This is a genomic window from Xylanibacter brevis ATCC 19188 (assembly GCF_000621725.1).
Lineage (GTDB): Bacteria > Bacteroidota > Bacteroidia > Bacteroidales > Bacteroidaceae > Prevotella > Prevotella brevis.
The window spans coordinates 1-57,671 of sequence record NZ_JHXM01000013.1 but is presented as its reverse complement, the minus strand read 5'-3'; the positions used below and the strand labels follow the sequence as shown (position 1 = coordinate 57,671).

Genomic DNA, 57,671 nt, shown 5'->3' with positions numbered 1-57,671 from the left:
ATAAAATACATATCTTTGCAAAAGAATCAAGAAATCAATAACAATTATGGCTCAAGTTAACAATCATCTCGTGATTATGGCGGGCGGCATCGGAAGTCGCTTTTGGCCAATGAGCACAACAGAACGCCCTAAACAGTTTATCGACGTCCTTGGCGTTGGCAAAACACTGTTGCAACTAACCGTAGAACGATTTGGCAAACTGGTCAATCCCCAAAATATCTGGGTAGTTACTAACCAAAGATACGTAGATATTGTACGTCAGCAACTGCCTGACATTCCACAAGGCAACATTCTGTGTGAACCGTGTCGCAGAAACACAGCACCATGTATCGCATATGTATCGTGGCGCATCAAGGCACAGGATCCTAAAGCAAATATCGTGGTGACCCCCAGTGATCATATTGTCATGAACGTTCAGGAGTTTCAACGTGTGATCAAGGAATGTATGGAGTTCACCGACGAAAGCGATGCCATTGTCACACTGGGCATGAAGCCCAATCGTCCTGAGACTGGCTATGGCTACATACAAGCAGACTTATCTAATAGTTCGCTGCGTAATAAAGGTATATTCCGTGTGGACTCTTTCCGCGAGAAGCCTGATTTGGAAACAGCGCAACAATATATTAAGAAGAACTATTATTACTGGAATGCAGGCATCTTCATCTGGAATGTATCGACGATTGTTAACGCATTCCGCGTATATCAGCCCAAGATGAATAAGATCTTCGAATCGCTTCTGCCCGTATATGGCACGCCACAGGAACAGGAAGTGATCAACGAGAAGTTCCCTTCGTGCGAGAATATCTCTGTAGACTATGCCATCATGGAGAAGGCTGAGGAAATCTTTGTCTGTCCTGCAGACTTCGGTTGGAGCGATCTGGGTACCTGGGGGTCTTTACAGTCGCACGTACGCCGCGACCTCTATGGAAACGCATGCATCGGAAACGACATCAACCTATTTGAGACACACAACTGCATGATACACACCACGCAAGAGAAGAAGGTGGTGGTACAGGGATTAGATGGCTACATCGTGGCAGAAAACGACAACACGCTGCTCATTTGCAAACTCTCTGAAGAACAACGCATCAAGCAGTTCAGCGGTGAAAACTAAATAATAAATATGAAGAATATAGCATTAATCACAGGAATCACTGGCCAAGATGGCTCTTATCTGGCAGAGTTTCTTTTAGATAAAGGTTATGAGGTGCACGGCACTATCCGCCGTTCATCGGTTGACTATCGTGAGCGCATCGCTCATTTAGAAGGAAAGAGTCACTTTCATCTGCACTATGCAGACCTGGGCGACTCGATGAGTATTCTTGGTGTCATCGGCAAAGTTCGCCCTACTGAGATTTATAACCTTGCAGCACAGAGCCATGTGCAGGTGTCTTTTGACTCACCTGAGTTTACGGCCGATGTTGACGCTGTAGGTGTGCTGCGCATTCTGGAAGCTGTGCGTCAGCTGGGAATGACAGAGACATGCCGTATCTACCAGGCATCGACCTCCGAACTGTATGGAAAAGTGGAAGAAGTGCCACAGAATGAGAACACCCCGTTCCACCCCTACTCTCCTTATGCCGTAGCAAAACAGTATGGTTTCTGGATTGTTAAGGAGTATCGCGAAGCATACAACATGTATTGCTGCTCGGGTATTCTTTTCAACCATGAGAGTGAACGCCGTGGTGAGACATTCGTGACCCGTAAGATTACGCTGGCCGCTGCTCGCATCAAGCAAGGCAAGCAGGACAAGCTCTATCTGGGTAACCTAGGCAGTCTTCGCGACTGGGGCTATGCCAAAGACTACGTGGAATGCATGTGGCTGATTCTGCAACAAAAGGAGCCAGAAGATTTCGTAATTGCCACCGGTGTGCAGCACTCTGTCCGCGAATTCTGCTATACAGCATTTAAGCATGTAGGCATTAAACTGGAGTTTGTGGGCGAAGGCGCTGAGGAGAAAGGCATCGATAAAGCAACAGGCAAGGTGCTTATCGAAGTCAGTCCCGACTTCTATCGCCCAACAGACGTGGTCAACTTGTGGGGCGATCCGACCAAGGCAAAAGCCAAACTGGGCTGGAATCCCAACAAGACCTCATTTGAGGAATTGGTGAAAATCATGGTGGACAGCGACATGGCCAAAGTGGCAGCAGAAGGAGCTGCAGCCAAAGTACGCACAAACCTAGCAGAGTATTTAGAGAAAGGAATCGTGAAATAATGGCACTAGAAAAGAATTCTAAGATATACGTAGCAGGGCACCACGGACTAGTAGGCTCTGCCATTTGGAACAACCTACAGCAGAGAGGTTACACGAATCTTGTAGGACGCAGTCATCAAGAGCTCGACTTGACAGACCAAGTAGCCGTCAAGAAGTTCTTTGATGAAGAGAAGCCAGATGCTGTGGTATTAGCAGCAGCATTTGTGGGTGGTATCATGGCTAACTCACTGTATCGCGCTGATTTCATCATGATGAACATGAAGATACAATGCAACGTGATCAGCGAGGCCTATGCACACGGCGTAAAGAAGTTATTGTTCCTGGGTTCGACATGTATCTACCCCAAAAATGCGCCCCAACCCATGAAGGAGGATTGCCTGCTGACAAGCCCTCTGGAATACACAAACGAAGAGTATGCCATCGCAAAGATCGCTGGTCTGAAGATGTGTGAGTCGTACAACCTTCAATACGGCACTAACTACATTGCCGTCATGCCTACCAACCTCTATGGTCCCAACGACAATTTCCATTTGGAGAATAGTCATGTGATGCCAGCTATGATGCGCAAAATCTATTTGGCTAAACTGATTCATGAGGGAGAATGGGAGAAGATTGCCATTGACCTGAACAAGCGCCCCGTAGAAGGCGTCAACGGCGATGCCTCGAAGGAGGACATTCTTCGCGTCTTAGCCAAGTATGGCATTGAAAACAATAAGGTCACCCTCTGGGGTACAGGCACGCCATTAAGAGAATTCCTGTGGAGCGAGGACATGGCCGATGCCAGCGTACACGTACTGCTGAATGTGGACTTCAAAGACATCATTGGCATTGAGAAATATTCAAGTGTTCACTTCGGAGCCTCAACAGACGGTGCCGTTGATCGCAACCACTCTGCAGGTAGAGGTGGAGCCATCCCCTCGCTGGGAGAGATTCGCAACTGTCATATCAACGTGGGTACAGGCAAAGAGCTGACCATCCGTGAGTTGTCTGAACTGATTGTGAAAAGTGTTGGCTTTGAAGGTACCGTTGAGTTTGATGCCACGAAACCTGATGGAACCATGCGCAAACTGATCGATGTTGAGAAGCTTCATTCTCTGGGCTGGACACACAAAGTAGAGATTGAAGATGGCGTTGACAAACTATTCCATTGGTATCAAGACAGTCTTCGATAGAAAAAGAACAAGTAAAGGAAAAAAATAAAGGTTGACAAAATTGCCAACCTTTATTTTTTTGTTATTTCTTCATCACCTTCTTCTTGTCGATGATGTTGATTCCTCGTTTCATCTGCGAGCGTCGAGTTCCATCAATACCATATATTGCAGAAGGCTGTTTTTCGTCCTTGACATCCTTGATGTCGTTACTCTTATCGTTCATCATGACTTTTATCTCTTCTACATCTGCAGCATAATTATAGATGCGCATGTCACGAATGAGCATTGGCATATTGGGATCCGTCAGGAACTGGCTACGACCTACGTAATTTAATACTGCATGCAAATCACTTGGCTTAATGGTGATGCTATTGCTTGAACCTACCTCCTCGCCATTCAAATAGATCGCTGTCTTGTCCTTGCCAATAGTCACGGTGAGGTACTTCCAACTTGACAACGCTAAGTTCTGGGTGGCATCAAGTATCTGTTCGTCTCCTCCGTTCTTAATAGCGAAACGCATGCCACTCTTACCATTATTTGTGGTCAGGAACATATAATGTGAATCATCGAGGCCGAAATCAAAGACGCGTTGCCAAGCATTATTAGCACGCATTTTAATCCACATGGCAATGGTCATCTCATCATGATTGGCGATGTTATAGGGCAACTGAAGATGAGCACCATTTGTCAACGAGAGATACTTGATGTCATTAGTAGTATCATCCACATAGGCAGGTGTATCACTATGAACAGCATCCATCATATTAGGAGTCTCGTCATACAGATTGGTTTCAAAATGCCAACGGGCAATCATCGCTTTCTCGCCTGTGGCAGTTGATTCGATGGTCTCTGAAGCCTCTGACAGATTCTCCGAGAGGTCAATGGCCTTCACTTTATAGACATAGTCCACTGAGGGCAGACAGGTGTTATCTACGAAATGAGCTTTCTTAACTTTGCGGGCAATGGTGTTCCACTCTTCACGACCCTTCTCAGCACGAAGAATCATATAACCATCGAGGTCACGCTCTTTATTGGCATCCCATGACAAACGCACAGAAGCAGGCTGAGCATCGGCAACAAGTCCCTGGGGCTGTGCAGGTGCCTTACGGTCGAAAGTAGCAGTAACAGGAAGGAATCGCCACAGCTGACGAGTGCGGTCCTCGCCTGTCAACAGTTCGTTGGTCTGCACATTCACATTATTGATTGCCGACGTTTTTACGGTCGTCAGATAAAGAGCATTCTCACGATTGCGAATATAATAGGTACCATTACCAGCATACTCCAAATACCATTGCTCGTTAGAATGAGCAACCTTGTTAGCACCATACGCCATCACATTTGCACCATCAAACGTTGAGAAGTCTTGAACATTCAGATGAAGCCAATCATTTTTCGAAGCAGTGATATCATAGAAACTGAAATCGCCTGAGGTTGTTGGAGATACTGCTGGTGTCACATTCCACTTCTGTGTGCCCAGTTTCTCGTATTTCTGCACCACGATATTGTCTCCCTGTGTACCAATGGACAATCCTGTAGCTTCATTGACGATCTGATACTGACCATCAATGGCAGAAGGCTGAACGTCATCACCCCAAGTGATATCAATAACACGCTCGGCATTGACCTGTCCATTCATATAGCCTGTACCACCAGGTATCTCCATACGGAAAGCACGCAGCGGGCCTTGACCATCGAAATAGAGATCACGCTGTGGAGATACAAACTGATAAGAGGTAGTATTTGCCTGACGCTCAGAAGAACCGATAAAGGCCTTCACACGGCCGTCATCATGACGATAGATGCTGGCTGCCGTCCAATTGTTACGGTGATCACGATAATCAAGACGCTCACCATGACGACTGATGTCGCAGAACTCACCACGAGCACGACTGTCAAAGCCCCACCAAATACCAACACTCATGCCATGCTCCAGTCCAGCCATAGCCTCGACCACATTATGCATTTCGTCATTATAGCCCACTTTTCCATCATTTTGCAGGCGGTCGTAGAAGTTGACATAGCTATCCATAGAGCCTGCCAACTGGTGGGTGTTACCCCAGTCATAAACATCAGAACCTTCACTATACCAATTGATGGCATTATCATCATTCAGCGTGTTGCCACCACACATAAGAATGCCCTGCATGCTATCGTAGGTTTTTAGTTTTCTAGCCACGTTGGCCTCATCCGTCTTGTTACCCTGGATTTCTCCACGGAGATTCTTCTCCCAGGCATTGTCGGGCTCGTTGAAAGGTGACACACCAATGATAGGATGCGTGGAATTCTCTTTCATCCACGCTACATGAGCTTCGATACATTTAGCCCAGTGGTCAACATTGACAGTCTTGTTTTCCTTGGTATAATAGGTATTGATAAACGGCTCTGTACTATTCTCTGGTCGATAACCATTGTCGCAGTTCATCACCAGTGGCAGGTCTTTGCTCACAATGTCAAACATTGTGGAACGCATGCTAAGACCACCAATCTGATCGATGGCCAAAGACACATCATTCACCAGTGGTGAGAAAACGCGAAAAGAGGTGCGACCAATACCCACATTTTCAGCTCCCATATGACGCAGTCCCTTTCTCAGGTTCTGTTCATTGGGCCACGCCAAGTCCAGTCCCCATGTTGGAGAGAAGCGCTTACCCTCGGCTTTGATATCTACAGGCATCGTGATATCCGACTTCTTAAAGATCTTCAGATTGATGCTTGACGACGAACGCTCCTGCGCTATAGCCACAGAAGAGACCAGAAGGCACGCTGTAAGTAAATAGTTGTTTGTGTTCATTATTTTAATTATTCTTGATTTTCTAATTATTATTTTTTGATAATCTTATAAACATGTCCATTCTCTACCTTCAAGTAAATACCCTTATTAACTTGAGTAGAATTAATCTTTCTGCCGTCGATGGTGTATAAACCATCTTCCAGTTGCGTAGAGGAAAGGGTGACATTGCTGATTGCAAGTGCATACTCGGCCTCTGTCAGTCCTTCGATAGGCATTGTCTCACCTTCCCAATTGTCTTTCTTGGGAATATAGCTTGCCAGAGAATCGTCAAAAGGAAGAATGACGGCAGTATAATTGCTCATACGAGGACGATTTTCCGGATCAACCTTTTTCCAAACACCATTATCCAAATAATAGTGCTGCTTGGGTACGCGCGCTGTAGTACGGAAATAGCCCCAAAGGTTTCCTTGTCCGAGTACCGGCTCTTTCGCCTTCGCACCATATTCATACAAAGAAACATCGGCTTTCTCTGACTTGAAAATAAAAGGAAGACCAGCGGGAACCTCCGTAACCTCATACAGACAGAGGTTCTTGAGATCGGCTGTTACAGCGCCAATCATGTAGAACTTCACCCCATCACTGGCTTTCACAGCATAAGGCAGACAAGTGACCGTCCACTGGTTAGGAACAACGGTGGTGCGATAGAGAGGATGGAACTTCAAGACGAAGTCTGTGGCGCACCACCATCCCTCACGGTTATCAGCAACAGCCTTGGTGTCTCCCACTTTATGCCATGCTCCATTGATAGCCCCTTCTTTGGTTCCAACGAAGCCAACGGTCAATGCAGCATCATCAGGAACATACAGAGGAGAAGTCAACAGCGTTTGCCAGCGATCTTCGACACTGACGGTGGGCAGATCGTAATAATCAGCAGTCAGGACAGGTGTTGATACCGTTGTAGTGCCATCGGTCAGATAGGCATGCTGATCACTCAGGCAGAAATGCTCTGTTGAGGCCTTACACTCCAATGAGTACAAGCCATGCCCAAGATCCTCGACGGTCTGTTTGATAGCCATACTCTTAGCAGTACCCTCTGAAGCATCTATTCCAGACCACCATGCGTTCCAGAACGTCACATCATTCTGTTTATTGAGACGCTGGTCACCAGCTGTGTAAGTACCGCATTTCGTGGTCCATCCAGTAGAGGTAGAGAAAGATGGAGACACGATAGCATCGGTCAAAGAAGTCTGTGGGTAATATGCCTCCACAGCTGCCGTGAGCTGAGGATAAGAAGCGACGATAGCATCAATAGTCGTTGTGCCATCAAACTGCGATAGCATCTGCTGCAGCTCGTCACTGCCAGGCAGATTCAATGCTACATAGTCAGACCACAACGACTTGTTTCTGGCATACTCGTTCAAATACGAATAGGCCTTAAAGGCCTGCTCCAACAAGGTCTGGAGTGATGCAAGAGCGTTGGCATCATTAGTGGTAACAGCATTCATCTTCTGAGTTAGATCATCGTTGATGAATGTGTATTTCGTGTTATAGCTCTGGAAGAGCTGAGCTGTCTGGCGAACACTGGAAAGGCCATCGGCTACGGCCTCGTCGAGTGTGTCATACAACGGGCCCATATAGAGATTGCCAAACTGAGCTTTGGCACCCAACGCACGGAAAGACAAGATGGCCTTTGAATATGCTTCTGAATTGAATGTTTTAGACTGCATGACCCATGAGCCAGTCGTATTATGTATATATAAAAAGCTCTTATCCTTCTGAATACCATCACTAGAGCCATATACGAAGCTCGACAAATTGGTGGTATTACATACAGCACCAGCAAAATAATAATCCGTATTGGGCTTGATATCTACTACCTGGCGAATAGACTTCTCGCTATTTTCATCGCCATCGCCATAACACTGCAGATAAGGATAACCAGCAAAACCACCCTTGGCAACGTCCTGGAAATAAGGAGCAGCGAGAGGTTCGCCTGCGCCGTTAGTCCATCCAGTAAGTCCCATCATGAAGTTGCCGTTTTTGAAAACGTTACCGCCCAGATACTTGGTGGCACCATTAATCTCAATAGCATCACCGGCCTGAACCTCTTTTGCAGCAGCTGTGATCTGATTGGTTCTGCGCTCGTCGCCATTTCCATCAACCACAAGCACACGATACTGATAGCCAATGCCTGAGTTTTTATCCTCATAAGTATAGTCGGCAGCACTTTCCTCCATGGGAATTTCTGCAAACGTCTCCCACTTGGCCGATGAATTCACACGACGCTCTACATAGATGCCGCCATTCATCTCACCATTATAATCGTGCCACTTCAGTGTAGCAACCTTTGTCTTGTTATCAAACTCAAGGGTGAAACCAGACGGAGTACGCTGCTTAACAACTTTTGGAGCATAGTCGTACTTACCGTTATAGCCTACGCCAGAGTTGATGGTGGCATAATACTGACCCGCAGCAGTCAAGGAGAAATTGTCTCTCATGATTTTGGATGGGTCACGCTCACTGTTCCAATAATAGTAACGTTCAATGTAATCCCAGTTGTTCAGGTTTCCACAGATACGCTTAATAGCCTCAGCATTCTGTTGCTCTGTCACATCAGAGGCAAAAGCACCATTATGATTCCACGATGCGCCCCATACCCACTCGGAAATCCAGATTGGACGATGATAGCGATCCACCCACTGAGTCTTGAAACTCCATTCATTGAAACTACTCTCTGCCCAATAGCAATGCAAGTCAATGATGTCGCAGCGCCATCCACGTGCATCAATGCTGTCCATGAACTCACGCAGGTGATTAAGACTACCATCATGAGAAGATGGTGAACACAAGCGCATGCCTGTACGCATCAGATTTTCCCAGTTATCCAATATTACCGCTACCGACTGCGGAGTGTCGTCGGCGGAATTTCCCGGCTCATTATTGGTTTTCAAATGCGGAGAATAAGACACCCTACCGCAATCAGCAGCAGAAGGCCAGTCTTCTTTGATGTGGTGAGGCACACACTCGCAGTCTATGCCGCGGTTCTCACCAAGACCAAACGAATAACAGCTGGTAACATTCAATGCTTCCACAGAATTAGCGCGCGTATCGTTGGCCAGCGCCTGCTTACCGGTATCATACCACTTAAAGATGCGATATGAAGAAATACTGCGATCCAGAACCGCAGGCATGTTAGCTATCTCGAGGTCCTTGTCTGCAGCAATAAAACAGCGGCTATAGCCACGTCCTCCCTTTCCATTGGCGAAGGTCACCATATAGCCTCGCTTCAATTTGAAGGAGCGAATTCTGTTGTTCAGTTTCTCATCGGTCAGCGTATTCATGAAACCGCCAGTATTCTCCAAACCAAAGTCGCTACAAGACTCACCTGCGAAATTGGGTTCAGAATAGACCGTCAGTGGCTTGAAGCTGCCTTCATAAGGCAGGATGATACAACCACGATTATAGAGCTTCACCTGACAGTTCGTGTTGTAAACGGCGCGCTTGCCATTAATCTGCACGTGCTTTTCCAAAAGCCCCAGCGCAGCAGAGGGCTTCACAGCGTCTAAGATAAGAACGGCATGTTCTGTATTGACGATGTTCACAACACCATTATTCCCGAAAGGAGTTGCCGACGACACAACATAATCAACATCATTCGTCAAGGAGATAGATGTCGTTACTTGCGAAACGGTAGTTTTTTGATTTGCCGACCATGCGGTCAGACTGGTAGTAAGGATGAGGCTAAGGGCCATCAGCATCCCGCGAATCAGTACTTTCTTCATTGTATAAATAGATTGATAGTTTTAGTTTTATTAATTTTGATGCAAAGTTAAAGGAATTATGGTAATTCTCCAAATTAATTATTGTTTTTTGGCAAAACAATAATTGCGTATGTTTATCCGTTAGGATAAGAAAGAATAAATAGCAAAGATGAAGATTAAAGTCTGTGGCATGAAAGACGGCGAGAACATTCGCCAAGTCAGTGGGTTGAGTGTGGACTATATTGGCCTGCATTTCTGTGCGGATTCGCCACGTCACGTGACAATGCTTTCCACCCATGCAGGTATTATTCCTGATCGTGGAAGGTCTATGTCTGCAGAGGCGAGCTCTTCCATCCAGAAAGTTGGTGTCTTCACCAACGAGATGCCTCAGAACATCATCACACGGGCGGTCACCTTCGGCCTTGATATCATCCAACTAAACGGAGAAGAAACACCAACACTCATCCGTAATCTGCGCGCGACCCTCGTTCCCAACATCTGCCCAGTCATTCAGTTTTGGAAGAAGGCAAAGCCACAGAAAGAAAGCTATGGGAAATATGAACACGCCGTCGAAGCATTCATCTTCGATATGAAAGACATCAACTTCCTATCAGAATACGAAGGAACAAAACCCTTCTTTCTTTGTGGCACGTTTACTGAGAAAGATGCAGAATCCATTCGCAACATCCGCCATCCCCAATTGGCCGGAATAGATCTTTCTACCAGTTTTGAAAGTCAGCCTGGCATCAAGGATATAGAAAGACTCAAGGCCTTTTTAGACCTGCTTAAGAATTAGAATCCTCGGAGGCAAGGATAGGTAGAGAGATATGGTAGCGAACAGCTAGGAATCTAACAAGGCAGATCAGCACAAAGCTCACAATAGCCGTAATGCCGACAGACAGGCCTGCAGCTAGTCCTATCCAATAGACCACACCTCCCAGCACACTGGCCATAGCATAAATCTCCTTGTGGAATATGACAGGCTCATTATTGAGAAGCACATCTCGAATGACGCCACCCGCTGCGCCCGTGATACATCCCATGATGATTGCCACCCAAAAAGGTTGTCCGAAAGCCAGACTCTTTTGGATTCCTGCCACAGTAAACAGAGCCAGACCAAAGGTATCAAATACGAACCAAGCATTCTTCAATGGTTCCATCCATTTACCCATAAAAGCAACGGTCAGCAATGCGATAGCCGTACATATCATGTAAATGGGCGTTGTCATCCAAAACGGTGTGGCACCAAGCAAGACATCACGTATAGTACCGCCACCAATGGCCACGGCAATGCCACAAACATAACCGCCAAACCAATCAAAATGTTTTGCTGCCGCATGACGAATGCCTGAAATGGCAAAGGCGAATGTGCCAAGCATTTCAATAACGCTGATCAAGAAATCCTGATTCATCTATCCTAATCTTCAAAACGTTTTCCCCAATAGTTAACCATTCTCTGATAGAGTTTCTCCTCTGCCGGATTATGTTGTCCGTGCCACAGCCGCTGGTCAACCAGTTCATCGGGCATATATTGCTGCTGGGTGAAGTGGCCAGGATAATCATGTGGATATTTGTAACCATCATGATATCCAAGCTCTTTCATCAATTTAGTTGGAGCATTTCTAAGAGGTAAAGGCACGGGAAGATTGCCCGTCGCACGCACCAAAGCCAGCGCCTGATCAATGCCCAGATAAGCAGAGTTGCTCTTGGGCGAGGTGGCCAAATAGACCGCACATTCTGCCAGAGCGATACGCGCCTCGGGCCATCCTATTTTCATCACCGTATCGAAGGCGGCATTGGCCAGCAACAAGGCATTAGGATTGGCCAATCCGATATCCTCGGCAGCAGAGATCACCAGACGGCGGGCAATAAACTGCGGGTCTTCCCCACCCTCTATCATGCGTGCCATCCAGTACAGCGCTGCATCGGGATCACTTCCTCTGATACTCTTAATAAAGGCAGAAATGATGTCATAATGCATCTCGCCATCCTTATCATAGGCCAGCGGATTCTGCTGGAGACACGACACTACGAAATCATCTGTGATAACAATCTCTGAAGATGCAGAATCTTTGGTCGCCTTAGCGCTCTCAACAACCAGCTCAAGGATGTTTAACAGCTTACGCGCATCGCCACCGCTGAACCTTAATAGCGCATCGGTCTCCTTCAGGTTGATCTGAAGCTCCCGAAGAACCACGTCGGTAGAAATAGCACGATCCAGCAGTTTCAGCAGGTCTTCTTTCTCCAGTGAGCGAAGAACATACAGCTGACAACGCGACAACAGAGGTCTGATAACCTCAAAAGACGGGTTCTCCGTCGTTGCACCAATCAGTGTAACAATACCGCGTTCCACCGCCCCCAACAAAGAATCCTGTTGAGACTTAGAGAAGCGATGAATCTCGTCTATAAATAATATAGGTGAAGCCTCATTGAAGAAGCGTCCTTTCTGCGCTTTTTCAATGACATCCCTGACATCCTTCACGCCACTTGTCACTGCAGAGAGCGTGTAGAAGGGTGTTTCCAACTTGTTGGCAATGATATGCGCCAACGTTGTTTTTCCAACGCCCGGAGGTCCCCACAAAATGAAAGAAGAGATGCGCCCCGAGTCTATCATTCTGCGGAGAACAGCCCCCTCACCTACCAAGTGTTGCTGACCAATATAGTCATCCAACGTTCGCGGTCTCAATCTTTCTGCTAATGGTTCTGCCATAATTTCGATGCAAAGATAGAAAATAATTGCGAAATATGAATTATGAATTAAGAATAATTTCGTATCTTTGCACCATAAACAAGCAAATGCACTAATTTTTATGGAGCAACAGACTAATAAAAAAGCACTTACGCTCAAGACACTGACCAAAAGCAGTGTGTGGGACATACAGGAAAACGACATCTTCCGCTTGTGGGAAGGTGCCGAAAAAGATGCTGAGGTAAAAGACAATGCACGCCATTTTGTAGACATCATTCGTTCTGCATTTATGATTGAGGAGATTAACAGCGATTCTGATTTGGTAAAGACCAAATTCGAAAAACTGGGATATAAAGTAGGCCAAGTAAAGCTGGACGAGAATGCCAAGGTCACATGGGCCATCAAGAAGCGTCCCATCATGCGTGTTACGGATTTGACCTACGAGAACATTCGTCACATCTCTGCAACCAAGCTTATCGAAGTGTTAGACCGTAACTTTGGCGGAGGTTGGGATTCGTTGTCTCAGAGCATCAAAGACATTATCGAGAGTGGCTTTGACATCTCTACCACCACACTTCCCAAAGATCGTCTGCACAAGAAGGGTGGCATGTACGAGAAGAAGGTTGAAGACGGTTTTGAGGTGCTGGAAGTAGCCAAAGGCACATGGGTTGAGGCTATCTTTGCCAAAGCTAAACCTGAGAGTGAGAAGCCTCGCATGAAGTTTGCTTCATCAAGCATGGACGATGAGGACGACGATGCTGATGTAGAAATCGAGGACAACTACAACAAGCCCGACGAGGACGATATTGAGATCTCTGATCCCAATGACGAAGATATCACTGAAGAGAACTACTCTACCATGATGGATTTGGGTAGTGGCGACCCCGACGAGGAAGCTGAAAACATGTCGGATTACGGCGAAGAGTAGTTCTTCATTATCAGAAATCCACCTTACTACAATAAAATAGGGAACCTATTCTCACGAACGGGTTCCCTTTTTTTAAAAACTTTGGAAAATGATAAATATAGATTAAAATTACTAGTTATCGATTGCAAAGTTACAAATAATTTCTACAATGCCAAAACTTTTCACTATTTTTTTTATTGTTTAAGAAAAATAGAACTAAAAAGATGCTAATTCCGTATAAATACGCTGAACCGGCAACCCCATTACGTTGAAGTAGCTCCCACTCAATCCTGTGACACCTATATAGCCGATCCATTCTTGTATTCCATAGGCGCCAGCCTTGTCAAATGGACGGTATTTCTCAACGTAATAATAGATTTCGTCGTCTGTGAGTTGTTTAAACGTTACGTCTGTCGTAACAGAAAAGTTGCGCTTCTTGTCTTTGGTCATCAAGCAAACACCTGTTGTCACTTGATGAGAGCAGTTGCTCAGCTTATGCAACATGCGACGAGCATCGCTGGCATCATGAGGCTTGCCCATCACTTCATCGCCAGCAATCACCACCGTATCGGCAGTAATGATGAGGTCATTGGACTTCATGACTGCCTGGTAGGCCTCTGCTTTCTTATTAGAGATATACTGCGCAATCTCGCCTACAGGCAGTGTTGAGGGATATGATTCATCAATATCACCAAGCACTTTCACCTCGAAAGGAAGGCCGAGCCCTCCTAACAGTTCGCGTCGGCGAGGCGAATTGCTTGCCAACACGATATGATATTTCTGTAGATTCTCAAACATAATTTTTCCTTTACCAGCCAAAGGCTTTTTCGTTCATCAGCCATTTACCCTGAGCACGCAGGGTTTGTTCTACGACATCACGCCCACATCCGTAGCCGCCTTTCCGGTCGCTGACGTAAAGACAGGCCTCACGCACCTCCTGACAAGCGTCTTGCGGACATACGGGGCACCCCACCCTGCGCAGCACTTCCAAATCGGGTATGTCGTCTCCCATAAACATGACCTCTTCATCAGTGAGCTGATACTTCTTGAGGAAGGCCTCATAGGTTGTGATTTTCACGGCACAGCCCATCATCACATCCTTCACGCCCAGTCCTTCGTACCTCACGCGAATGGCATCAACGTTAGCACCCGTCATGATGGCAATATGAAGACCCAGTTTGATGGCCAACTGAATGGCATAGCCATCCTTGATGTTTACCGTTCGTTGTGGCAAACCATCGGGAGCCAATGTGATGGTCTCTGCCGAAAGGACGCCATCAATATCGAAGATAATGGCTTTAATCTTTGTCAAATCGTAGTTAATCATTTCGCTAACAGATGTATACTTTTACTCATTAATTCGTAAATCTTCTGCACGTCGGGGGCATCTGCAAGCAATGCATTCTGAGCCTCAATCACGTTGACATCGTAACGTACGGCCGGTCCCGTCTGTGCCTCCACAGGATCCATCGTGTTCACCTTCTGTGCCGTCTCGTTGATCAGAGGCAGCATCACCGAGAATGGCAGGCCATGCTTCTGCAGGATCTCTGCCGACAAGGCATAGCAATGATTGGCAAAATTGCAGGCGAAGACAGCTGCCAGATGAAGATATCGGCGCTCTGCGGAAGAAAGGTGATAGATGAGTGGCGAGATGGACGAGGCCAGATCCTCGGCCAGGCGGAGACAGCTATCATCGTTGGCCTCTATAAATATAGGTACACGAGAGAAATCAACCAATCGCTCTTTGGAGAACGTCTGCATGGGATAGATAATACCATGATGACGATGCTGACCAAAGACCTCCATAGACACGGAGCCTGCCGTGTGAAAGAAGGGGACCCCTTCGCGCCCCGACTGCAGATCGGCAATCAGACTTCCAAGGACAGTATCCTTCACCGAAAAGATAAAAGCATCTGCATTCTTGGGCAATGACTGCAGATCGCAGGTAGCCTCAGCGCCCACCTTCTCGGCCAGTTGCTGTGCAGAAAGCATCGTGCGACTGTAAACAGCCACTATGCGATGTCCTTTTTGGCACAAAGCCTGCGCCATGTTGGTGGCCAGTCTTCCTGCACCCACAAAAACGATATCCATACAGCTCTTAATACTTATTCAGGTGAACACGTTCCCACTTCAGCTTATCCTCGTTCTGTGGCTGACGCTCATCGGCCTTATGTCCCACAGCAAGTACGCAGAGCACAGACAGGTTCTCGGGGATGTCAAGTATGCCCCTGATAACAGTATCGGCACTGGTACCATCGCTCAGCCCGCGACCACGCATCTGCACCCAACAAGAACCAAGTCCCAGTTCCTCGGCCTGGTACTGCATCGAGATGGCAGCAATAGAGCCATCCTCTATCCAACAGTCATTGACCATGGGGTCGCCCAGCACAACGATGGCCAGAGGAGCCTCCTTCAGGAACTGGCCGCCCATGGCTTTAGCATCCGAGAGCTTTTCCAGATCCATCTTGTCATCGACCACTATAAATTCCCATGCACGCTGTCCTTTTGATGTGGGCGACATGAGTGCCGCTCTGAGAATGAGTTTTACATCTTCTGCATCAATTTCCTCACTCGTGAACTTGCGATGTGAACGACGCGTCTGCGCCAATGTCTTAAAGTTTGTCATTTTCTAGAGAGTTACATTTTTCGGCAAAGTTACGAAATTATTGCGAAACGAGAACGATGAATTAAGAATTATTTCGTATCTTTGCCAGCGATGAACGAATTAAGCATCAGAATATACACCAGCGGTGACAAGCTGCCCGAGGGCTTGGAAGAGAAAAACATCTTCCACAGCAAGACGTTCTTCACGCTTGTCGAGCCTAGTCGTCGTCAACGCCCGTATATGGTCACCATGGAAACGCAAGACGGCACCGTGGTAGCACAGATGCTTGGTATCGTACGTTTCCGCTGTTCGTGGTTCCCACCCTATCTCTATCGCCACTGTCGCATCCTGGGCGAAGGCGTCTATCATCCCGACTATGAAGACCAGAGTGCCACGCTGTTTGGCATGATGCTCAAGAAACTGACCACTGCGCTTGGACGCAATATCCTGTATGTGGAGGTCAGCAACCTGAGAGAGAAGATGTTTGGCTATCGTCAGTTTCGCGAGGCAGGCTATTTTCCCGTGAGATGGATGAGCATCCACAACTCGCTTCACTCCAAAGCACCAGAAGAGCGACTCAGCGAACGCATGAAAAAGCGCATAGAGCGCAGCTACAAGCTTGGCGTTGAGACCGATGTGGTGAAGACCGAAGCTGACTTCAAGGCCTTTTCAAAGCTCCTGCGGCGCTATCACTGGCTGAAGCCCAAGCGCTATATCCCCGAAGACTCTTTCTTCTGCAGCCTTATCAACCACGAGGCTTGTCGCCTCTACGTCACGCGCTATCACCAGCATATCATTGGCTGTTCGGTGGTGTTCTTCAGTCAGAATCAAGCTTACCTGTGGTTCTCAGCCTTCCGCCGCAAGTCGTATGCCTTTGTTCATCCCGACATCATCACCATTTGGCACGCACTGAAAGATGCCCACCGAATGGGCTATGAGCACATGTTCTTCCTGGACGTAGGCTTGCCATTCAAGAAGAACGGCTATCGCGATTTCATCTTGCGATTTGGCGGAAAGCCTTCATCTACCTATCGATGGTTTCATATCTCTATAGGTTGGCTGAACCGGTTGTTTTCTTTGTTCTACAAAGACTGAGAGAATTGACAATTGAGAATTGACAATTTAAAAGCGTTCATTTTGTGTGGTAATAGTTACGCTTTTACGACCTAAGAGTGGCGCTATTGCGATGCAATTCGATAAGTATTGTACTGCACCTAGACTCTAGAAAGGTGCATTCTAGAGTCTGGACACGCTCATTCTAGAGTCTAGAATTACTCTATCTAAAGTCTAGAATTACGCATTCTAGAGTCTAGAATCGGAGCAAAAGTGCCAGTATTGGAAGACAAAAGTGGCACTTTTGTTACGGCAAAGGGGCAGTTTAGTTACGGCAAAGGGGTAGTTTAGTTACGGCAAAGCATAAGTTTTCTGGGTTAAAATGCAAACTCCATAATAAAACGAGCATTTCTGCGTTATAAGAGAAATGAATTCAAAGTGTACATCCCTCATTCTTACACTCGTCATGCTATTGATGAGCAGTGTTGTCGTGGCGCAATCTTTCACGTTGAAAGGTCGCGTGACCGACGAGGATGGCAATGCCCTTGAGTTTGCCACCGTGGCCTGTGCCAAGCAAGCTAAGGTAACGATGACCGACCTGAAGGGTGAATTCAACATGAAACTACAATCGGCCGACTCGGTAGAGATACGCTTCTCTATGGTTGGCTACAAGACCCGCACCCGAGTACTGAGAAACCCGCGCACCACGCAGACGCTGCAAATACAGATGTCACCCATGCAGGAACTCAGCGAAGTGGTGATCACAGAGCGCCGCCGACAGACCACGCAGATGCAGGAGATTGATGCTAAGGAGCTGAAGGCCACGCCATCTGCATCGGGCAATGCCGTGGAGGAACTGATACAGCAGCAGGCTGGCGTCTCTACACACAACGAGCTCTCCAGCCAATATAACGTCAGAGGTGGCTCGTTCGACGAGAACTCGGTGTATATCAACAATATCGAGGTTTACCGCCCGCTACTCATCAGAAGCGGTCAGCAGGAAGGCCTCTCGGTCATCAACCCTGATATGGTTGAGAAGATTGGTTTCTCGTCAGGCGGTTTCTCAGCTAAGTATGGCGACAAGATGTCGAGTGCGCTGGATATCACCTACAAGCGTCCCAAGGCATTTGAAGCCACGGCTATGGCTTCGCTGCTGGGCGGAAGCGCCTATGTCGGCATGTCGAACAAGAAGTTTTCCATGAGTCACGGCCTGAGATATAAGACAAACAGGTATCTACTTGGCTCACTCGAAACAACTGGAGAATACAGACCAAATCAGCTTGATTATCAGTCGTATATAACTTACAAGCCCAACAAGCGGTGGTCGTTAGACCTGCTGGGAAACATCTCTGAAAACCATTACAACTTCAAGCCGCACGATCGTGAAACGAGCTTCGGCACGATGCAGTCGACAAAATCATTCAAGGTGTACTTTGACGGACAGGAAAAAGACATCTTCCGCACACTCTTTGGGGCCGCATCCATCACTCGTCACATCAGCGATTCACTCAGCATCAAACTGCTCTGGTCGGCCTTCCACACCAAGGAGCAAGAGGCTTACGACATACAGGGACAATACTGGCTGAACGATGCTCAGAGCGCAGAGCAACTGGGCGTGGGCACCTATGCCGAACATGCGCGCAACTATCTCACGGCCAACGTACAGAGCCTGAAGCTGATGGTGAACAGGAAGTTGAAGCGACATGAGATAGAAGGAGGACTGGTGGTGAAGTGGGAACACCTGAAAGAGCAGAGTCGTGAGTACGAGATGCGCGACTCCAGCGGCTACTCCATTCCCCACACCGGCAACCGTCTGGACCTTATCTACACGCTTTCGTCCAAAAACGATATGCGCTCCACACGCATTGAAGGCTATGTGCAAGACGTCTTCCGATGGCACAACGGCGACAACTTCTTCACGTTGAACTATGGTGTTCGCTTTGCCAACTGGTCGTTCAACAAAGAGACGCTGGTGTCTCCCAGGGCCTCGCTGGCGTTGGTGCCCGCCTATAATCCAGATATCACCTACCGACTGGCCACAGGTATCTACTACCAGGCACCGTTCTATAAGGAGTTTCGCGATACGACTGCCGTGGGCAGCATCACAAAAGTGACGCTCAACAAGCACATCAAGAGTCAGCGCTCGTTCCAGATTATAGGAGCGATGGACTACCGGTTCAAGATGAAAGACCTGCCCTATAAGTTTAGTGCCGAGGTCTATTATAAAGCGCTGTCTAATTTGGTGCCCTATAACATACAAAACGTGAAGACGACCTACTACGGCGAGAACCTCTGTTCGGGCTATGCCGCAGGTCTCGACTTGAAGCTCTATGGCGAGTTTGTGCCTGGCACCGACTCGTGGATAAGTCTCTCGCTGATGCGTACACAACAGAAGATGAACGGCCAGTGGATCCCAATGCCCACCGACCAACGCTACGCACTCAACCTGCACTTCACCGACTATTTCCCAGGTACCACGCGTTGGAAGATGACCCTGAAACTGGCCTATGCCGACGGACTGCCCTTCGGCGCGCCCCATCGCGGCATCACCAACCAGAGCTTCAGGGCGCCTGCCTACAAAAGAGCGGACATCGGTATGAGCTATCTGGCCTATCAGCCATCGGAGTCAGAAACAAAGAAATACAGCATTAAGCGCGTTTGGCTGGGCATCGACTGTCTAAATCTGTTTGGCATTTCCAACGTAAACAGCTACTACTGGGTGACCGACGTCACCAACCGCCAATGGGCTGTTCCCAACTATCTGACAGGGCGCCAGATTAACGGCAAGATCATTGTAGAGTTGTAATTCGTACAACTCACAATATCAACAAATTAGCGCCCAAATGAAAAAAAATCAGAAATTGCGCTTTTGTTTCAGTATTTTTTTGTAATTTTGCACCATTCTTATAAAATTGTAAGGACTTACTAGATAGTCATTAACGGTGCAAAGAAAATATAAACGATAACAAAAATATGAAAAAGTTATTATCTTTACTTGCAGTTACTAGTTTAACATTAACCAGCTGTATTGACCACGAAACAAATCTATACAAAGGCGATGACAGCAAGGCTATCAAACAGAACGCAGAGAACGTTTTAGGCCAAATTGTTAGACAAGATTGGAGTTCTATTAACCAAGGCTCAGTGAAAATCATCGCTAATGCCCCTCTCAACAACATCGTAAAGGTGCAGATTCTGACCGAATCACCTTTCGGCAATCCTAATGCAAGAGTACTGAATGAAGCAGAAATCGTCAACGGACGCTATGTGACATTGAAATACGATGCACCCAACGTTTACGACAGACTGATTGCTGCCTGTGTCAACGATAAAGGCGTCTACTACGTACAGTCGTTCGGACTGCAAGATGCAGAAGTTGACTTCGGTGAAGTAGCCGAATCACGCAGAGCTCGTGCTGCCGAATACACATATCCCGCCGCCAGCTCTATCGTACTGGGCGAACCTGTCAAGTCTTTCAATGCACTTCGTGCCGAGGCTACCCTCAACAGCGAGACGCATCAGATTATGGTGAACGATGGTACCAACGATTTCTATTACATGAATCTGTACGACGCTTCATGGGCCAACGATCGTCTCTGGTCTCCACAGGCCAAAACCGATGGTGACTGGAAGATCACAGAGAACGGCATCTACAAGGAAATCAAAGAGACCGTCGACATGACCACCGTCAAGGCTATCTGCGATGCATACCTCCAGAAGTTGGGCGGTCTGCACCCCACCAACGGACGAAGCAACAACTGGGAACTCATTGCTGAGGGCAATGATCACTTTATCATCAACAACAACTACCTCATCAGCGATGGAACGCCCCTGATTGTAACACCCGTTCAGATGGGAACCTCTGAAGGCAACAACAATAATATTTACTATTACTATTTCGACCCTGCCAAGACTGCAGGCATGACCTCTGAGCAGGAAGCCAACTATATCAAGGCTCTGCCAAAGTTCAAGGCCATGAAAGGTTTGGCCAACAAGTCTAACTTCTTCAGAGACAAGGCCTACCTGCTCCCCTACTATGGTAATGGCACACTGGAAAATGGCGCGACTGCCTCTGCAGGACTGGCTATCCCCAAGGGCTATAAGATTGGTTTCCTGAACAGAAAGGGCTACGCCGGCAAGACAGAACAGGACTGCACCAGCGGTTGCACCTATGGCGACGGTCGTTTGAACGTAGAGGTGAACCACTTACATGGTCACTACCTGTCGGCCATCGACACCAAATTGGCAGCAACCATCAGAAAGAACGACCCCAATGCCAAAGACGATCTGCGCTATGGTAAGACGACCAACGGCATGCAGTTCGACAGCCCACGTATCGCAGTGTTCAGCGCCAACGACCGTACATACCTCTGCTTTGAGGATGGTTCTGACTGTAACTTCTGCGACATGATTCTGGAAGTATCTCAGGGTGCAAAGACCATCGACGAGTCACCCGCCCCCGAAGCATCGCTCTATACCATGTGTTTCGAAGACCGCCTGGCTTCTGCCGACTACGACATGAACGACATTGTGCTGCAGGCTTCACGCATCAACGAGACAACCATCAGACTGAGCCTCGTGGCAAGTGGTGCCGACGACCTGCTGCAGCTTGAGATTCCCGGCTATGACGAAGCTATGCTGGCTAGTAAAGAGGTGCATGAGCTCTTCAACGTCACACCTGGTTCTACGTTTATCAACACCAAGACAGGTCAGGATTCGTTCGAGCCTATCAGCGAAGACTTCGAGGTGGCAGCAGACCTGAGCATCGAGGACTTCCTGAAGACCATCAAGCTGAAAAACCTCACCACAGGCAAGACAATCACTGTTCCCACAACAGCTGGCGAGCCTCCCTATGCAATCATCGTCCCCTTGAACTTTGCATATCCCTTGGAGACCGTTTGCATCAAGGATGCCTACAGCAAGTTCACAGAGTGGGTTCAGACCAACGACCAGACCATCTACTGGTATCTGGACATCAACACAGAAAAGGTTTACCCCAACAATGAGTAAAACAATGAAATAGTCTTAATATGCTATACAAAGAGAGATTATTGCTCACAACACGCAATAATCTCTCTTTTTTTTGATAAAAAAGACCAAAAAGAAGCAGAAATTCATTAATCTTTTGTACCTTTGTGCCACAATTTTATTAATCTAAATGATACGATTATGAGAATTTCACACATTGAGCATCTGGGCATTGCTGTACAGAGCATTGAAGAGAGCCTGCCATTCTTTGAGAACGTGCTGGGCTTGAAGTGCTACAACATTGAGACCGTTGAGGACCAAAAAGTGAAAACTGCATTCTTAAAATGTGGCGAGGTAAAGCTGGAACTGCTTGAGCCCACATCACCTGAGAGCACCATTCAGAAATGGCTCGACAAAGGTAACAAGGGTGTTCATCATGTAGCCTTCTGCATAGAGGATGGCGTTGCCAACGCACTGGCAGAAGTGAGCGAGAAAGGTGTACGTCTCATCGATCAGGCTCCAAGAAAGGGTGCCGAGAATCTGAACATCGCCTTCCTCCATCCCAAATCAACATGTGGTATATTGACAGAATTATGTGAACATTAATAATAATTATGAGCAAGCAATTAGAAAAGATCAAACAACTCATCGAGAAGCGCGAACAAGCTCGTCTCGGTGGTGGTGAGAAAGCCATTCAAAAGCAACACGACCGTGGTAAATATACAGCACGCGAGCGCATCGAAATGCTTCTCGACGAAGGCTCTTTTGAGGAGTACGACATGTTCAAGGAGCATCGTTGTCACAACTTCGGCATGGAGAAGAAGCAGTTCCTGGGCGACGGTGTTGTAGCTGGTTCAGGTACTATCGACGGACGTCTGGTATATGTATTTGCACAGGACTTCACCGTTCATGCCGGTTCTCTTTCTGAGACCATGAGCCAGAAGATTTGCAAAGTCATGGATATGGCCATGAAGATGGGTGCACCTGTTATCGGCATCAACGACTCGGGTGGCGCACGTATTCAGGAAGGTATCAACTCTCTGGCAGGTTTTGCCGAGATCTTCGAGCGTAACATCCTGGCTTCAGGTGTGATTCCTCAGATCAGCGGTATCTTTGGTCCTTGCGCTGGTGGCTCTGTTTACAGCCCTGCCCTGACCGACTTCACCCTGATGATGGAAGGCACATCATACATGTTCCTCACCGGTCCTAAGGTGGTGAAGACCGTTACGGGCGAGGACATCGACCAGGAGCACCTGGGTGGTGCCAGCGTTCACGCAACCAAGTCGGGTGTGACACACTTCACGGCAAAGACCGAGGAGGAAGGTCTGCAGATGATCAAGACCCTCCTGTCATATATTCCTTCAAACAATATGGAGGTGGCTCCTCGCAAGAAGTGCGACGACCCCATCAACCGTATGGAGGACATGCTCAATGAGATTATCCCCGAGAACCCCAACGAGGCATACGATATGTACAAGGTCATCGGTGCCGTTGTTGATAACGGAGAGTTCTTTGAAGTACAGCCTAAGTTCGCTAAGAACATCATCGTAGGTTTCGCTCGCTTCAACGGTCAGAGCGTAGGTATCGTTGCCAACCAGCCTTCATGCTACGCTGGTGTGCTCGACGTGAACGCTTCACGTAAGGGTGCACGCTTCGTACGCTTCTGCGACGCCTTCAACATTCCTATCGTTTCATTCGTTGACGTACCTGGATTCTTGCCCGGTACAGGTCAGGAGTACAACGCAGTGATCCTGCACGGTGCCCAGTTGCTCTACGCTTACGGTGAGGCTACAGTGCCCAAGATCACAGTCACACTGCGTAAGTCTTACGGTGGTTCACACATCGTAATGGGTTCTAAGCAGCTCCACACCGACCTGAACTATGCATGGCCTTCTGCCGAGATCGCCGTGATGGGTGCCTCTGGTGCTGCTGCCGTTCTTTACGCTAAAGAAGCAAAGGCCAAGAAGGAAGCTGGCGAAGATGTTAAGGCCTTCATCGCTGAGAAGGAGGAAGAGTACAACGAGCTCTTCGCTAATCCTTATCAGGCTGCTAAGTACGGCTACATCGACGATGTGATCGAACCACGCAACACACGTTTCCGCATCTGCCGCGCACTGGCACAGCTCGCTACAAAACGCGACGCCCTGCCCGCTAAGAAGCATGGTAACATTCCAATGTAATCAGAACCGCATATGAAAACGAACGAAGTTTATGCTGCTATTGCAATGGCTCTGCACGAGCACCTTGGCAATAATGTCCACGACATAGAGCCCGGCATCATCACAATTGCTGAGCATCCCACACAGTGGAATGGTTATGCACAGACAATGACAGCACATCCATAAATCAAGATTCAAACAAAGATGAAAGAATATAAGTATACCATCAACGGAACAAAGTATGAAGTTGCTGTAGGCGACATCGAGGATAACCTCGTATGCGTGACAGTAAATGGCGAAGAATACAAAGTAGAACTTGAGAAGCAGGCTGAACCTGAGAAGAAGAAGCCTGTGCTCGGCAAGCCCGCAGCAGCTGCTTCTGCCCCCGCAGAAGGTGGTGAAGCTACTAGCAAGGCCGTGAACAAGAACAACGCCGTGAAAGCTCCCCTGCCCGGTGTTATCACAGACATCAAGGTTGCCGTAGGTGACCAGGTAGCCGTAGGCGACACCGTTGTTGTGCTCGAGGCTATGAAGATGGCCAACAACCTAGCAGCAGAAAAAGCTGGTACCGTTACCGCTATCTGTGTAAAGGTTGGCGAAAGCGTTATGGAAGACGACGCACTTATCGTTATCGAATAATAATAAGTTCTATACAAAGAAGAAAGGCTGGTTCGCAAATGGAACCAGCCTTTTTTTCTTCTCATCAACGAATGCCTAAGAGGCGATCCGTGCTGTTATTTGTAGAGATAATAATAGAAGTAACTGCCACGATGACGTTCTAATGCACGAAGACGACGTGCAGACTTGTCAGGGATCTGTTTCTTCAGATCACGTATGGCCACCCACTGGTCATATACCAAAGAATCCTGACGGGCAATGACCGTATCACCTTGGATAGAGCGATACATGACCATCGCTTCCTGATAGTGACGAGGCAAGCTAACAGAATCCGAAATCTCGTAATAGCGCGGCAGAGCATGTGCAAACGCTTTCAGGTTCTTATCCATCAAAAAGCCACAAAGCACATAGTCGGCCACAGCACGCGTCGCAAACGAGTCGCGCTCGACGGCGTTCAGGTACTGCCATACATCAATGGGGCGCTTGGGTCTGCCGCCAAGATGCTTATAGATAGAATCCGCCGGCAGCAACAACAGACGGCTCTGGCTGTCCTTTAATGGCAACAGATCGGTGCTCTTCCCCTCTAGGGCATATTCAAATAGGTGCTCGCCCATCTCGCCCTTTCTAGAAAGAGCAAATGCTCGCAACATGGTCAAGCTGGCATTGGTCTCTAGCGACTTTGCGCCGACATGCAGCGCTTCATCGTCATCACCATGCAACAACGACGTTTCTGCATGAGCCTGGAAATGGAACACCGCATTGGTGTTGGTACTAAACGTCACAAACAGCACCATCACGAGCAGTATCAAGACATTCTGCCATACATCTCGTGAGAAATAGGCATTATTCACATTGTTCTGGTTCTCGAAAGTCAGCAACTGCTTAGACAACCATACGCATGCTCCCCATAAGAGAAGCACTAATGGTATAAGCCATTTCCAGTCGCCCAACGAATAGTCTAGATGATCGTCAAAGTTGAAGTCTGAGATAAGAGCCAGAAACAACATTGATGGCAGATAAGTCAAGGCATACGACCGCTTGGACTGACGGAGAATCAAAGAGACCACCAACTGCAGCAGATATAATGCCAAGGTGATGAAGATGGCGCCAAGCGAACGGTTATAATGCGTTGCACCATCACTTAGAATGTGCTGGGAAACAGCTAACACATCTGCCTGGAAAGCATAGAGCCAGACAAACGAAAACAACCAAAAACAGACGGCACAGGCCACCTTGACAGTGGTCGTGCCGTTCTTATGATTTGAATAATCTCTTCTCATTAGTTTTTCTTCAGAACTACTGCTGAACGCGCAGGAATATATAGTTTCAACCACTCCTTATGATCCTTAACATAGAGAGGATCATAGTTTGTGAAGTGCGTCACCGAATCATCGGCAAATCCATGTCCGCCAAATGCCGGTGAGTCTGTATTCAACACGACATCATAGGAACCCGTGGGAACCAGGAAGCCATAGTCTGTAAACGACTGTGTCGGAGAGAAGTTGAACACAAATATCAAGTCACCTCGCATGAAGGCCAGCACCTGATCGGCGTCGTTGTGCCATATCTCAACAATGGGTTTTGCCTGGAAGTTACGAACACTCTTAATCACACGAAGCATCTCGCGGTCGAAGTCGCCCAACCAGTGATAACAGAGATCTTTGTTGTCAACCAGATTCCACTGACGTCGTGCATACTTATAGCTCCACCCATTACCCTCACGAGGGAAGTCGATCCATTCCGGATGACCATATTCGTTACCCATGAAGTTCAGGTATCCGCCATTGATGGCTGCCGCCGTCACAAGACGTATCATCTTATGGAGCGCAATGCCTCGCTCAGCAACACCGTTGACATCCTTCTTAGCGAAGTGCCAGTACATGTCAGCATCTATCAGACGGAAGACGATGGTCTTGTCGCCTACCAATGCCTGATCATGACTCTCACAATAAGAGATGGTCTTCTCATCTGGACGGCGATTCTTCACCTCCCAGAAGATTGAGCTAGGCTTCCAGTTCTCATCTGGCTGTTCCTTGATGGTCTTAATCCAATAATCAGGAATGTTCATCGCCATACGATAATCAAAGCCATAGCCACCATCCTCAAACTTGGCTGCCAAACCTGGCATACCACTGACCTCCTCGGCGATGGTAATAGCATCAGGGTTGACCTCGTGTATCAGCTTATTGGCCAGCGTGAGGTAGCAGATGGCATTATCATCCTCGTGTCCATTGAAGTAGTCACCATAACCACAGAAAGCCTCTCCCAAACCATGACTATAGTAGAGCATGGATGTCACGCCATCAAATCGGAAGCCATCAAAATGGTACTCCTCTTGCCAATAGCGACAGTTTGAAAGCAGGAAATGCAGCACTTCGTCCTTGCCGTAGTCAAAGCAAAGAGAATCCCATGCTGGATGTTCATGACGGTCACCAGGATAGAAATACTGATTGGGATCGCCCGCCAGATTGCCCAAACCTTCAATTTCGTTCTTCACAGCATGCGAATGAACGATATCCATAATCACTGCCACGCCCTTCTTATGGGCCTCGTCGATGAGCTGCTTCAACTCTTCTGGCGTGCCGAAGCGCGATGATGGTGCAAAGAACGATGACACGTGATAGCCAAAAGAACCATAGTAGGGATGCTCTTGGATGGCCATCACCTGAATGCAGTTATAACCATCATCGACCACACGAGGCAACACATTCTCGCGGAATTCATTATAGGTACCTACTTTCTCGGCATCCTGTCCCATACCCACATGACATTCGTAGATGAGCAGGGGGGATTTCTTGGGTTTGAAGTTCTTTTTCTTAAACTCATAGGGGACAGCCGGATTCCATACCTGAGCAGAGAATATCTTGGTATTTTCATCCTGCACCACTCGGCGGCACCAAGCAGGAATGCGTTCACCCTCTCCCCCATTCCATCTTACTTTCATCTTGTAGAGCTGTCCATGCTTCAGGTCACGCTCTTTCAGTTTCAGTTCCCAGTTTCCTGTGCCTTCAATACGCTTCAACTTATACTTCTCGGTCTCCTTCCAATCGTTGAAGTCGCCTATCAGGTATATCTCTGTTGCATTAGGAGCCCACTCACGAAACACCCATCCTCTTAGTAGCTTATGGAGTCCGAAGTAAAGATGTCCTGATGCAAAGTCTTTCAATGTCTTTTTGCCATTTCGAGTCAATTGGTTCAACTTCCATACGGCGTGCTCATGACGCCCACGTATAGCGTCTTCAAAAGGTTCCAGCCAACTGTCATTTTGCACAAGTCCAATATGCTGGATTTCAGTTGTTTTTTTAGTAGTTGCCATAGTTTTATGCTTTTACTTTAAAGATAGCTTTTTTGATTGTCGGTGCCATTGAAATGCAGGGAGCATGACCATCCTGAGGAAAGAAGACGGCGAACATACCAGGTTGACAGTCTATAAAGCTATCGGCCATCTGTCCAGGATATTTCGTGATGTCCTTCTCAGCTTGATATGGCACGTCAGGAAGATTGCACAAAGGCGTGTAGCCGTAAGTCTCCATACCGTCAAGAGGTATCTGTATGTCAACCATCTTACGATGGGTCTCTATCACGGCCTCGTCGGGAGTCTTGCCCTTAGCCACCTGGATATTCACAAACAGATCATCACCATCAATCACATGTTTACCTTCTGCAAGTGTCATGAGGTCATTCTCACGAAGAAAGGCTACGACCTTCTTAAACAAAGGATTAACAGCCACGTATTTCTCTAGGTTCTCAAGCGTATCAATAATCATATTAGTCTAAGTTTTAAAGTTTGTTCTAAACATTATTCATCCAACTGGCGACGGCCGTTGACATACGAGCCTTTAGCCGTTACCTTGCCGTTCTTATCTTTCTCGACGAAACTGCCTTCTCTGTGACCATCTACATAGTTGCCCTCAAAGCGTGTTCCATCGTTTTTCTCCTCAATAGAAAAGCCATTACGCTTTCCATTCTTGAAGATGGCTTTAAACTTGGAGCCGTCGGCCAGATGACCGATACATTCTCCATTGGGTTCACCATTGCTGAACTGTCCTTCGACGGTGTCTCCCTGCTTGGTGACCAGTTTGCCGCGTCCTGTAGGTTTGTCAGCATGCCATTCTCCGGTATAGCTATCGCCATTTTTCCAGGTTACCGTGCCCTGGCCTTCTTTGTCACCATCGCGCAACTGACCTTGATATCTGTCGCCGTTGGCATAGTTGATAACGCCCTGACAAGTACGCTGACCACGAACATAATCGCCCTGATAGATATCTCCATTTTGGAAACGATAGATGCCCTTGCCATGCTGCACGTCATTTCTCCACTGACCTACATAGACATCGCCGTCAGCATATTTATAGGTACCTTCGCCGTTGCGCTTATTGTCAAGCCACTGGCCGTCGTACGATGAGCCGTCCGACCAATAGAAATAGCCCTTTCCGCTCTTTTTGTCAGCTTTCCATTCACCGTCGTAATAGGCACCGCTGGCAAAAGTGTACTTACCCTTGCCTTCACGCTTGTCCTCTTTCCAACTGCCATTATAGATATCGCCATTAAAGTAGTACATAATACCATGTCCCTGCTGATAATCGCAATACCACAGACCTACATATTTATTGTTATTCTGGAAGTAATAGGTGCCCTGACCATGCTGATGGTCCTGCAACCACTGACCTTCGTATTTCTCACCATCGGGGAAGATATAGATACCAAAACCTTCGCGTTTACCTTTCACATACTCTCCTTCGTAAACGTCACCATTCTTCCATACGGTTTTCCCTTTTCCATTTGGCTTTCCAGCAGACATCTCTCCATTATACTCGCCCTTATCCTTTGTAATACATGAACCTAGAGTGATTTTCTGGGCGTGCACTGGGCACATCAAAAAAGAAAAACCTAATGTCAACAATATATCTCGTATATTCATAGTCTTTATCTTTATTTGCCCCAAAATTACTAAAAAAATGTGTTGTTGACAAATTAATCACTCATTATGAATTATGAATTATGAATTTTTAGTATCTTTGCGTCGTAAAAACATATAAACGATGAAATTTATTGGTATTATCCCCGCCCGCTATGCTTCTACCCGTTTTCCTGGGAAGCCCCTTGCCATACTGGGCGGAAAAACAGTTATTCAGAGAGTTTACGAACAGGTTGTCAACGTATTAGGTGAAGCCTACGTCGCCACCGATGATGAGCGCATCTTCAAGGCTGTTGAGCAGTTTGGCGGACGCGCTGTCATGACTCGCAATGACCACAAAAGTGGAACAGACCGCATTGAGGAGGCTGCACAGAAAATCAAGACTGATGCTGACGTCATCATCAACATACAAGGTGACGAGCCCTTCATCCAGAAGAGCCAGCTAGAAACCGTCAAGCATCTCTTTGACGACCCACAGACTCAGATTGCAACACTGGGAAAACCCTTTGAAACCATGGAGGCCGTAGAGAATCCCAACTCACCTAAAATCATTTGCGATGTCAACGGCTATGCCATGTACTTCAGTCGAAGTGTGATACCTTATATCAGAGGAAAAGAACAAAAGGAATGGATCAAGCACTTCCCCTTCATCAAGCATATTGGACTTTATGCCTATCGACGCGAAGTGCTGTCAGAAATAACAAAACTGCCCCAAAGCCCACTGGAGTTAGCCGAGAGCCTGGAGCAGTTGCGCTGGTTGCAAAACGGTTATCGCATCAAGGTTGGACTTACCGACGTAGAAACCGTTGGTATTGACACCCCCGAAGATTTGCAGCGAGCCGAGCAGTTTATCCTTGCTGCATCTGTTTGAGCAGTTCCTGCTGACGAAGAGACAAGTTGGTGGGCAGTGTCACATTGAACGTGATAATCAAGTCCGTACCATTCGATCCCTTACCGCGCAAACGAACCTTAGAGCCTGGCTGAGTGCCAGGCTTTATTTTTAGTTTCAGCTTTCTTCCATCTTGCGTGGCCACAATGACATCACCACCAAGCAGGGCTGTGTACATGTCGATAGACACCGAGGCCTGGGTGTCTGTAGGGGCGTGATGAGCACGACCGCCCATATTCCCCATTCCGCCACGGAAGAGGCTATCGAAGAACGAACTAAATCCGCCCTGACCATTAGAGAATGCGGAGAAGTCAAAACCATCGAAAGAGTCTCCACCGCGTCCGCCAGCACCCGAGAAACCGCCAAATCCGCCACCTCCGAATGCATCAGCTTCTTTCCACTGTGCACCATACTGGTCATACTTCTTACGTTTTTCTGGATCACCGATCACGTCATAAGCCTCGTTTAATGCCTGAAACTTTGCCTTTGCTTTCGGATCATCGGGATGAAGGTCCGGATGAAACTGCTTAGCGCGCTTCAAGTAGGCTCGCTTCACATCCTTTTGAGGGATGTTTTTATCTACACCTAAGATCTTGTAATAATCAATAAATGCCATAATACAATCCTCCTTTTTTTACTCAAATATCAGCAAAAAACATGCCATGGGCATGAAAAAAGAGCCTTAGTCGAAAACTAAAGGCTCTTTTTATCTGAAAGAATGAATAATTTACTTAGCGTAAGCAACAGAACGAGTCTCACGGATCACCGTGATCTTCACCTGACCAGGATAGGTCATCTCGTTCTGAATCTTTGTAGCGATCTCGCCACTCAGTGCCTCGGTCTCTGCATCGTCCATCTTGTCAGCACCGACAATCACACGCAACTCGCGACCAGCCTGGATAGCATAGGTCTTCGTTACACCAGGATAGCTCATCGCAATGGCCTCAAGGTCGTTCAGACGCTTAATGTAGGCTTCCACGATTTCACGACGGGCACCAGGACGAGCACCACTGATTGCATCACACACCTGAACAATAGGAGCCAGCAAGGTCTGCATCTCCATCTCATCGTGGTGAGCACCAATAGCATTACAAATATCGGGTTTCTCTTTATACTTCTCGGCAATCTTGGCGCCATAGAGTGCGTGAGGCATCTCGCTCTCCTCGTCGGGCACCTTACCAATATCATGCAGAAGTCCGGCACGCTTTGCTTTCTTAGGATTCAAGCCAAGCTCAGATGCCATGACAGCACAAAGGTTGGCTGTCTCGCGGGCATGCTGCAGCAAGTTCTGTCCGTAACTTGAACGATACTTCATCTTACCAATGATACGAACCAGCTCGGGATGCAATCCGTGAATACCCAGGTCAATAGCTGTACGCTTACCAGTTTCGATAATCTCGTTATCCAACTGCTTCTTCACCTTGGTCACCACTTCTTCAATACGGGCGGGATGGATACGTCCATCGCTTACCAACTGATGGAGGGCTAGGCGACAGGTCTCACGACGCACAGGATCGAAGGCTGAAATAACGATAGCCTCGGGTGTGTCATCGACCACAATTTCAACGCCGCATGCAGCCTCAAGAGCACGGATGTTACGACCCTCACGACCAATGATGCGACCCTTTACTTCATCGTTATCAATATGGAACACCGATACAGAGTTCTCGACAGCAGTCTCAGTAGCAACGCGCTGGATTGTCTGGATCACAATCTTCTTGGCCTGTGCATTGGCATTGAGTTTTGCCTCGTCCATAATCTCATTGACATAGGCAGCAGCGTCTGTACGCGCTTCGTCCTTCATGGCTTCCACCAATCTGTTCTTTGCCTCTTCGGCGCTCAAACCAGAAAGTTCCTCCAGCTTCTCGCGCTCTTTCTGCTGCATCTTATCAAGTTCCTCCTGCTTAATAGCCAAAGAGCGCTTCTCGTTGTCAATACGCTGCTGCTGGTTATCCAGCTCATTCTTGCGACGTCCCAACTCTTCCTGACGTTGGTTCAGAGAGATTTCTCTCTGCTTCAGCTTATTCTCACTCTGTTGGATATGCTGGTTACGCTGTTGGACCTCTTTTTCCAGTTCACTCTTCTTGTTGAGGAACTTCTCTTTCACCTCCAACAACTTCTTTTCCTTAATCACTTCGGCATCTTTTTGTGCGGCATCAATAATCTGTTGCGCCTTTCCTCTAACTACTTTCAAAAAGATGAAATATCCTATTGCCACGCCAGCAGCCAACGCAGCAACAGCAACAAAAATCATAATAGATGTTTCCATATAAAAAATATGTAAAGTTAATATTCTCTCACTTGATGACTTCTTCAATCTCAGAAGTCAGTTGCGAGAGAATATCCCGATAAGGAACGGTATCATTCTTACCTAGTTCCTTTTCATATCGCAGAGCAATTTCCACCAAAGTCATCAAAGCAATCGTATGATCGCTTTTAATACCGGCGAAAACCTGCGCATAGGCGCCATATCGCTCTGATATCAACTTTGCAGCTGCACGATAGAATTCTTCATCTGCACGATCAATCGTAGCATGAATGTCTTCATCGTACACGTGCAATGTTATATTAAGTTTCTCTTTACTTCCTTCTGCCATCGCTTCCGTCTTTACTTATCACCGCTAAGAACAGCAATGCATTTATTCACATCTCGTATCAGATTGGCCACGCGGTCCTTGGCGCCTTCGAGGTCGCCGCTGGTTATCTCCAACATCTTGGCCATCTTCAACGATTGGTAGTCATGATCTTTCTGAGCCATTTGTTCCTTTAAGGACTCAATTTCAGCCTCTTTCTCCTCGACCATGGCATACAAGTCACCGTTTTCCTTTTTAATTTCTTGGAAACGGAGAATCAACTGCCGTACGCGAGTCTGGAAGTCTGCTAAAACCTTCTCGTTCTGATTCATGACTAAATTATTTCCTTACAAAGGTAGAAAAAAAAGATTAAACTATAACTTTTATAGCGTTTTTTTAATGTTTATTAATTATTTATCTACCTTTTGAGTATTTTTCTCCTTCTTTGCAAGCATCACAACGCGATATACAAAGTCTGTGACCCACTTCTCAGAGAAGCCCAAGCGCTTATTATACTCACGCACAGACAGCACCGTCTTGATGACACCAGAGTCTGTATAATCGTTTTTGGTAAATATCTCATGAACAGTCTTTTCCGTCATTGCATACAAGGCCTTCTTGAAGAAGCTGGGCAGACGCAATTTCATCTTCATCAAATTGCCTGTCAACATCATAACGTCCTGTACAAATGCCTGGAATTGTAATAAATAGGTCTGCACATCCTGTATCTTCTTGCAGCGACGACGAATGCTCTGATCAATCTCCTTAAAGAACAGATCGTCCATCTGATACATATCCTTTAAAATTCTCTTGCAGCGTGCCTTTTCGGCCACGCCCAGCTTACCGCCCTGAGTAGGCACTTTTAAAGTGGTTTTAAACACACGCAGGTCGGGCAAAGCCGCCAAATTAGAAATACCAAGATCTGCAGCTATCTCTGCCTGAAAATATACGCGAATCAATGTCATGAAGTCTTCCATGCCACCAATTTTCGCTTCTGTTTCTTGTGCCTTACGGCCAAACAAATTAGTTAAAAAGCTCATAATTTCAAAATAAATTGTGTGCAAAGATACGCTTTTTTCTCTAATTTTTGCAATTTTAAAGTAAAAAGATGTCTTAATATAAAAAAAAAATGTATCTTTGCAACTCTAATTTAGTGACAAATAAATCTATTTATGAAAGGAATCGTACTTGCTGGTGGCAGTGGCACACGCCTCTACCCGATCACGAAAGGTATTAGTAAGCAGCTGATACCTATCTTCGATAAGCCAATGATCTACTATCCAATTTCAGTATTGATGTTGGCTGGCATCCGAGACATTCTGATTATATCTACGCCTCATGATTTACCTGGTTTCAAACGCTTATTTGGTGATGGCAAGGACTTTGGCATCCACTTAGAATATGCAGAACAGCCTTCGCCAGACGGACTTGCACAGGCCTTCATCATTGGTGAAGACTTCATTGGAGACGACAGTGTCTGCCTGGTTCTTGGCGACAACATCTTCTACGGTTCCGGATTCACAGCACTATTGAAACAGAGCGTTATTAATGCCGAGAAACATAATCTGGCCACCATCTTTGGCTATAATGTCAACGACCCCGAGCGCTATGGCGTCGCAGAGTTTGACGAAGAGGGCAACTGCCTGAGCATTGAGGAAAAGCCCGAACATCCAAAGTCTAACTATGCTGTCGTAGGTCTTTATTTCTACCCCAACAGCGTCGTTGAGATAGCTAAGAACATCAAGCCCAGCGCACGCGGCGAACTTGAAATCACAACAGTGAACCAGGAATACCTGAAACGAAACGCCTTAAAGGTGCTGACACTGCAGCGCGGTTTTGCCTGGCTTGACACAGGCACCCACGACTCATTGTCGGAAGCTAGTACCTTCATTGAGGTCATCGAGAAGCGCCAAGGCCTGAAAGTGGCATGCCTTGAAGAGATTGCTTACAAGAAAGGCTGGATCTCTAAAGAACAGCTCCTTGAAGTTGCTCGCCCCATGAAGAAGAACGAATACGGTCAATATCTGATCAACCTAGCTAAATCTAAATAAGAACAACTAATACCAATTATAATAGTATATGGAAGATACCAAAAGAAAGGATCTTGTTGACGGCATCCTTAACCAGCCACAAGAAGAGGAATCCTCTTTCGATTTTAGAACCATTTTCACTCTGGTGATACTCAACTGGCAATGGTTCTTGCTATCATTGTTCGTATTTATCTGTGGCGCATTATTCTATCTGCGCTATACGGCCCCCGTCTTTCAGACATCGGTCAAAATGCTGATTAAGGACGAAAACAACAATCGTCGTTCTAACGGTCAGCTGCTGGCCAACATGCAAGATTTCGGAATCATCTCGAACTCTGCAGGTTTCGAGAACGAGATTGAAATTCTGCGTTCCAGCATCCTGGCCCGTGAGGTGGTAAAGGACTTGAAACTCTATACGGAATATGAGAGCGAAGGTCGCATCAAGAGAACACTGATTTACAAGAATCAGCCTATCAACGTGGACCTCGACCCTGAAAGCCTGGAGAGACTTGACAAAACTCGCGGCAGCATCAATTTGAAGTTAGAAAAGGAGGGCAACACCTATCGTGTGGAAGACGTGAATGGCGAATTTGCCGGTTCTTTCAAGTCGCTGCCAGCATCTATCAACACGCCTTACGGCACACTGACCTTCACCAAGAACCCTATCGTCGAGGAGAATGAAAAGGAAGCTAGACTGCTGATTCTGCGCAGAGGCGGCAAGATAGATACAAGTGCAAAGAAGGATGAAGAATACACAATGTATGTCACCATCACCTCGCCAGTAAGAGTGGCCACGAAATATGCCGGTGCACTGAACGTTGCTCCCACATCGAAGGTCACTTCAATCGCCGAACTTTCAATCAACGACCTGATTCCCGAACGTGGTATTGACTACCTGAAGCACTTGGCCGTTTGCTATAACAGACAGGCTAATGCCGACAAAAACGAGATTGCCTACAAGACGGAGACATTCATCAACAAGCGACTGGAGAAAATCAATGCTGAGCTAGGCACCACCGAAAGCGAACTGGAACACTATAAACGTAGCAACAACCTGGTGCAACTGAGATTGGACGCCACGCAGATCATGACGCAGTCTAACCTCTACTATGGTCAGCTGTCTGAAGCCAACACGCAGATCCAGCTGCTCGACTATCTTCGCGAGTATATGGATGACAAGTCCAACAGATATCAGATCATACCTTCTAACGTTGGTCTAACAGACAGGGTATCATCGTCACTTATCGACCAATATAATAAGGTAGTGCTGGACCGCAACCGCCTGTTAGCTGCTGCCAACGAAAACGCGCCCAACGTCATTACGCTCACCAACACCTTGGATCAACTTCAGAAGAGTATCGACGATGCTTTGATTCAGGCACGCCGCACGGCCGACATTGAGCGTATGGGCATTCAGAAACGCTACGACACCTTCCAGACCAAGGTTGAGAACACCCCCGAACAGGAGCGCGTGCTCACACAAATAGGACGCCAGCAAGAGGTGATGTCTGGGCTCTACCTGCTGTTGCTGCAAAAGCGCGAGGAGAACTCTATCTCACTGGCCGCCACTGCAGACAAGGGACGCCTCATCGACGACCCCGCCTTTGGTGGAAAGGTTAGTCCCAAGAGTTCTATCATCCTCTTAGGTGCCTTGCTGCTGGGCTTTGCCCTCCCCCTGCTCATTGTATATGTACTGCAGCTGCTGCGCTACAAGATTGAAGGTCATGAGGATGTAGCTAAACTCACCAACATACCTATCATTGCCGACGTAGCTGTGGCCACGGAATCTGTTAAGACCGCTGCTGGTATTGTGGTTCACGAAAACACGAACAATCAGACAGACGAGATATTCCGCTCAATGCGTACCAATATCAACTTCATGATGAAGGAAGACCAAAAGGTCATCATGTTCACATCATCTACCTCTGGTGAGGGTAAGACCTTTAATGCTGCCAACCTTGCAGTCAGCTTCGCTTTGTTGGGCAAGAAGGTAATCCTCCTAGGTCTCGACATCCGAAAGCCTGCCTTGGGCCGTCTCTTCGACATCAGAGACCGAGAGAGAGGTATCACAACGTTGCTGAGCAAACAGAACATCAGCGACAGTGATCTTAAAGAGCAGATTATGTCTTCGCGTATTAACACCAACCTCGACGTTCTGTTGGCAGGTCCTACACCTCCCAACCCCACTGAATTGTTGGCCCGCGAGAACCTGGGCATTATTATGGATATGCTGAAGCAGGAATACGACTACATCATCCTCGATACCGCACCTGTAGGCTTGGTAACAGACACCTTGCAGATCGGTAAATACGCAGACGTTACCGTTTACATCTGTCGTGCCGACTACACGCCGAAATCCGCATTCGAGAATATCAATGCCCTGAACCGCGATGGCAAGCTGCCTAACATGTGCTTGGTTATCAACGGTGTGGACATGTCTAAGAAGAAGTATGGCTACTATTACGGCTACGGCAAGTACGGCCGCTACGCACGCTATGGCCGTTATAGCAACTATGGTGGCTATGGTGCCTACGGCAACTATTCAGAGAGCCACTATGGCAAAGCAGACGACAACTCAATTAAACGATAGACTATGACAATTGCAGTTGACTTCGACGGAACCATCGTGAAGCATCGCTATCCTGCGATAGGCGAAGAGATTCCGTTTGCTATAGACACACTTAAAATGCTGATCAACGACCACCACAGATTAATTCTGTGGTCGGTTCGTGAAGGCAAACTCCTGGAAGATGCTATCAGTTGGTGTCGCGAGCGCGGTGTAGAGTTCTATGCCGTGAACAGGGACTACCCCGAAGAGACCATCGAAAACAATCAGCACTTCAGCCGTAAGCTAAAGGTCGATGTGTGGATAGACGATCGTAACCTTGGCGGTTTGCCAGACTGGGGCACCATCTATCGCATGATCAGTCAGCGCAAGACGTGGGACGACATCATCAACGAGGAGCTCTCAAGTCATCATCTGGACACCTGCAAGGATCAGAACGCCTCTAAAAAGAAACCTTGGTGGAAGTTTTAAACCACCAAGGTAAAGACAATAAAAAAAAGAGAAGGAACCCATTTGGATTCCTTCTCATTTTTTTCAGCAAGTTCTTCTTACTTCACCTTAGCTACGATAGCCTTGAAAGCTTCGGGGTTGTTCAGGGCGAGGTCAGCGAGAACCTTACGGTTGATCTCGATGCCAGCCTTGTGCAGGGCACCCATCAGCTGTGAATAGCTCATACCCTCCAGGCGAGCGGCAGCGTTGATACGCTGAATCCACAATGCACGGAAGTTGCGCTTCTTATTGCGGCGGTCACGGTAAGCGTAGGTCAGACCCTTCTCCCAGGTGTTCTTAGCTACTGTCCACACATTCTTGCGGGCTCCGAAGTAACCGCGAGTGAGCTTAAGAATGCTCTTACGTTTTGCTCTTGATGCAACGTGATTTACTGATCTTGGCATAATTTTCTTTCTTTAAATGTTAGACAATAGGTTAATTAACGGAGACACAACAGGTCACGAACCTGCTTCATGTTACTGTTGTCAACGAGAGTTGTACCAACCAGATTACGCTTTTGCTTCTTAGTCTTCTTAGTCAGAATGTGACTGTGGTAAGCGTGATGTCTCTTAACCTTACCTGTACCGGTGAATGAGAATCTCTTCTTGGCGCCGGAATTTGTCTTTACTTTTGGCATTTTTTTATTGTTTAAATTGTTATTAATAATTGATGGCAACGCATATACCGGGCGTTACGCATCTGTTTCTTCTGTCAGTTTCTTCAGCGCATCAGCACTAATCTTGGCATTTGCAAGCAGACCGCCATTTGCGGGTGTCTGATCGTCTGCTACCGTCTCAGCCTTCTTAGCTGCATTCTTCGACTCAAGAGCTTCTGCCTCACGGTCGCGAGCCTGCTGGCTCTTCTTGGCTACGCCTGCCTTCTTTGGTGCCAGATAGATAAACATCTTCTTTCCTTCGAGCGAAGGCATTGACTCTACCTTACCAAACTCCTCAAGGTCGTTGGCGAAACGCAACAGCAGAACTTCACCCTGCTCCTTGAAAAGGATGCTTCGACCGCGGAAGAACACGTATGCACGTACTTTGTTTCCCTCTTCCAGGAATTCCTTAGCGTGCTTCAGCTTGAACTGATAGTCGTGCTCGTCGGTCTGAGGTCCGAAACGGATTTCCTTAACCTCCACCTTCACCTGCTTGGCTTTCATCTCCTTAGCACGTTTCTTCTGCTGGTAGAGGAATTTTGAATAGTCGATGAGTCGACAAACAGGTGGATTGGCATTGGGTGAAATCTCGACGAGGTCGACGCCCTCATCACGTGCCATATCCAAAGCCTGCCTTGTTGGCACAACCATAGATCCGCTGTCACCTACGATGCGGACCTCACGTACACGAATCTGTTCGTTGATGCGGTACTGATTCTGTTTTTTGTCTATTTTCATCAAACTATTTTTGCAAATCGGCTGCAAAGTTACAATATTTCAGCGAATTAGCAAAACTTTTTAGGGTATTTTTTCTTAAGAATCCACCGAAAAAGTAAGAAAATAACTAACTGTTTATTAAATGCAGCAAAAAAAATCTGCCAAGTTGTCTTTTTTCGAAACTCAGCAGATTATGGTTTTACTTATCTTACAAGGAGTTAAGCCTTACTAAAATCGCTTTTTCCCACACCGCAGACAGGGCATACCCAATCATCGGGAAGGTCTTCGAAGGCTGTACCTGGCTCGATGCCATTGTCGGGATCACCTACTGCGGGGTCATATTCATAACCGCACACGTTGCATACATACTTTTCCATAAAATTGTTCAGTTTAAGTTAATAAAAAGGTAATGTCTGTGGGCAAAGATAGCATATAATTATGGAATGTGCAAACTTTCTGAGGGAAAAGTACAATGGGCAGCCACAATATTTATTATTCAGTATGAACAAATACGACTTTGCCGTAACGAAAGTGGTGGTTTACACCAACGAAAGTGGAGGTTTACAGCAACGAAAGTGGCATGTTTATGGAGTAACAGTAAAACTACGGCATAGAATCTAGCCCCTAGAAAGCCTCATTCTAGCCCCTAGAAATGACTCGTCTAACCCCTAGAAACAACCTATCTAGCCCCTGGAAATGACTCGTCTAGCCCCTAGAACGAGAATAAAACAGCAACTATTGCGAGACAAAAGTAGCACTATAAGACAAGAAAAGTGGCACTATTCCATGGGGAAAGTGCCACTTTTATGATATGAAAGTAAAATACTTTAGAAGTTCTTGGTCTGCTCAGCCACCTCAGCATTGATCTTATCGATGAACTGCTGGATGGTCATGGTAGCCTGCTCGCCACCACCCTGCTGACGCATAGAAACGAGACCTTCGGCTGCTTCTTTCTCGCCAACGATGACCATGTATGGGATACGCTTCAGCTCATTGTCGCGAATTTTGCGACCCAGCTTCTCGTTGCGCAGGTCGATGCTGCCACGAACGCCCTGCTGGTTGAACTGCTCAAGTACTTTCTTGGCGTAATCGTTGTACTTCTCAGAGAGAGGAAGAACAACCACCTGATCAGGAGTCAACCACAAGGGGAAGTGACCGCTGGTGTGCTCGATGAGCACAGCTGTGAAGCGCTCCAGCGAACCGAATGGTGCGCGGTGAATCATCACAGGTGTCTTCTTCTGGTTGTCCTCGTCGGTATACTCTAGCTGGAAGCGCTTAGGCAAGTTGTAGTCCACCTGAATGGTGCCCAGCTGCCAACGACGTCCGATGGCATCTTTGATCATGAAGTCGAGCTTAGGACCATAGAAAGCGGCCTCACCATATTCTACCTTAGCGGGAAGTCCTTTTTCCTCGCATGCTTCCTGGATAGCCTTCTCGGCCAGTGCCCAGTCTTCGTCGCTACCAACGTACTTCTCGTGGTTGTTGGGATCGCGCAGAGAGATCTGTGCCTCGAAATTGAAACCGAAGGCAGAGAGCACTACGTTGATGATGTCCATTACGTTGAGGAACTCCTGCTTAACCTGGTCAGGACGACAGAACAGGTGGGCATCGTCCTGAGTGAACGAACGTACACGTGTCAAACCGTGCAGCTCACCGCTCTGCTCATAGCGATATACAGTACCGAACTCGGCAATGCGCAGAGGCAGATCCTTGTATGAACGGGGCTTCCAAGCGAAGATCTCGCAGTGGTGAGGACAGTTCATGGGCTTCAACAGATACTCTTCACCCTCCTCGGGAGTATTGATGGGCTGGAACGAGTCCTTACCATAGTGATCCCAGTGACCTGAGGTGACATAGAGGTTCTTAGAACCGATATGTGGGGTGATGACTTCCTGATAGCCGTAGCGCTTCTGCACCTTGCGCAGGTGCTCCTGCAGACGGAGACGGAGGTCGGTGCCCTTTGGCAACCAAATGGGAAGGCCCTTACCTACTTTGTCAGAGAACATAAAGAGTTCCATCTCTTTACCAATCTTGCGGTGGTCGCGCTTCTTGGCCTCTTCCAGCATCACGAGATACTCGTCGAGCATCTTCTTCTTGGGGAATGAGATACCATAGAGGCGCTGCATCTGCTCACGAGTAGCATCGCCACGCCAGAAAGCGCCAGCAACAGAGGTCAGCTTGATGGCCTTGATCTCGCCGGTGTCCATCAAGTGAGGACCACGACAAAGGTCGGTGAAGTTGCCCTGTGTATAGGTGGTGATGGTGCCATCTTCGAGGTCCTGCTCAATGTGCTCACACTTGTAGGTCTGACCATTGGCAGCAAACTCTTTCAGAGCGTCGGCCTTAGCCACCTCTTTGCGAACCACAGGCTCCTTCTTAGAGGCCAGTTCACGCATCTTATTCTCGATGGTAGCGAAATCGCTCTCCTTGATGCTCTCGCCATTGGGCAGCAGTACATCATAGAAGAAGCCACTCTCTACAGCAGGACCAAAGCCGAACTGAATGCCAGGATACAATTCCTGGAGTGCTTCAGCCAGCAGGTGGGCAGAGGTGTGCCAGAAAGTGTGCTTACCCTGCTCGTCGTCCCACTTATAGAGTTCAATCTGTGCATCCTCGTTGATAGGACGGTTCAACTCTACCGTTTCACCGTTTACGCCGCAAGCCAGAACGCTGCGTGCCAGAGCCGGTGAGATACTCTCGGCAATCTGTAGTCCGGTTACGCCCTGCTCATACGAGCGAACAGATCCGTCCGGAAAAGTAATGTTGATCATATTTACAATATATGTTTAAGTTTAAATCGCCTGCAAAGATAGCACAATATTTTGAAACAGCCTAATTCTTGCGTACCTTTTTCACCGTCTGTCCTTGTTTCACGACATAGATACCTGGTGAGAGGCTTTCCATGATTTGACCACAATACTGACCCGACACATTGTAAATACGCCAGGGCTGCTCGCTCACCGCGCCTGCGTCTTCGATACCGTTTGGTTTGGGCACAAACACATAGTTCAAGCGCTTGTCCATCCATTCAACACGTTTCATCAGGTACTGTCGCACCACGTCGACCTCCAATCGGTAGTTTCCCCACGCCATGGGGTTCTGGTGAACATACTGATCGAGTATAGGCCAGCGCAGAAAGTTCAGCCTTTGGGATGCCTGGAGTACCTCTTCCATGGAGTCGACAAAAGCTACCAGGTTCTCCTCGTTGAGTCCTTTCTGGCGGGCATCGTCCCATATATCTACCATCCTCATGACAGAAGAGGCATCGTTGATGACTATTTTATCGACAAAAGACCTCATCGTGCCTGCACAACTGCCCTTGGTGCGATACACGTAGTCAGACAATGAGTTGACAGGATAAGTACGGTTATCGTTGTCGAAAGCCAAATCGAAATCCCACACGGGTCCTGTATAGAACAGACTCTCACCGCGGTTTTTATACATATAGACACTCCAATAAGTGTCGGTGTTTCCCGAGAGTTCGCCAACCAGGAAATGGCGCAGGAAAGACTCTTTGTCAAGATAGCGCGACGTGTTAGACTCCATCATATTGAAACGCTCTTCGATATAGTCTCTCTGCTCTGCCGTGATACTGTCGGAATCGGGCGATTTGATGGTGACGGGAAGGCCTTTCTGGGAGTAAAACCACGAGTCTTCGTCGCCAGCATAGGCATCGATCTCCACCAGATAGCCACCGGTCAGTTCTGTTCCACTATTATCCTGTGGAGTCATCTCGGTGATGTTCACTCGATTCTTGTTGATTTCAATCTGGTCACACAGATGGTAACAGCCCTTGTACTCACCGTTCAGCAGCACATCAACTGGTGTACCAAAGGGGGTATAGCTCATGCCGAGTCGCTTGCTCAGCTCGAAGGCCAGCAGGTTTCGCATCAGCGACTTGTCGCCGTAGTTATTGATCAACGTCCACTTCTTAGCCTTGGCAGGTGCGTCAAGCACGCGCTGCTTTTTATCGAACTTGATGCGATAGGGTTTCTTGGGAAAACTTCTTGACGCATTTCCGCGTTCACGCGTGGTGCCAGGTTCAGAGAGAAGTGTGGTGCCATCGTCAGAGATGATGGTCAGCTGCGACACAATCTGGTGTTCCTTATCATAAGGAATCTCATTGTTCTGCGTATGAATACTGACTGTTGGCAGGTTGGTCAGCTGATAGAGATGGCTGTCGTCTCCTACACCCTTATGTCCGTAGAACTCCAGTTCTGCAATATTACATCTGGCATCCGACGGGCCCACATAGCGCACATAGCGGAAACCGCGACTACAATTCACATCGGCATAGGAAAAAAGTCCGATGGTTCCACGTTCCGATATAATATATATAGGTAGGGCATCCATAAAGTCGGCACTATTGGCACCTTCGAAAACGCCCAGCACCACACGCGCCTCACCATGACTATCGTTGCGAGGCGACCATCCCACGCGGGTAATCACATAGGGCTCTCCCAAGTCGAGTCCGGCCCATGTGTAACTTCGGTCATACGATGCGAAATAGGTGTCAAGCTTCCCATCGAACGCCATCGCATAGGTGTTGACCGTCGTCGACCTCTGTCCATTAGAATAATCCACTGAATAAGGCGTACCTATAAGATGGCCTGTCAGTTTCCCATCGGCTTTCATCAGCGTGAAGTGCATCAGGCATAATGAAGCCAAAAAGAGTTTTCTCATAATTACTTTACTACTTACTATATTTTTTAATGATACTATATGCAGTATATAAGCCGAGCTCACCGGCTTTGCTCAAATCGCGTATTCCCTCCTCCACGTGTTGGCTGTAGATAAGACAGAGTCCGCGATTGAAATAGGCCTCGGCCAGATTGTTTTCGATAGCTATCGCGGCGCTATAGTCTGCAATAGCCGATTCATAGGCTTTTCTTTGCGCATGCAGGTTGCCACGATTATACAACAAGTAGGCATTCTGCGGACAGAGTGCCAAGGCATGGTTGAAGTCGGCCAGCACATTGGCATTCTTCAACTCTATGTTTGTGCCTTCGGAAGCCTGGAACTGGTTGATGCGCGACTGACAGACAGCACGCTGCCATAGCGCCAGAACCGAAGTGGAATCGATGTGCAAATAGGTAGAAAGGTCTTCGATAGCCCCTTCATAGTTCTGTATAGCGGAATAGGCAACTGCACGCAGCAACAAGTTTCTGACTGCCAATTGTGTATCGTGCGACTGGTCGATGGCGATGCTGAGGGAGTCGATATACGAGAAGTAGGAAGACGACAACTCTGCATCCATCACCTCCTGACTGTTGCTGACAAAGAGTTGACGTGTGCTCTGCTGGTTGAAGGTCTCCACCATTCTGTCGAAATGCGCTGCTGTGTTCACCTCGTTGTGCTGCTCGACAAAGGATAAAGAAAACATGGGCTGATAGACCATCTCCACCTTGTGATTCTGCACTCTGCCACGATAGCTGTTCTGATACTCATGCTCCACCTCTTGGGCATCTTCCACCACCAGCTGGTTGTATTTCTCGGGATCTACATCGCTGCGCTTGCGCAACTTCTGCGGATCCAGCCTGGGTTGCTTACCATAAAGGTGCTTGTATAGCTGTGCCTTATAGACCGTAAACTCATCTTTTTCGGCTTCTTTCACCATACCGAGCCTTCTGTAGCATGAGGCTCTGAATTCCAGTCCTGTCCAGAAATTAGGATATTCCTCAATCACCTTTGTATAGTCGCGTATGGCAGCCCTCAAGTCGCCGGTCTTGTCTAGCAACACAGCACGATTGAAAAGCGCCATCATATTGTCGGGTTCCAACTTCAAGACGAAGTCAAAATCGGTAATGGCTCTGTTGTCATCGCCCACCTGTGCGCGCAACAGCCCTCGGTTATAATGACCCAAAAAGTTGTTGGGCTCCAGATCGAGCGCCATATCATAATCGGCCATCGCGCCGCGAAGGTTCTTGCGGTTGAAGCGTACCAAGGCGCGGTTGATGTGACATCCGGCATGCTTGGGCATCAGGCGGATGGCCTCATCTAATTGCACTTCGGCTTTCTTCCAGTCCTCACGCGACAGCGAAATGATACTCATGGCGGCCCACGTATGGCCGTCGTAGGGATCTATCTCCATGCTCTTCTCGAGCGCAGTAATAGCCTGCGTCGTGTCTTTCATCTGCATATAGACGTCGGCACGCATGGAATAGGCCTGTGCGTAATTGCTCCATCGGCGCTGAATGGTGTCTAATTCCAGCAGGGCCTCGCTGAAATCCTCGTTCTGTATGTGACAGAGCACCCTGTTGTGCCACAAGCCTTTATTCTCGGGATTGTACTTGAGTGCCTGCGTATAGTCGGCCGCGGCGGCGGCATACTTCTTCTGCTGTATGCGGGTTAGTCCGCGCAACTCATAGATGCTGACCACATAGGGGTTGCGCTGAATAGCCTCTGAACAATCGGCCTCGGCTCCACTAAAATCATCGAGATAGTATTTCGCTACGCCACGAAAGAACCATGGTTCGTAGAGATAGGGTTTTGCAATGATAGCCTGATTGAAATACTGCATTGAAAGCACATAATCCTCGTAGTAGAGTGCTGATCTTCCAATAGCAATCAGGCGGTCTGTATTAAACTGAGCAAAACTCTTGATATGACCAAAAAGAGAAAACAAAATAACGAGAAAAAGCCACGTAAAAAAACTACGCAGCCCATTTCTCGTTATTCTATTTTCTGCGAAATTCATCTTCTGACAGGCTTTGTCTTGTATCCGCAACGGTAGCGGCCTTGGGTCAACGCCTTCAACTTGCTCTTGATGAGCTGCTTGCGAAGAGGTGATACTCTGTCCACAAACATCTTGCCATCCAGATGGTCGAATTCGTGCTGCATTACACGTGTCAGATAGCCCTCCACCCACTCGTCGTGAGGCTGGAAATCTTCGTCCATCCACTGCACACGAATACGTGTGGGGCGGGTCACCTTCTCATGGATGGCTGGCAGCGACAAGCAACCTTCTTCCAGCGACTCCATCTTTGTCTCATCGTATTCGATAATATGCGGATTGATATACACTCTCTTAAAGTCTTTATACTCGGGCATATCCTCTGACAGTGGGTCCAAGTCGATCACAGCCAAACGGATATCCTTTCCCACCTGAGGGGCTGCCAAACCAATACCTTCAGAATCTGCCAGCGTCTCCCACATATCTGCAATCAACTGCTTCAATCCAGGATAGTCTGGGGTAATGTCTTCTGTCACCTTACGCAGTACAGGTTGACCATATATATAAATAGGTAGAATCATTCAGATATCTTTTTATAATTAATACTTCTTCCTTGAACGCATGTAGTCTTCCAGAATAATCGTAGCAGATATTTCGTCAACCAATGCTTTGTTCTGACGTGCCTTCTTCTTCAACCCGCCGTCCAACATGGCTTGATGTGCCAACACCGACGTGAATCGTTCGTCGAAATACTCTATGGGCACCTGCGGCATGGCTTTCTTCCAGCGATTCACAAATTGCTGGATGCGTGCCATATTCTCGCTGGCCTGACCATTCATCTGCTTGGGTTCTCCAATCACAATACGCTCGACCTCCTCTTGCGCGATATAGTTTTTCAACCAATCGAACAGTTCAGAAGTAGCGACAGTCGCCAATCCTCCAGCTATCAGCTGCAGAGGATCAGTGACTGCCAGACCTGTTCTCTTTTGACCGTAGTCAATTGAAAGTATGCGAGCCAATGCTTTTATTTTGCGTTGAACAGCAACCAAGCATCGGGATATTTAGCACGCAGCTGATCGCGGCTTGACACAGCATCAATCTTGCTATCGAAGGTAGATGCTACGACACGATACATCACGCGGCTGGGAGTCTCGTTCTTCACAATCTGTGCTGCATAACCATTGTTCTTCAGGTTCTGCTGCTCTCTCTCGGCATTAGCCACAACAGTGAATGAACCTACAACCACGCTGAAGTTCTTCAGACCTGCACCGCTAACCAGTGTGACATTCTCCTGGCGAACAGCCACGTTATCAACATTGTCAATAACCTGAGTCTGCGTAGCAGGACGAGTAACAACGGGTGTAACAACAGGAGTCTCAGTAACCTGCTGTACAGGTGTCACCTGCTGATCCTGCTGCATGGCAGCCTGAGCCTGAGCCTTCTCATAAGCCTTTTTATATGCACTCTCACTTGACTTACAACTTGTCATCATCATGGCCACACAAAGGCCAGCACAGAATACGATGTACTTTTTCATAATCTAAAATTAATGTGTTCTTTTAAAATATTTTGTGCGAAATTACAAATTATCAATGAAAAATAAGACAAATCTGTGCATAAACTTTGTTAAATGGGTACAAATATGGCGTTTTTAACAAAAAATCGCACCTATTTCTAGGTTCTTTTGATATTTATTTATATTTTTGCCTTTCAAAGAAATTTAATATTCACAACAAAACGACAAACATTATGAAAGGATTAGGTTATTTTGGCGCATTCCTTTGTGGAGCAGCTGCCGGTGCAGCCATAGGTATGTTGGTAGCCCCTGCAAAAGGTAGCGAGACACGAGAAAAGATATCTGAGACACTCGACGAGTTTCTGAGCAAGCACAACATTAAATTGAATCGCAAAGAGGTCGGCGACCTGGTCAATGATTTGGAGAACGCTACAGAATAGTCATTTACAATTATTCTGAACTTATGTTATCTAGCGACAAGAATGTGGATGCATTGACCCATCTGCTGGATGTCATTGCACACTATCTGGGACTTCGTGTAGAATACACGAAACTGACTATTATTGCCAAGAGTGTCAAGCTGATTTCGGCTGCCGTCCTGGCATTAGTCATGTTGCTCTTGACTGCAGGCATCATCCTATGCCTATCCGTTGGCGCAGCCTACTGGATTGCTACCACATTTGGTGTCATCCAGGCCTCGCTGACGCTGGCCGGCATTTACTTGATAGCGATGATTATTGTCTATCTGGGCAGAAAGGTATTCTTCGAACGACCTATTGTTAGATTCCTAACTAAGCTGCTTTTGGAGAAGAATTAAATTAGGAAAGGAACGAACATCATGGCACGAAAAAGACCTATTAGAGAGTTTAACTCGCTCGAAGATATTGAATTGCGCAAGGCTCAACTGGCCGACAGCATCAATTCCGACGAGAAAGAAATAAGCCTCACCTGGCAATACATCAACCTCAAAGAAGAGAATGCCAGTATCAGCGACCGCATCTCAAGCGCCATCTCTTATGGTTTGATGGCCTACGATGGAGTAATGACCATTCGTAAGCTGAAAAACAGATTTGGCAGTTTGCGCAACATCTTCAGGAACATATAAAAACAAAACTGATGGGCTACTCGAAGTAGCTCATCAGTTTGTTTTTCAACTCTGTAAACTTCACGGAGTCTGGCAGCGTAACTAGCCTGCCCTCTGTTTTTATCTCCGTCACCGGCATCAACTTGATGACAACAATATGTTGGTTGATATCATCCACAATCTGATGCGAATGAGCAAACGAAGCATCTAGCAGCACAACGCTATATCCGAAGTCTCGATCCTTCCCCACCCTGTTCAGCACCTGCTCTGACGTCTCGGCATAAACCACACGACAACGGTCTAACATCAGTTCGCGCAACTCATTAAAACGTGCCACATTCTGTGTAGCAAAGAGCAATTTCGGAACAGACGGATCCATCTCTGCCTTCAGGTTCTGATCTATATATCTACGCAACAGGCGTTTATTTTCCGACACATTCTTCACATTCAGAACCATCTTCGGATTGCCGTCTTTATTAATGTATCGACCGCCGATACATAAATCCAAATCTTCAACGCACTTTGTGTCATCGCCATCATAAATCTCCATACCTACTTCCAAATCATGAATATTATCTCTACGCTCAAACGCTTTTGAAATGACAAAACGCACCGGACAGTTCTTGCACGACATGCCCGAACCGCATGCACCATGATCGCAACCGACCTTGCAGCGCAACACATTACCCAACAGATTGGGCTGGGCTTTCTTAGCACCTGGATTCAAGGCATAATAGTTGGTTTCTTCCACCTCGAACTTATCGTTTATCAGAAAGGCATAGCTATTCAGGTTTTGCACCAACGTATTCATCTTATCGACTCTAGAACGAAGACGAAATGTTCTGACTTCCATCCAAACCACGATGCCTGCCAAGGTCAGCAAAGCGACAACTAATACATACACAATCATATTCACTCAATTTTAGGTTAATAATCAATATTTTTGAAACTTAGACGATATTTAATATCTGACCGTCGTAAGCCAATCTGACATCATCTGGCAGATGCCGGTTCACTTCCTCGTGAAGTCCCACATCATGACACATATGAATCAAAAAAGTTTGCTGGGCACCCACGCTGCGGGCAAAAGCTATCGCATCATCTACCAACTGATGCGAATGGTGAGGCCGGTCGAAACGAAGTGCATTGACTGCCAGCACCTCTACGCCCTTGAGCAGGTCTGCCTGTTCAGGCTCTATGGTCTTCATATCGGTGATGTAGGCAAACTTACCAAAACGGTAACCAAGGATGGGCAACTTACCATGCATCACCTGAATGGGCAGTATATCAATGTCGCCTATCTTCATGGCTTCGCCTGCTTTTATCTCATGTAGTCCGATGGCGGGCACACCCGGATAACGATGCTCTGCAAAGCAGTATGGCAACATCTGCAACATATTTTGACGTGAGATACCATCGGCATATACGTTCATCTCGCCAAACTGACAATAGGGGCGTATATCGTCCAGACCTCCTATATGGTCATAGTGAGAATGAGTAATCAGAATACCATCAATCTTCCGAAACGACTGAGGTAATATCTGCATACGGAAATCAGGACCACAATCTACCAACAGGCGTGTGGCTTCTGTCTCTACCAGTATGGAGCAACGCATGCGTTTGTCCTTGGGGTCGGTACTCCGGCAGACCTCACATTGGCACCCTATGACTGGCACGCCACACGATGTTCCTGTTCCAAGAAATGTAATCTTCATGCGCTTCTATCTCGTTTTTTTATTCTATATGATATTCACTTCGGGCTTAATGCAGATACCAAACTTTGTCATGACATCGCGACAAATGGCATCACACAGGTTCACCACCTCCTGTCCCGTGGCACCACCACGGTTCACCAGCACCAACGCCTGCTTAGCATGCACGCCAGCGCGGCCCACAGTGCGCCCTTTCCATCCACATTGGTCTATCAACCACCCTGCGGGCACCTTCTCATGAGCCTCGTCGATATAATAGTGAGGCATCGAGGGATATTGCTGCTGCAAGGCCTCAAAAACGTCCCTGCCTACCACTGGGTTCATAAAGAAGCTGCCAGCATTGCCTTCCACCTTTGGGTCGGGCAATTTTTCCTGACGGATGGCAATAATCACCTCGCGTAACTGCTTAAGCGTCGGCTCTGCAATCCCCTGCTTATCCAACTCGGCACGGATATTCCCATAGGCCACGTTCAGCGGCGCTTTGGTTGTCTTTAGGCGGTAGGTCACATACGTCATCAGATAGCGGTTTCTCCATTCGTGCTTGAACTTGCTATCACGATAGCCATAGGCACACGCCTCATTGTCAAACACACAAACTCGACCTGTAGCTATCTCAACAGCTTCGACCACAGTAATCAAGTCCTTTACCTCTGCACCATAGGCGCCAATATTCTGAACAGCAGACGCGCCCACCTCACCAGGTATCAACGACAGATTCTCTGCACCCTGCCATCCGTTTTCCACGCAGCAAGCCACAACGTCGTCCCACGTCTCGCCACTCCCAGCTTTCAGGAGCACATCGCCACCGGCAGTTTTTGCAGTCTCCATCCCCTTGATGGCAGAATGCACTACCGTTCCCTGAAAGTCAGCCGTCAAGAGCAGATTGCTCCCCTCGCCCACTATCAGCAGTGGTTCTTCGGCAGTCAGCATCTCAGCCACCTGCTGAGCCTCTTCCACCGTTTCGTACTCCACGAAGCGACGACATTTGGCCTCTATTCCGAAGGTGTTATGTTTAAGCAGACTATAGTTTTCCTCTATTCTCATCCTTTGTCCTTAAGTGATTAGTTTGGTCAGTTTCCAATGTCCCTTTATCAGTTTGAACGTCAGTTCCATCTCCATACCGTTAGCAATACCACGCAACACCAGCACTTTCACCGTCGAGGCGGGATTCTGATGTCCATACACAATATTATATTCTATATTGTTTGGCAGTTCGGGGGCAAAAGCATTCCAGAAATCGGGCGTTATCACACCTTCCATCATCGAGAAGTCGTCCTCAGGGTCTGGACCAACAAAGTCTATGGCCTCGCTCAGGCTCTCGTGCTGAAATAGTGAATCGGTAACAAATCTGTGATAGAAAGCCAGAAAAGAGGCATTCGGGTTATGCTGAAAAGCTTGATTGCGAAGACCTGTCAGTCGCCATTTCCCACCTTTTCTACGGAACTTATAGCGACTCACGTAAGAGGCATTCATAAAGAAATGCTCCACCGTCACCTCGCTAATTGTAGTATCCTTGATATGTTCCACCTGATCATTGTTATCCAACAAGAGCGTATAGAAATCCTTCTTCATAAAGAATTTCTCCATCTTCCATTGCTGTTTGGTTATCTCACCATTTCTCACAGCAATACTCTTCACGTTGGCAATTGTTGAGTCGGAGCTTACAGGTAAAGGAAACACTGTACGTTCCATTTGCAGTTTGTTGCTCGATGCATAGTTGAAAATAAAGTCATCAAACAGTTCTTCGGCCGACTGAGGCATCGGCGCATCCCCAATCTCCTCCACATAGTTTTCGCTATATAGTGAGTCGGCAGCCTCGTCATCAAGGCTGTAGTCCTCTGCTCCATGTTTTCCCTTGCAGCCTGCCAGCAGCATCGCCATCACAAGAGAAAAGAAAATCATTCTGTCAAGCATACTCTGAACCAATCAACGATATTTTCAGCATGCAAAGTTACTAATTAATTCTTCAAAACCAACAAACTACGATTAAAATTTGCCCGTTTCACTTTTTTTCTATACTTTTGCATCTGTTTTTACGCACAGAGGTCCCGTAGCTTAGCTGAATAGAGCGTCAGATTCCGGTTCTGAAGGTCTTGGGTTTGAATCCCAACGGGATCACGAAGGAAAAAAGGAGAATTGAAAATGAAAGCTCGCTTTCAAATTTTCGAGACTCCTTTTTTACTTTGTAGGATGGCTGGCGCCAGCCTACGGGGATCGACGAAATCAATCCCAACGGGATCACAAAATATTAAAAAGGTTTCAAAGAATAAATCATGCTTGTAATTCCTTGGAACCTTTTATTTTTTTGTAATTACAAAAGAGAACGACACGGGAGAATCAGGGGGACATTGTTTTGAGAAATCACAGAAAAGCATTATCTTTGCAGGCGGAATGTGAAACAAAACAATTGGAAAGAATGAAAACAGTTAATAGTTATCTCTGCCAGCTCACTGCCAAAGGTATTGTGATGCTGCTGTTGTCTTGCGTTTTTACCCTCAACATCCACGCACAGAATGGATTGAAGAAAGTCTATGACGAGGCTGTCAACCCGCTGGAGCAGATTGACAAGGCAGTGACCAAGGCCAAAGCCGAGGGGAAGTATGTGATCTGTCAGGTGGGTGGCAACTGGTGCCCCTGGTGCCTGAAGTTTGCCGACTTCATCACTAAAGATGCGGCTATCAGCGAGGTTATCGGCAAGAACTTCGAGTATATCCACGTGAACTACAACCCACGTAAGTCGCAGGATGCCGACAAGGTGGAACAGGACAAAGCACTGATGAAGCGCCTGAACAATGCCGGTCGTTTTGGTTTCCCCGTGTTCGTGGTGCTCGACAAGGAAGGTCAGGTTATCCACATCCAGGACTCAAGTTTTCTGGAAGAGGGACAAGGCTACGACCAAAAGAAAGTGCTGCGTTTCTTTGAGGCTTGGACGCCCCAAGCCGTTAACAAATAAAAGCGAGAGACTTATATAAGCGAGAGACTTATATAAGCGAGAGGCTGTTGGCAATAAACCAACAGCCTCTTACTTTATTTCTTAGTGCCAAACACCTGCCGATATACATGGCACGTAAACCAGCAGGAAAGTTTGCGTATTGATTGACAGACACTTTACAGCTCCTTCAGCAGCTCACGTACGGCAGCCTCCAGCTGTAGGTCAACACCCTTAACAACGGTCTCGGGGCGGTTCAGCACATGCACGTCGGGCTCCAGCTGTGTATTCTCCAGATAGGTACCGTCGGGCAACTGATAGCCAATAACGGGAACACCGAATATCAGTGTGGGATCCTGCAGCGTCTCCCAGTTCACCGAACTCATGGTGCCAGGCACGGGAGCACCAACCAACTTACCAATCTTCTGATGACTATACACCCAGGGCGTGCCGTGGGCATTGCTGTAGTTGCCCTCAGCCTGCAACATGATGCTGGGGTGGTTGTATCGTCGACTTGGCATGTCGCACGCCTCTCTGCCCCTGATGACCTGCGTGAAGTATTTATGACCCGAGAAGAGAATCTCGATATCCTCATGCAGACGTCCGCCACCATTGTAGCGTGTATCGATGACGATACCCTCCTTCAGGTTATACTTACCCAGAATGTCGGAATAGACATCGCGGAAGCTGGCATCGTTCATGCCCTCGATGTGCACATAGCCCAGTCGTCCGTTCGACAAGCGATCCACTTCGGCAGCCCGACTCTTGATCCAGCGTTTGTAGAGCAAGTTCTCCTGTTCCGACAGACTGATAGGCAGCACGACCTCGTCCCAAGTTCCGGCACTACCCTTTAGGCTCACCAGCGTTTTCTTGCCCCGGCACAGGTTCAGCAATTGAGCCAGGTCGGTATCCTTCGTCACAGCCTGACCGTTGATAGCAGTTAGCACGTCGCCCGCCTTCACCTTGCTGTTAGCCTTGCTGAAGGGTCCACCCTCCAGCACAGCCGTAATCTTAAGGCCATCGGTAGCCTCGGTCAAGTCGTAGATCAGTCCCAGCTGTGCCGTAGCATCGCCCTTAGCACCAGGACGGAAGCGTCCGCCCGTATGACTCACGTTCAGTTCGCCCAACAACTCGCTGAGCAATTCAGCAAAGTCGTAATTGTTGGCAATATGAGGCAAGAAGCGCGCATAGTTCTGCACCATCAAGTCCCAGTTGCAACCATTATAGTCAGTACGGAAAATCTTCTTATTGATTTGCTTAGCCACATGGCGCAACAAATATTCGCGCTCGGCAGCAAGGTCCAGCTTCATCTGCGCATCGTATGAGATAGGAGTAATCTTGTCGCCCTTCTCAATCTTCTTCATGCTGCTGCCCAGCGAATAGAGGTTACCATCCTGGTCCATCTGCAGCACCCCGCTGCCGCCCTTGCTCAGCAACTTAGTCTCGTGTTTGCGCAGGTCCATCTTCCACAGGTCGGGTGCGCCCTCGAAGGCCGAGAAATAGTACAGGCTCTCGCCATCCTTGCTCACGATGGCATCGCCCAGACGACTACTGTTGGGCGTCAGTCGCACAATACGGTCTTCGATGCCCTCAAACTCAATCGAGAGCACCTTGACAGAGTCCGTCTCAGCCTTTTTCTCCTTAGCCTTCTTATCGTTCTTCTTGTCGGCTGCATCCTTCTTCTCAGGCTTAGCCTTTTCCAGTTCCTTCAGCAGCGCATAGTCCTCGGCCGAAAGACGATAGCGATCGTAAGCATCCTGTGTAAGGAAAGCCAGGAACACATCCTCCTGACTGCCCCACGAGGCATGACTGCGCATGCCGTAGCGCTCGCTCTCGAACATGATAGCCTTGCCATCCATCACCCAACGCGGGCGACCACTCATGTAGCCACTCTGCGTGATGGGATGAATCTCGCCCCCCTCGGCACTCACGATGCCCTGGTCGGCATAGGGGTCACGTTTGTTGGCAATATAACTCAGCACAAACCACTTGCCGTCGGGACTCCATTCGTAGTCGAACCCGCCGTCCTGGTCGTACCACTTGCTGCCATCGGTGACCTGCGTCACCTTTTTGGTTTTCAGGTCCACCACCTTCAGTTTGATACGATCTTCGATAAAGGCCAACTTCTTGCCGTCGGGACTATACTTAGGACTGTGGCGCTCCACCTGCGAGAAGTCGATTTTGCCATTCAGTTGCAGCGCGGGCAGTTCAGGGAACACGCTCTCCTCCTTAATCAGCGTAGCATTGGCAAAGTTCAGGTCCTCGTCTCTGACGATGCTGGCCGTATAGAGTTGCCAGTTGCCATTGCGCTCAGAGGCATAGACGATGGTGCGTCCGTCGGGAGCAAAGTCCACGTCGGCCTCGGCACCAGCCGTCTGCGAGATGCGGTGCGTGGTAGCATACTCCGTGCTGGTGACGAACACCTCGCCGCGGGCCACGAAGGCCACCTGCTTGCCATCGCGACTGACCACCGCCTGGCGTGCCCCGCTTGTGAAGGCCAAGTCCCTGACCACGGGCTCGTCGTCGCGCGTCAGCGTGATATTCAGTTTCTGAGGTTTTTCGCCATTCTTCTGCGTATAGATCTCGCCATTATAAGTATAGCACAACAAGCCATTGCGTGCAGCACTCAAGAAGCGCACCGGGTGCGTCTTGAAGCTCGTCACAGCCGTAGGCTTCAGTCCACTGTCAGCCCCAGCCTTCTGGGCATACACATTCATGCTGCCACCATTGCGCTCACTGAGGAAGTAGAGCGTCTTGCCATCGGCGCTGACCACGGGATTGCGGTCTTCGCCAGCATGAGCCGTCACGTTGGTGTGCTGTCCGCTCTTGGCATCATAGAACCACACATCGCGCGTGATCGATGAAGTGTGATGCTTGCGCCACTCGTCCTCATAGCCCTTGCGGTCCTGATAGAAGAAACTCTTGCCATCGGCAGCAAAACTCAGCATCTCGGCCGGTGTGCCCAGCACTTGCAGGGTACGACCACCCTTTACGGGCACTTTATACAGTTCGGGCAGCGTGTTGTCGGGAAACAAAACACTCTCAGCAGGGTCCTGAATGGCGGCGCCAAAGAGCACCCACTTACCGTCGGGCGAGAAAGCCTGTGGCACCTCTGCCACGCTGTTATAGGTCAGTCGGGTAGCCGAACCTCCTTCTGCAGCCATGGTGAACACGTCCAGATTACCATGTCTGTCGCTGGCAAAAGCTATCTGCTTGCCATCGGCACTCCACACGGGCGAGCACTCATAGCTGTCTTGTGTGGTCAACTGCACGGCTGTTCCACCTTTTGTAGAAACTTTGTAGATGTCGCCTTTGTAGCAGAACAACACCTGCTGTCCGTCGGGGCTCACCATCACATCTCTCAACCAAAGGGGCGTAACCGCCTGACTCGCACTGGCTTGAGCCGACGAGCCTGCCATTGCTGCCATCATCATGGCAGCACGCATCCATTTTTTCATCGTCTTTTTCATCTTTATGCTATATTTTTCGTTTAGTCATTTTTCCAAGCTCATCAATTAATGAGCGCACAAAATTACATATATTCTGCGACTTTTCTACATATTTATTCATTTTTTAACACCAATCCCGCCGCCACTTCTACTGTTGTACACGCCACGGCAACACACCGACCATCACGAATGATGACTGGTAAGCGTCATAAACTATCTTAATAATCTATACAAAAAAGGCTAAGGAAGCGTAATGTTGTTACGCGAAGAGCGAACCAAGGATATGCCTTGATTGATATGAACCCCGAAAGTTAGACAAAAAACTTTTGGGGTTTTATTATGTCTGGAAGGAAACAAAAGAAACATGATTATGCAGACCGTTTGAAATATATGCGTCTGTTGGAGTCTGGCAGATCTATCCATTCTATCTGCACTGAGTATGGTATTAATAACAATCAGCTTCGTGTTCTATGGGCAAAGTATCAGCGTTATGGTGTGTCAGGCTTGCGAAAAAGCGAGATTATCAAGGCCGATTTTGCATTAAAGAGCCAAATTGTCCTTGATATTGAGGAAAATCACTTACCTTTGCATGTAGCTTCATTAAAGTATGGTGC

53 protein-coding genes and 1 tRNA gene are annotated in these 57,671 nt (G+C 47.7%); 22 read left to right on the top strand and 32 right to left on the bottom strand.

Annotation, left to right across the window (positions count from 1 at the left end; genetic code table 11):
* Window positions 1–46: 46 nt before the first annotated feature.
* Genes T433_RS0108595 through T433_RS0108585 form a run of 3 tightly spaced genes read left to right on the top strand, consistent with a single transcriptional unit; the run spans window position 47 to window position 3,387 of the window.
* On the top strand, window positions 47–1,114 hold the full coding sequence (locus T433_RS0108595) for a mannose-1-phosphate guanylyltransferase (protein WP_027450056.1): 1,068 nt from the start codon (window positions 47–49) through the stop codon (window positions 1,112–1,114).
* A 9-nt stretch (window positions 1,115–1,123) separates the two neighbouring features.
* A complete protein-coding gene (gmd, locus tag T433_RS15020; RefSeq protein ID WP_044109542.1) occupies window positions 1,124–2,215 on the top strand; it encodes a GDP-mannose 4,6-dehydratase in 1,092 nt (363 codons plus the stop codon).
* The gene (locus T433_RS0108585) at window positions 2,215–3,387 is read left to right on the top strand and encodes a GDP-L-fucose synthase family protein (protein WP_027450057.1); all 1,173 of its coding nucleotides are present in this window, start codon (window positions 2,215–2,217) and stop codon (window positions 3,385–3,387) included. Before gmd ends, T433_RS0108585 begins: the two co-directional genes overlap by 1 nt.
* A gap of 61 nt (window positions 3,388–3,448) precedes the next feature.
* Here the strand turns inward: T433_RS0108585 and T433_RS0108580 are convergent, their stop codons facing one another.
* The gene (locus T433_RS0108580) at window positions 3,449–6,157 is read right to left on the bottom strand and encodes a LamG-like jellyroll fold domain-containing protein (protein WP_027455515.1); all 2,709 of its coding nucleotides are present in this window, start codon (window positions 6,155–6,157) and stop codon (window positions 3,449–3,451) included.
* Window positions 6,158–6,186: 29 nt separating this feature from the next.
* Window positions 6,187–9,879: a glycoside hydrolase family protein gene (locus T433_RS15940; RefSeq protein ID WP_081778428.1), complete on the bottom strand. Its 3,693-nt coding sequence runs from the start codon at window positions 9,877–9,879 to the stop codon at window positions 6,187–6,189.
* Between the two features lie 148 nt (window positions 9,880–10,027).
* On the opposite strand from T433_RS15940, the gene T433_RS0108570 reads away from it, so the two are divergent.
* Window positions 10,028–10,654, top strand: a complete 627-nt coding sequence (locus T433_RS0108570) for a phosphoribosylanthranilate isomerase (protein ID WP_027455514.1) — start codon at window positions 10,028–10,030, stop codon at window positions 10,652–10,654.
* Here T433_RS0108570 and T433_RS0108565 read toward each other — a convergent pair.
* Together T433_RS0108565 and T433_RS0108560 are read right to left on the bottom strand one after the other, a co-directional pair.
* On the bottom strand, window positions 10,644–11,270 hold the full coding sequence (locus T433_RS0108565) for a trimeric intracellular cation channel family protein (protein WP_027455513.1): 627 nt from the start codon (window positions 11,268–11,270) through the stop codon (window positions 10,644–10,646). The two genes, T433_RS0108570 and T433_RS0108565, sit on opposite strands and share 11 nt — an antisense overlap.
* 5 nt (window positions 11,271–11,275) lie before the next feature.
* Window positions 11,276–12,568, bottom strand: a complete 1,293-nt coding sequence (locus tag T433_RS0108560) for a replication-associated recombination protein A (protein WP_027450061.1) — start codon at window positions 12,566–12,568, stop codon at window positions 11,276–11,278.
* 100 nt (window positions 12,569–12,668) lie between these two features.
* Here T433_RS0108560 and T433_RS0108555 point away from each other — a divergent pair, with 100 nt between their 5' ends.
* A complete protein-coding gene (locus tag T433_RS0108555) occupies window positions 12,669–13,475 on the top strand; it encodes a hypothetical protein (protein ID WP_027450062.1) in 807 nt (268 codons plus the stop codon).
* Window positions 13,476–13,670: 195 nt separating this feature from the next.
* Here the strand turns inward: T433_RS0108555 and T433_RS0108550 are convergent, their stop codons facing one another.
* Genes T433_RS0108550 through T433_RS0108535 form a run of 4 tightly spaced genes read right to left on the bottom strand, consistent with a single transcriptional unit; the run spans window position 13,671 to window position 16,080 of the window.
* On the bottom strand, window positions 13,671–14,252 hold the full coding sequence (locus T433_RS0108550) for a Maf-like protein (RefSeq protein ID WP_044109539.1): 582 nt from the start codon (window positions 14,250–14,252) through the stop codon (window positions 13,671–13,673).
* A gap of 10 nt (window positions 14,253–14,262) precedes the next feature.
* Window positions 14,263–14,781 (bottom strand): KdsC family phosphatase, encoded by a 519-nt coding sequence (locus tag T433_RS0108545; protein ID WP_027450064.1) that lies wholly within the window; start codon window positions 14,779–14,781, stop codon window positions 14,263–14,265.
* Complete coding sequence (locus T433_RS0108540) at window positions 14,778–15,545, bottom strand: Rossmann-like and DUF2520 domain-containing protein (protein WP_027455511.1); 768 nt, start codon at window positions 15,543–15,545, stop codon at window positions 14,778–14,780. The genes T433_RS0108545 and T433_RS0108540 overlap by 4 nt, the downstream gene beginning before the upstream one ends.
* A 7-nt stretch (window positions 15,546–15,552) precedes the next feature.
* A complete protein-coding gene (locus T433_RS0108535) occupies window positions 15,553–16,080 on the bottom strand; it encodes a nitroreductase family protein (protein ID WP_027450066.1) in 528 nt (175 codons plus the stop codon).
* A 90-nt stretch (window positions 16,081–16,170) separates the two neighbouring features.
* Between T433_RS0108535 and T433_RS0108530 the strand changes: the two genes are divergently transcribed.
* From T433_RS0108530 to T433_RS0108500, 7 genes are all read left to right on the top strand, one after another.
* A complete protein-coding gene (locus T433_RS0108530; protein WP_027450067.1) occupies window positions 16,171–17,154 on the top strand; it encodes a GNAT family N-acetyltransferase in 984 nt (327 codons plus the stop codon).
* 385 nt (window positions 17,155–17,539) lie between these two features.
* Window positions 17,540–19,918, top strand: a complete 2,379-nt coding sequence (locus T433_RS0108525) for a TonB-dependent receptor (RefSeq protein ID WP_027455510.1) — start codon at window positions 17,540–17,542, stop codon at window positions 19,916–19,918.
* A gap of 167 nt (window positions 19,919–20,085) precedes the next feature.
* A complete protein-coding gene (locus T433_RS0108520; RefSeq protein WP_081778427.1) occupies window positions 20,086–22,122 on the top strand; it encodes a DUF4842 domain-containing protein in 2,037 nt (678 codons plus the stop codon).
* A gap of 159 nt (window positions 22,123–22,281) precedes the next feature.
* Window positions 22,282–22,686 carry a methylmalonyl-CoA epimerase gene (mce, locus tag T433_RS0108515; RefSeq protein ID WP_027455508.1) on the top strand — a complete coding sequence of 135 codons (405 nt, stop codon included), beginning with the start codon at window positions 22,282–22,284 and terminating at the stop codon, window positions 22,684–22,686.
* A gap of 8 nt (window positions 22,687–22,694) precedes the next feature.
* Window positions 22,695–24,260: an acyl-CoA carboxylase subunit beta gene (locus tag T433_RS0108510; protein WP_027450071.1), complete on the top strand. Its 1,566-nt coding sequence runs from the start codon at window positions 22,695–22,697 to the stop codon at window positions 24,258–24,260.
* A gap of 12 nt (window positions 24,261–24,272) precedes the next feature.
* A complete protein-coding gene (locus tag T433_RS16700) occupies window positions 24,273–24,425 on the top strand; it encodes a hypothetical protein (protein WP_169735261.1) in 153 nt (50 codons plus the stop codon).
* A gap of 18 nt (window positions 24,426–24,443) precedes the next feature.
* Window positions 24,444–24,878 (top strand): biotin/lipoyl-containing protein, encoded by a 435-nt coding sequence (locus T433_RS0108500; protein WP_027450072.1) that lies wholly within the window; start codon window positions 24,444–24,446, stop codon window positions 24,876–24,878.
* Window positions 24,879–24,973: 95 nt separating this feature from the next.
* On the opposite strand, the gene T433_RS0108495 is transcribed toward T433_RS0108500, so the two are convergent.
* The 4 genes from T433_RS0108495 to T433_RS0108480 are packed head-to-tail and all read right to left on the bottom strand — an operon-like array spanning window position 24,974 to window position 29,778.
* Complete coding sequence (locus T433_RS0108495) at window positions 24,974–26,137, bottom strand: DUF6057 family protein (RefSeq protein ID WP_027455507.1); 1,164 nt, start codon at window positions 26,135–26,137, stop codon at window positions 24,974–24,976.
* Entirely contained in the window at window positions 26,137–28,173 is a 2,037-nt protein-coding gene (locus T433_RS0108490) for an alpha amylase C-terminal domain-containing protein (protein ID WP_027455506.1), read from the bottom strand. The genes T433_RS0108495 and T433_RS0108490 overlap by 1 nt, the downstream gene beginning before the upstream one ends.
* Window positions 28,174–28,177: 4 nt before the next feature.
* Entirely contained in the window at window positions 28,178–28,624 is a 447-nt protein-coding gene (locus tag T433_RS0108485; RefSeq protein ID WP_027450075.1) for a NanQ anomerase/TabA/YiaL family protein, read from the bottom strand.
* A 32-nt stretch (window positions 28,625–28,656) separates the two neighbouring features.
* Entirely contained in the window at window positions 28,657–29,778 is a 1,122-nt protein-coding gene (locus T433_RS0108480; protein ID WP_027455505.1) for an MORN repeat-containing protein, read from the bottom strand.
* 121 nt (window positions 29,779–29,899) lie between these two features.
* Between T433_RS0108480 and kdsB the strand changes: the two genes are divergently transcribed.
* Window positions 29,900–30,646 carry a 3-deoxy-manno-octulosonate cytidylyltransferase gene (kdsB, locus tag T433_RS0108475; protein WP_027450077.1) on the top strand — a complete coding sequence of 249 codons (747 nt, stop codon included), beginning with the start codon at window positions 29,900–29,902 and terminating at the stop codon, window positions 30,644–30,646.
* On the opposite strand, the gene T433_RS0108470 is transcribed toward kdsB, so the two are convergent.
* From T433_RS0108470 to T433_RS0108450, 5 genes are all read right to left on the bottom strand, one after another.
* Window positions 30,624–31,280, bottom strand: a complete 657-nt coding sequence (locus tag T433_RS0108470) for a DnaJ domain-containing protein (RefSeq protein ID WP_027455504.1) — start codon at window positions 31,278–31,280, stop codon at window positions 30,624–30,626. The two genes, kdsB and T433_RS0108470, sit on opposite strands and share 23 nt — an antisense overlap.
* 111 nt (window positions 31,281–31,391) lie before the next feature.
* On the bottom strand, window positions 31,392–32,933 hold the full coding sequence (gene rny, locus T433_RS0108465) for a ribonuclease Y (RefSeq protein WP_155808442.1): 1,542 nt from the start codon (window positions 32,931–32,933) through the stop codon (window positions 31,392–31,394).
* A gap of 28 nt (window positions 32,934–32,961) precedes the next feature.
* A complete protein-coding gene (locus T433_RS0108460; protein ID WP_027450080.1) occupies window positions 32,962–33,261 on the bottom strand; it encodes a cell division protein ZapA in 300 nt (99 codons plus the stop codon).
* Between the two features lie 11 nt (window positions 33,262–33,272).
* Complete coding sequence (locus T433_RS0108455) at window positions 33,273–33,569, bottom strand: hypothetical protein (RefSeq protein ID WP_027450081.1); 297 nt, start codon at window positions 33,567–33,569, stop codon at window positions 33,273–33,275.
* A gap of 78 nt (window positions 33,570–33,647) precedes the next feature.
* Complete coding sequence (locus T433_RS0108450; protein ID WP_027450082.1) at window positions 33,648–34,277, bottom strand: hypothetical protein; 630 nt, start codon at window positions 34,275–34,277, stop codon at window positions 33,648–33,650.
* Window positions 34,278–34,409: 132 nt separating this feature from the next.
* Here T433_RS0108450 and rfbA point away from each other — a divergent pair, with 132 nt between their 5' ends.
* Genes rfbA through T433_RS0108435 form a run of 3 tightly spaced genes read left to right on the top strand, consistent with a single transcriptional unit; the run spans window position 34,410 to window position 38,304 of the window.
* On the top strand, window positions 34,410–35,288 hold the full coding sequence (gene rfbA, locus T433_RS0108445) for a glucose-1-phosphate thymidylyltransferase RfbA (RefSeq protein WP_027455503.1): 879 nt from the start codon (window positions 34,410–34,412) through the stop codon (window positions 35,286–35,288).
* A 28-nt stretch (window positions 35,289–35,316) separates the two neighbouring features.
* The gene (locus T433_RS0108440; RefSeq protein WP_027450084.1) at window positions 35,317–37,857 is read left to right on the top strand and encodes an exopolysaccharide transport family protein; all 2,541 of its coding nucleotides are present in this window, start codon (window positions 35,317–35,319) and stop codon (window positions 37,855–37,857) included.
* A gap of 3 nt (window positions 37,858–37,860) precedes the next feature.
* Window positions 37,861–38,304, top strand: coding sequence for a BT0820 family HAD-type phosphatase (locus T433_RS0108435; RefSeq protein ID WP_027450085.1), 444 nt, complete (start codon window positions 37,861–37,863; stop codon window positions 38,302–38,304).
* Between the two features lie 77 nt (window positions 38,305–38,381).
* Here the strand turns inward: T433_RS0108435 and rplT are convergent, their stop codons facing one another.
* From rplT to T433_RS0108385, 10 genes are all read right to left on the bottom strand, one after another.
* Complete coding sequence (gene rplT, locus T433_RS0108430; RefSeq protein ID WP_027450086.1) at window positions 38,382–38,726, bottom strand: 50S ribosomal protein L20; 345 nt, start codon at window positions 38,724–38,726, stop codon at window positions 38,382–38,384.
* Window positions 38,727–38,761: 35 nt separating this feature from the next.
* Window positions 38,762–38,959, bottom strand: a complete 198-nt coding sequence (rpmI, locus tag T433_RS16245) for a 50S ribosomal protein L35 (protein ID WP_027450087.1) — start codon at window positions 38,957–38,959, stop codon at window positions 38,762–38,764.
* Between the two features lie 54 nt (window positions 38,960–39,013).
* Window positions 39,014–39,715 carry a translation initiation factor IF-3 gene (infC, locus tag T433_RS0108420; RefSeq protein WP_027450088.1) on the bottom strand — a complete coding sequence of 234 codons (702 nt, stop codon included), beginning with the start codon at window positions 39,713–39,715 and terminating at the stop codon, window positions 39,014–39,016.
* 197 nt (window positions 39,716–39,912) lie between these two features.
* A complete protein-coding gene (gene rd / locus T433_RS16240; RefSeq protein ID WP_081778426.1) occupies window positions 39,913–40,071 on the bottom strand; it encodes a rubredoxin in 159 nt (52 codons plus the stop codon).
* Window positions 40,072–40,521: 450 nt separating this feature from the next.
* The gene (thrS, locus tag T433_RS0108410; RefSeq protein ID WP_027450089.1) at window positions 40,522–42,465 is read right to left on the bottom strand and encodes a threonine--tRNA ligase; all 1,944 of its coding nucleotides are present in this window, start codon (window positions 42,463–42,465) and stop codon (window positions 40,522–40,524) included.
* A 61-nt stretch (window positions 42,466–42,526) separates the two neighbouring features.
* Window positions 42,527–44,377: a CotH kinase family protein gene (locus T433_RS0108405; RefSeq protein WP_081778425.1), complete on the bottom strand. Its 1,851-nt coding sequence runs from the start codon at window positions 44,375–44,377 to the stop codon at window positions 42,527–42,529.
* 10 nt (window positions 44,378–44,387) lie between these two features.
* Window positions 44,388–46,319, bottom strand: a complete 1,932-nt coding sequence (locus tag T433_RS0108400) for a tetratricopeptide repeat protein (RefSeq protein ID WP_345938762.1) — start codon at window positions 46,317–46,319, stop codon at window positions 44,388–44,390.
* A 68-nt stretch (window positions 46,320–46,387) separates the two neighbouring features.
* On the bottom strand, window positions 46,388–46,948 hold the full coding sequence (gene def / locus T433_RS0108395; RefSeq protein ID WP_027455500.1) for a peptide deformylase: 561 nt from the start codon (window positions 46,946–46,948) through the stop codon (window positions 46,388–46,390).
* 18 nt (window positions 46,949–46,966) lie between these two features.
* A complete protein-coding gene (gene ruvX / locus T433_RS0108390; protein ID WP_027455499.1) occupies window positions 46,967–47,386 on the bottom strand; it encodes a Holliday junction resolvase RuvX in 420 nt (139 codons plus the stop codon).
* Window positions 47,387–47,391: 5 nt separating this feature from the next.
* Complete coding sequence (locus T433_RS0108385; protein ID WP_027450094.1) at window positions 47,392–47,904, bottom strand: SPOR domain-containing protein; 513 nt, start codon at window positions 47,902–47,904, stop codon at window positions 47,392–47,394.
* A 212-nt stretch (window positions 47,905–48,116) separates the two neighbouring features.
* Between T433_RS0108385 and T433_RS0108380 the strand changes: the two genes are divergently transcribed.
* From T433_RS0108380 to T433_RS0108370, 3 genes are read left to right on the top strand one after another with little or no spacing between them, the layout of a single operon-like run.
* A complete protein-coding gene (locus T433_RS0108380; protein WP_027450095.1) occupies window positions 48,117–48,323 on the top strand; it encodes a YtxH domain-containing protein in 207 nt (68 codons plus the stop codon).
* Window positions 48,324–48,346: 23 nt separating this feature from the next.
* Window positions 48,347–48,700 carry a hypothetical protein gene (locus T433_RS0108375; RefSeq protein WP_027455498.1) on the top strand — a complete coding sequence of 118 codons (354 nt, stop codon included), beginning with the start codon at window positions 48,347–48,349 and terminating at the stop codon, window positions 48,698–48,700.
* 21 nt (window positions 48,701–48,721) lie between these two features.
* Window positions 48,722–48,988, top strand: a complete 267-nt coding sequence (locus T433_RS0108370) for a hypothetical protein (protein ID WP_027455497.1) — start codon at window positions 48,722–48,724, stop codon at window positions 48,986–48,988.
* 16 nt (window positions 48,989–49,004) lie between these two features.
* Here the strand turns inward: T433_RS0108370 and T433_RS0108365 are convergent, their stop codons facing one another.
* Genes T433_RS0108365 through T433_RS0108350 form a run of 4 tightly spaced genes read right to left on the bottom strand, consistent with a single transcriptional unit; the run spans window position 49,005 to window position 52,581 of the window.
* Complete coding sequence (locus T433_RS0108365) at window positions 49,005–49,877, bottom strand: hypothetical protein (RefSeq protein ID WP_155808441.1); 873 nt, start codon at window positions 49,875–49,877, stop codon at window positions 49,005–49,007.
* 40 nt (window positions 49,878–49,917) lie between these two features.
* A complete protein-coding gene (locus T433_RS0108360) occupies window positions 49,918–50,682 on the bottom strand; it encodes an MBL fold metallo-hydrolase (RefSeq protein ID WP_027455495.1) in 765 nt (254 codons plus the stop codon).
* 24 nt (window positions 50,683–50,706) lie between these two features.
* A complete protein-coding gene (gene murB, locus T433_RS0108355) occupies window positions 50,707–51,723 on the bottom strand; it encodes a UDP-N-acetylmuramate dehydrogenase (protein ID WP_027455494.1) in 1,017 nt (338 codons plus the stop codon).
* A 9-nt stretch (window positions 51,724–51,732) separates the two neighbouring features.
* Window positions 51,733–52,581: a DUF4348 domain-containing protein gene (locus T433_RS0108350; protein ID WP_162164189.1), complete on the bottom strand. Its 849-nt coding sequence runs from the start codon at window positions 52,579–52,581 to the stop codon at window positions 51,733–51,735.
* 142 nt (window positions 52,582–52,723) lie between these two features.
* Between T433_RS0108350 and T433_RS0108345 the strand changes: the two genes are divergently transcribed.
* Together T433_RS0108345 and T433_RS0108340 are read left to right on the top strand one after the other, a co-directional pair.
* A tRNA-Arg gene (locus tag T433_RS0108345) sits at window positions 52,724–52,797 on the top strand.
* A gap of 298 nt (window positions 52,798–53,095) precedes the next feature.
* The gene (locus T433_RS0108340; RefSeq protein ID WP_044109535.1) at window positions 53,096–53,632 is read left to right on the top strand and encodes a thioredoxin family protein; all 537 of its coding nucleotides are present in this window, start codon (window positions 53,096–53,098) and stop codon (window positions 53,630–53,632) included.
* Window positions 53,633–53,787: 155 nt separating this feature from the next.
* Here T433_RS0108340 and T433_RS0108335 read toward each other — a convergent pair whose 3' ends face one another.
* A complete protein-coding gene (locus tag T433_RS0108335) occupies window positions 53,788–57,042 on the bottom strand; it encodes a S41 family peptidase (RefSeq protein ID WP_428837373.1) in 3,255 nt (1,084 codons plus the stop codon).
* A gap of 354 nt (window positions 57,043–57,396) precedes the next feature.
* Between T433_RS0108335 and T433_RS0108330 the strand changes: the two genes are divergently transcribed.
* The coding region (locus tag T433_RS0108330; protein WP_027454494.1) for a helix-turn-helix domain-containing protein at window positions 57,397–57,671 on the top strand (275 nt) is incomplete at its 3' end.

Bases quoted from the DNA above. Each gene is read 5' to 3' on its own strand.
- T433_RS0108340 (WP_044109535.1), top strand. From the start codon at position 53,096: ATGAAAACAGTTAATAGTTATCTCTGCCAGCTCACTGCCAAAGGTATT.
- T433_RS0108405 (WP_081778425.1), bottom strand. From the start codon at position 44,377: ATGAGAAAACTCTTTTTGGCTTCATTATGCCTGATGCACTTCACGCTG.
- T433_RS0108455 (WP_027450081.1), bottom strand. From the start codon at position 33,569: ATGAATCAGAACGAGAAGGTTTTAGCAGACTTCCAGACTCGCGTACGG.
- rplT (WP_027450086.1), bottom strand. From the start codon at position 38,726: ATGCCAAGATCAGTAAATCACGTTGCATCAAGAGCAAAACGTAAGAGC.
- T433_RS0108510 (WP_027450071.1), top strand. From the start codon at position 22,695: ATGAGCAAGCAATTAGAAAAGATCAAACAACTCATCGAGAAGCGCGAA.
- T433_RS15940 (WP_081778428.1), bottom strand. From the start codon at position 9,879: ATGAAGAAAGTACTGATTCGCGGGATGCTGATGGCCCTTAGCCTCATC.
- T433_RS0108440 (WP_027450084.1), top strand. From the start codon at position 35,317: ATGGAAGATACCAAAAGAAAGGATCTTGTTGACGGCATCCTTAACCAG.
- T433_RS16700 (WP_169735261.1), top strand. From the start codon at position 24,273: ATGAAAACGAACGAAGTTTATGCTGCTATTGCAATGGCTCTGCACGAG.
- rpmI (WP_027450087.1), bottom strand. From the start codon at position 38,959: ATGCCAAAAGTAAAGACAAATTCCGGCGCCAAGAAGAGATTCTCATTC.
- def (WP_027455500.1), bottom strand. From the start codon at position 46,948: ATGATTCTACCTATTTATATATATGGTCAACCTGTACTGCGTAAGGTG.
- murB (WP_027455494.1), bottom strand. From the start codon at position 51,723: ATGAGAATAGAGGAAAACTATAGTCTGCTTAAACATAACACCTTCGGA.
- infC (WP_027450088.1), bottom strand. From the start codon at position 39,715: ATGAAAATAGACAAAAAACAGAATCAGTACCGCATCAACGAACAGATT.
- gmd (WP_044109542.1), top strand. From the start codon at position 1,124: ATGAAGAATATAGCATTAATCACAGGAATCACTGGCCAAGATGGCTCT.
- rny (WP_155808442.1), bottom strand. From the start codon at position 32,933: ATGGAAACATCTATTATGATTTTTGTTGCTGTTGCTGCGTTGGCTGCT.
- T433_RS0108535 (WP_027450066.1), bottom strand. From the start codon at position 16,080: ATGACAAACTTTAAGACATTGGCGCAGACGCGTCGTTCACATCGCAAG.
- kdsB (WP_027450077.1), top strand. From the start codon at position 29,900: ATGAAATTTATTGGTATTATCCCCGCCCGCTATGCTTCTACCCGTTTT.
- T433_RS0108500 (WP_027450072.1), top strand. From the start codon at position 24,444: ATGAAAGAATATAAGTATACCATCAACGGAACAAAGTATGAAGTTGCT.
- T433_RS0108375 (WP_027455498.1), top strand. From the start codon at position 48,347: ATGTTATCTAGCGACAAGAATGTGGATGCATTGACCCATCTGCTGGAT.
- T433_RS0108555 (WP_027450062.1), top strand. From the start codon at position 12,669: ATGGAGCAACAGACTAATAAAAAAGCACTTACGCTCAAGACACTGACC.
- T433_RS0108460 (WP_027450080.1), bottom strand. From the start codon at position 33,261: ATGGCAGAAGGAAGTAAAGAGAAACTTAATATAACATTGCACGTGTAC.
- T433_RS0108595 (WP_027450056.1), top strand. From the start codon at position 47: ATGGCTCAAGTTAACAATCATCTCGTGATTATGGCGGGCGGCATCGGA.
- T433_RS0108520 (WP_081778427.1), top strand. From the start codon at position 20,086: ATGAAAAAGTTATTATCTTTACTTGCAGTTACTAGTTTAACATTAACC.
- T433_RS0108525 (WP_027455510.1), top strand. From the start codon at position 17,540: ATGAATTCAAAGTGTACATCCCTCATTCTTACACTCGTCATGCTATTG.
- T433_RS0108370 (WP_027455497.1), top strand. From the start codon at position 48,722: ATGGCACGAAAAAGACCTATTAGAGAGTTTAACTCGCTCGAAGATATT.
- T433_RS0108380 (WP_027450095.1), top strand. From the start codon at position 48,117: ATGAAAGGATTAGGTTATTTTGGCGCATTCCTTTGTGGAGCAGCTGCC.
- T433_RS0108550 (WP_044109539.1), bottom strand. From the start codon at position 14,252: ATGTTTGAGAATCTACAGAAATATCATATCGTGTTGGCAAGCAATTCG.
- T433_RS0108530 (WP_027450067.1), top strand. From the start codon at position 16,171: ATGAACGAATTAAGCATCAGAATATACACCAGCGGTGACAAGCTGCCC.
- T433_RS0108490 (WP_027455506.1), bottom strand. From the start codon at position 28,173: ATGGCAACTACTAAAAAAACAACTGAAATCCAGCATATTGGACTTGTG.
- T433_RS0108365 (WP_155808441.1), bottom strand. From the start codon at position 49,877: ATGATTGTGTATGTATTAGTTGTCGCTTTGCTGACCTTGGCAGGCATC.
- T433_RS0108540 (WP_027455511.1), bottom strand. From the start codon at position 15,545: ATGGATATCGTTTTTGTGGGTGCAGGAAGACTGGCCACCAACATGGCG.
- T433_RS0108385 (WP_027450094.1), bottom strand. From the start codon at position 47,904: ATGAAAAAGTACATCGTATTCTGTGCTGGCCTTTGTGTGGCCATGATG.
- T433_RS0108450 (WP_027450082.1), bottom strand. From the start codon at position 34,277: ATGAGCTTTTTAACTAATTTGTTTGGCCGTAAGGCACAAGAAACAGAA.
- T433_RS0108435 (WP_027450085.1), top strand. From the start codon at position 37,861: ATGACAATTGCAGTTGACTTCGACGGAACCATCGTGAAGCATCGCTAT.
- T433_RS0108565 (WP_027455513.1), bottom strand. From the start codon at position 11,270: ATGAATCAGGATTTCTTGATCAGCGTTATTGAAATGCTTGGCACATTC.
- T433_RS0108360 (WP_027455495.1), bottom strand. From the start codon at position 50,682: ATGAAGATTACATTTCTTGGAACAGGAACATCGTGTGGCGTGCCAGTC.
- T433_RS0108580 (WP_027455515.1), bottom strand. From the start codon at position 6,157: ATGAACACAAACAACTATTTACTTACAGCGTGCCTTCTGGTCTCTTCT.
- T433_RS0108485 (WP_027450075.1), bottom strand. From the start codon at position 28,624: ATGATTATTGATACGCTTGAGAACCTAGAGAAATACGTGGCTGTTAAT.
- T433_RS0108570 (WP_027455514.1), top strand. From the start codon at position 10,028: ATGAAGATTAAAGTCTGTGGCATGAAAGACGGCGAGAACATTCGCCAA.
- T433_RS0108470 (WP_027455504.1), bottom strand. From the start codon at position 31,280: ATGGCATTTATTGATTATTACAAGATCTTAGGTGTAGATAAAAACATC.
- T433_RS0108585 (WP_027450057.1), top strand. From the start codon at position 2,215: ATGGCACTAGAAAAGAATTCTAAGATATACGTAGCAGGGCACCACGGA.
- thrS (WP_027450089.1), bottom strand. From the start codon at position 42,465: ATGATCAACATTACTTTTCCGGACGGATCTGTTCGCTCGTATGAGCAG.
- T433_RS0108480 (WP_027455505.1), bottom strand. From the start codon at position 29,778: ATGAATATACGAGATATATTGTTGACATTAGGTTTTTCTTTTTTGATG.
- T433_RS0108560 (WP_027450061.1), bottom strand. From the start codon at position 12,568: ATGGCAGAACCATTAGCAGAAAGATTGAGACCGCGAACGTTGGATGAC.
- T433_RS0108335 (WP_428837373.1), bottom strand. From the start codon at position 57,042: ATGATGATGGCAGCAATGGCAGGCTCGTCGGCTCAAGCCAGTGCGAGT.
- rfbA (WP_027455503.1), top strand. From the start codon at position 34,410: ATGAAAGGAATCGTACTTGCTGGTGGCAGTGGCACACGCCTCTACCCG.
- rd (WP_081778426.1), bottom strand. From the start codon at position 40,071: ATGGAAAAGTATGTATGCAACGTGTGCGGTTATGAATATGACCCCGCA.
- T433_RS0108350 (WP_162164189.1), bottom strand. From the start codon at position 52,581: ATGATTTTCTTTTCTCTTGTGATGGCGATGCTGCTGGCAGGCTGCAAG.
- T433_RS0108545 (WP_027450064.1), bottom strand. From the start codon at position 14,781: ATGATTAACTACGATTTGACAAAGATTAAAGCCATTATCTTCGATATT.
- T433_RS0108495 (WP_027455507.1), bottom strand. From the start codon at position 26,137: ATGAGAAGAGATTATTCAAATCATAAGAACGGCACGACCACTGTCAAG.
- mce (WP_027455508.1), top strand. From the start codon at position 22,282: ATGAGAATTTCACACATTGAGCATCTGGGCATTGCTGTACAGAGCATT.